Annotated in this window: 56 protein-coding genes and 1 tRNA gene (1 of these 57 only partly in view); 28 read left to right on the forward strand and 29 right to left on the reverse strand. The window is 66.6% G+C overall.

Annotated elements, in window-relative coordinates; all coding sequences use genetic code 11:
- Positions 1-257 (forward strand): fumarate hydratase C-terminal domain-containing protein (locus tag PHR85_RS00005; protein WP_300048959.1); only part of this gene is annotated, 257 nt, incomplete at its 5' end.
- Positions 258-287: 30 nt separating this feature from the next.
- On the opposite strand, the gene PHR85_RS00010 is transcribed toward PHR85_RS00005, so the two are convergent.
- The 3 genes from PHR85_RS00010 to ylqF form a co-directional block, all read right to left on the reverse strand.
- Positions 288-914: a DUF6806 family protein gene (locus PHR85_RS00010; protein ID WP_300048962.1), complete on the reverse strand. Its 627-nt coding sequence runs from the start codon at positions 912-914 to the stop codon at positions 288-290.
- A gap of 180 nt (positions 915-1,094) precedes the next feature.
- Positions 1,095-1,183 (reverse strand) — tRNA-Leu (locus tag PHR85_RS00015).
- Between the two features lie 73 nt (positions 1,184-1,256).
- Entirely contained in the window at positions 1,257-2,204 is a 948-nt protein-coding gene (ylqF, locus tag PHR85_RS00020) for a ribosome biogenesis GTPase YlqF (protein ID WP_300048965.1), read from the reverse strand.
- Between the two features lie 149 nt (positions 2,205-2,353).
- Between ylqF and PHR85_RS00025 the strand changes: the two genes are divergently transcribed.
- From PHR85_RS00025 to PHR85_RS00035, 3 genes are all read left to right on the forward strand, one after another.
- Entirely contained in the window at positions 2,354-2,668 is a 315-nt protein-coding gene (locus tag PHR85_RS00025) for a helix-turn-helix domain-containing protein (RefSeq protein ID WP_300048968.1), read from the forward strand.
- Positions 2,669-2,701: 33 nt separating this feature from the next.
- The gene (locus PHR85_RS00030; RefSeq protein ID WP_300049563.1) at positions 2,702-3,610 is read left to right on the forward strand and encodes an RNA-guided endonuclease TnpB family protein; all 909 of its coding nucleotides are present in this window, start codon (positions 2,702-2,704) and stop codon (positions 3,608-3,610) included.
- A gap of 137 nt (positions 3,611-3,747) precedes the next feature.
- Positions 3,748-4,839 carry a transposase gene (locus tag PHR85_RS00035; RefSeq protein WP_300048971.1) on the forward strand — a complete coding sequence of 364 codons (1,092 nt, stop codon included), beginning with the start codon at positions 3,748-3,750 and terminating at the stop codon, positions 4,837-4,839.
- A 66-nt stretch (positions 4,840-4,905) separates the two neighbouring features.
- Here the strand turns inward: PHR85_RS00035 and PHR85_RS00040 are convergent, their stop codons facing one another.
- The 3 genes from PHR85_RS00040 to PHR85_RS00050 form a co-directional block, all read right to left on the reverse strand.
- Positions 4,906-5,565 (reverse strand): HAD family hydrolase, encoded by a 660-nt coding sequence (locus PHR85_RS00040; protein WP_300048973.1) that lies wholly within the window; start codon positions 5,563-5,565, stop codon positions 4,906-4,908.
- A 69-nt stretch (positions 5,566-5,634) separates the two neighbouring features.
- Positions 5,635-5,940, reverse strand: coding sequence for an H-NS histone family protein (locus PHR85_RS00045; RefSeq protein WP_300048976.1), 306 nt, complete (start codon positions 5,938-5,940; stop codon positions 5,635-5,637).
- A 36-nt stretch (positions 5,941-5,976) separates the two neighbouring features.
- Positions 5,977-6,963, reverse strand: a complete 987-nt coding sequence (locus PHR85_RS00050; protein WP_300048979.1) for an RluA family pseudouridine synthase — start codon at positions 6,961-6,963, stop codon at positions 5,977-5,979.
- Between the two features lie 611 nt (positions 6,964-7,574).
- On the opposite strand from PHR85_RS00050, the gene PHR85_RS00055 reads away from it, so the two are divergent.
- Positions 7,575-10,562, forward strand: coding sequence for an Rne/Rng family ribonuclease (locus PHR85_RS00055; RefSeq protein ID WP_300048982.1), 2,988 nt, complete (start codon positions 7,575-7,577; stop codon positions 10,560-10,562).
- Between the two features lie 97 nt (positions 10,563-10,659).
- Positions 10,660-11,172 carry a hemerythrin domain-containing protein gene (locus PHR85_RS00060; RefSeq protein ID WP_300048985.1) on the forward strand — a complete coding sequence of 171 codons (513 nt, stop codon included), beginning with the start codon at positions 10,660-10,662 and terminating at the stop codon, positions 11,170-11,172.
- A gap of 132 nt (positions 11,173-11,304) precedes the next feature.
- Here PHR85_RS00060 and PHR85_RS00065 read toward each other — a convergent pair whose 3' ends face one another.
- The 3 genes from PHR85_RS00065 to PHR85_RS00075 form a co-directional block, all read right to left on the reverse strand.
- Complete coding sequence (locus tag PHR85_RS00065; protein ID WP_300049566.1) at positions 11,305-11,613, reverse strand: high-potential iron-sulfur protein; 309 nt, start codon at positions 11,611-11,613, stop codon at positions 11,305-11,307.
- Positions 11,614-11,769: 156 nt separating this feature from the next.
- The gene (gene lolD, locus PHR85_RS00070; RefSeq protein ID WP_300048988.1) at positions 11,770-12,459 is read right to left on the reverse strand and encodes a lipoprotein-releasing ABC transporter ATP-binding protein LolD; all 690 of its coding nucleotides are present in this window, start codon (positions 12,457-12,459) and stop codon (positions 11,770-11,772) included.
- Complete coding sequence (locus PHR85_RS00075) at positions 12,452-13,708, reverse strand: lipoprotein-releasing ABC transporter permease subunit (protein ID WP_300048990.1); 1,257 nt, start codon at positions 13,706-13,708, stop codon at positions 12,452-12,454. The genes lolD and PHR85_RS00075 overlap by 8 nt, the downstream gene beginning before the upstream one ends.
- A gap of 75 nt (positions 13,709-13,783) precedes the next feature.
- On the opposite strand from PHR85_RS00075, the gene PHR85_RS00080 reads away from it, so the two are divergent.
- The 3 genes from PHR85_RS00080 to PHR85_RS00090 are packed head-to-tail and all read left to right on the forward strand — an operon-like array spanning position 13,784 to position 17,180.
- Positions 13,784-14,746, forward strand: coding sequence for a phosphoglycerate mutase (locus PHR85_RS00080; RefSeq protein WP_300048992.1), 963 nt, complete (start codon positions 13,784-13,786; stop codon positions 14,744-14,746).
- Positions 14,743-16,479 (forward strand): single-stranded-DNA-specific exonuclease RecJ, encoded by a 1,737-nt coding sequence (gene recJ / locus PHR85_RS00085; RefSeq protein WP_300048995.1) that lies wholly within the window; start codon positions 14,743-14,745, stop codon positions 16,477-16,479. Before PHR85_RS00080 ends, recJ begins: the two co-directional genes overlap by 4 nt.
- A gap of 2 nt (positions 16,480-16,481) precedes the next feature.
- Positions 16,482-17,180, forward strand: coding sequence for an RluA family pseudouridine synthase (locus PHR85_RS00090; protein ID WP_300049568.1), 699 nt, complete (start codon positions 16,482-16,484; stop codon positions 17,178-17,180).
- On the opposite strand, the gene PHR85_RS00095 is transcribed toward PHR85_RS00090, so the two are convergent.
- From PHR85_RS00095 to PHR85_RS00105, 3 genes are all read right to left on the reverse strand, one after another.
- Entirely contained in the window at positions 17,177-18,103 is a 927-nt protein-coding gene (locus PHR85_RS00095; protein WP_300048998.1) for an EamA family transporter, read from the reverse strand. The genes PHR85_RS00090 and PHR85_RS00095 overlap by 4 nt on opposite strands.
- Before the next feature lie 136 nt (positions 18,104-18,239).
- Positions 18,240-18,878, reverse strand: coding sequence for a 3-oxoacid CoA-transferase subunit B (locus PHR85_RS00100; RefSeq protein ID WP_300049001.1), 639 nt, complete (start codon positions 18,876-18,878; stop codon positions 18,240-18,242).
- Between the two features lie 10 nt (positions 18,879-18,888).
- Complete coding sequence (locus tag PHR85_RS00105; protein WP_300049004.1) at positions 18,889-19,593, reverse strand: CoA transferase subunit A; 705 nt, start codon at positions 19,591-19,593, stop codon at positions 18,889-18,891.
- A gap of 104 nt (positions 19,594-19,697) precedes the next feature.
- On the opposite strand from PHR85_RS00105, the gene PHR85_RS00110 reads away from it, so the two are divergent.
- Positions 19,698-20,261 (forward strand): PAS and helix-turn-helix domain-containing protein, encoded by a 564-nt coding sequence (locus tag PHR85_RS00110; protein ID WP_300049007.1) that lies wholly within the window; start codon positions 19,698-19,700, stop codon positions 20,259-20,261.
- A gap of 7 nt (positions 20,262-20,268) precedes the next feature.
- Here the strand turns inward: PHR85_RS00110 and PHR85_RS00115 are convergent, their stop codons facing one another.
- From PHR85_RS00115 to PHR85_RS00135, 5 genes are all read right to left on the reverse strand, one after another.
- Positions 20,269-20,712, reverse strand: a complete 444-nt coding sequence (locus PHR85_RS00115; RefSeq protein ID WP_300049010.1) for a hypothetical protein — start codon at positions 20,710-20,712, stop codon at positions 20,269-20,271.
- Between the two features lie 235 nt (positions 20,713-20,947).
- Positions 20,948-23,539, reverse strand: coding sequence for a bifunctional aconitate hydratase 2/2-methylisocitrate dehydratase (gene acnB / locus PHR85_RS00120; RefSeq protein ID WP_300049013.1), 2,592 nt, complete (start codon positions 23,537-23,539; stop codon positions 20,948-20,950).
- A gap of 48 nt (positions 23,540-23,587) precedes the next feature.
- A complete protein-coding gene (locus tag PHR85_RS00125) occupies positions 23,588-24,088 on the reverse strand; it encodes a hypothetical protein (protein ID WP_300049016.1) in 501 nt (166 codons plus the stop codon).
- 27 nt (positions 24,089-24,115) lie between these two features.
- The gene (locus tag PHR85_RS00130) at positions 24,116-25,105 is read right to left on the reverse strand and encodes an aldolase/citrate lyase family protein (RefSeq protein WP_300049019.1); all 990 of its coding nucleotides are present in this window, start codon (positions 25,103-25,105) and stop codon (positions 24,116-24,118) included.
- 15 nt (positions 25,106-25,120) lie between these two features.
- Entirely contained in the window at positions 25,121-26,107 is a 987-nt protein-coding gene (locus PHR85_RS00135) for a malate dehydrogenase (RefSeq protein WP_161124258.1), read from the reverse strand.
- Positions 26,108-26,255: 148 nt separating this feature from the next.
- On the opposite strand from PHR85_RS00135, the gene PHR85_RS00140 reads away from it, so the two are divergent.
- From PHR85_RS00140 to accD, 18 genes are all read left to right on the forward strand, one after another.
- On the forward strand, positions 26,256-27,047 hold the full coding sequence (locus PHR85_RS00140; RefSeq protein WP_367278686.1) for a GntR family transcriptional regulator: 792 nt from the start codon (positions 26,256-26,258) through the stop codon (positions 27,045-27,047).
- A 146-nt stretch (positions 27,048-27,193) separates the two neighbouring features.
- The gene (gene sdhC, locus PHR85_RS00145) at positions 27,194-27,625 is read left to right on the forward strand and encodes a succinate dehydrogenase, cytochrome b556 subunit (protein WP_300049032.1); all 432 of its coding nucleotides are present in this window, start codon (positions 27,194-27,196) and stop codon (positions 27,623-27,625) included.
- A 63-nt stretch (positions 27,626-27,688) separates the two neighbouring features.
- Positions 27,689-28,054, forward strand: a complete 366-nt coding sequence (sdhD, locus tag PHR85_RS00150) for a succinate dehydrogenase, hydrophobic membrane anchor protein (RefSeq protein WP_300049034.1) — start codon at positions 27,689-27,691, stop codon at positions 28,052-28,054.
- Between the two features lie 6 nt (positions 28,055-28,060).
- Positions 28,061-29,866, forward strand: coding sequence for a succinate dehydrogenase flavoprotein subunit (sdhA, locus tag PHR85_RS00155; RefSeq protein ID WP_300049037.1), 1,806 nt, complete (start codon positions 28,061-28,063; stop codon positions 29,864-29,866).
- A gap of 19 nt (positions 29,867-29,885) precedes the next feature.
- Positions 29,886-30,590 (forward strand): succinate dehydrogenase iron-sulfur subunit, encoded by a 705-nt coding sequence (locus PHR85_RS00160; RefSeq protein WP_300049040.1) that lies wholly within the window; start codon positions 29,886-29,888, stop codon positions 30,588-30,590.
- Between the two features lie 21 nt (positions 30,591-30,611).
- Positions 30,612-30,884, forward strand: coding sequence for a succinate dehydrogenase assembly factor 2 (locus PHR85_RS00165; protein ID WP_300049043.1), 273 nt, complete (start codon positions 30,612-30,614; stop codon positions 30,882-30,884).
- 40 nt (positions 30,885-30,924) lie between these two features.
- Complete coding sequence (gene gltA, locus PHR85_RS00170; protein WP_300049046.1) at positions 30,925-32,235, forward strand: citrate synthase; 1,311 nt, start codon at positions 30,925-30,927, stop codon at positions 32,233-32,235.
- 124 nt (positions 32,236-32,359) lie between these two features.
- Complete coding sequence (gene leuC, locus PHR85_RS00175) at positions 32,360-33,781, forward strand: 3-isopropylmalate dehydratase large subunit (protein ID WP_300049049.1); 1,422 nt, start codon at positions 32,360-32,362, stop codon at positions 33,779-33,781.
- Between the two features lie 20 nt (positions 33,782-33,801).
- Positions 33,802-34,452, forward strand: coding sequence for a 3-isopropylmalate dehydratase small subunit (leuD, locus tag PHR85_RS00180; RefSeq protein ID WP_300049052.1), 651 nt, complete (start codon positions 33,802-33,804; stop codon positions 34,450-34,452).
- 57 nt (positions 34,453-34,509) lie between these two features.
- Positions 34,510-35,598, forward strand: a complete 1,089-nt coding sequence (leuB, locus tag PHR85_RS00185; RefSeq protein WP_300049054.1) for a 3-isopropylmalate dehydrogenase — start codon at positions 34,510-34,512, stop codon at positions 35,596-35,598.
- 97 nt (positions 35,599-35,695) lie between these two features.
- The gene (asd, locus tag PHR85_RS00190) at positions 35,696-36,814 is read left to right on the forward strand and encodes an aspartate-semialdehyde dehydrogenase (protein WP_300049057.1); all 1,119 of its coding nucleotides are present in this window, start codon (positions 35,696-35,698) and stop codon (positions 36,812-36,814) included.
- Positions 36,815-36,973: 159 nt separating this feature from the next.
- Positions 36,974-38,815, forward strand: coding sequence for a FimV/HubP family polar landmark protein (locus tag PHR85_RS00195; RefSeq protein ID WP_300049060.1), 1,842 nt, complete (start codon positions 36,974-36,976; stop codon positions 38,813-38,815).
- 13 nt (positions 38,816-38,828) lie between these two features.
- The gene (gene truA, locus PHR85_RS00200) at positions 38,829-39,632 is read left to right on the forward strand and encodes a tRNA pseudouridine(38-40) synthase TruA (RefSeq protein WP_300049063.1); all 804 of its coding nucleotides are present in this window, start codon (positions 38,829-38,831) and stop codon (positions 39,630-39,632) included.
- A gap of 274 nt (positions 39,633-39,906) precedes the next feature.
- On the forward strand, positions 39,907-41,319 hold the full coding sequence (gene iscB, locus PHR85_RS00205) for an RNA-guided endonuclease IscB (RefSeq protein ID WP_300049065.1): 1,413 nt from the start codon (positions 39,907-39,909) through the stop codon (positions 41,317-41,319).
- Complete coding sequence (locus tag PHR85_RS00210) at positions 41,319-41,975, forward strand: phosphoribosylanthranilate isomerase (RefSeq protein WP_300049068.1); 657 nt, start codon at positions 41,319-41,321, stop codon at positions 41,973-41,975. The genes iscB and PHR85_RS00210 overlap by 1 nt, the downstream gene beginning before the upstream one ends.
- A gap of 96 nt (positions 41,976-42,071) precedes the next feature.
- A complete protein-coding gene (trpB, locus tag PHR85_RS00215; protein WP_300049071.1) occupies positions 42,072-43,373 on the forward strand; it encodes a tryptophan synthase subunit beta in 1,302 nt (433 codons plus the stop codon).
- Positions 43,374-43,383: 10 nt separating this feature from the next.
- A complete protein-coding gene (trpA, locus tag PHR85_RS00220; protein WP_300049073.1) occupies positions 43,384-44,202 on the forward strand; it encodes a tryptophan synthase subunit alpha in 819 nt (272 codons plus the stop codon).
- Between the two features lie 70 nt (positions 44,203-44,272).
- Complete coding sequence (accD, locus tag PHR85_RS00225; RefSeq protein WP_300049076.1) at positions 44,273-45,145, forward strand: acetyl-CoA carboxylase, carboxyltransferase subunit beta; 873 nt, start codon at positions 44,273-44,275, stop codon at positions 45,143-45,145.
- Positions 45,146-45,184: 39 nt separating this feature from the next.
- On the opposite strand, the gene PHR85_RS00230 is transcribed toward accD, so the two are convergent.
- The 12 genes from PHR85_RS00230 to PHR85_RS00285 all read right to left on the reverse strand — a co-directional run.
- Entirely contained in the window at positions 45,185-45,415 is a 231-nt protein-coding gene (locus tag PHR85_RS00230) for a glycine zipper 2TM domain-containing protein (protein ID WP_300049079.1), read from the reverse strand.
- 132 nt (positions 45,416-45,547) lie between these two features.
- Entirely contained in the window at positions 45,548-46,633 is a 1,086-nt protein-coding gene (nagZ, locus tag PHR85_RS00235) for a beta-N-acetylhexosaminidase (protein ID WP_300049081.1), read from the reverse strand.
- A gap of 74 nt (positions 46,634-46,707) precedes the next feature.
- Entirely contained in the window at positions 46,708-48,423 is a 1,716-nt protein-coding gene (locus PHR85_RS00240; protein ID WP_300049084.1) for a DUF262 domain-containing protein, read from the reverse strand.
- A gap of 40 nt (positions 48,424-48,463) precedes the next feature.
- A complete protein-coding gene (acpS, locus tag PHR85_RS00245) occupies positions 48,464-48,856 on the reverse strand; it encodes a holo-ACP synthase (protein ID WP_300049087.1) in 393 nt (130 codons plus the stop codon).
- A gap of 17 nt (positions 48,857-48,873) precedes the next feature.
- Entirely contained in the window at positions 48,874-49,662 is a 789-nt protein-coding gene (locus PHR85_RS00250; RefSeq protein ID WP_300049090.1) for a pyridoxine 5'-phosphate synthase, read from the reverse strand.
- A gap of 14 nt (positions 49,663-49,676) precedes the next feature.
- Positions 49,677-50,474 carry a DNA repair protein RecO gene (gene recO, locus PHR85_RS00255; protein WP_300049093.1) on the reverse strand — a complete coding sequence of 266 codons (798 nt, stop codon included), beginning with the start codon at positions 50,472-50,474 and terminating at the stop codon, positions 49,677-49,679.
- A gap of 14 nt (positions 50,475-50,488) precedes the next feature.
- Positions 50,489-51,514 carry a GTPase Era gene (era, locus tag PHR85_RS00260; protein ID WP_300049096.1) on the reverse strand — a complete coding sequence of 342 codons (1,026 nt, stop codon included), beginning with the start codon at positions 51,512-51,514 and terminating at the stop codon, positions 50,489-50,491.
- Positions 51,511-52,191, reverse strand: a complete 681-nt coding sequence (rnc, locus tag PHR85_RS00265) for a ribonuclease III (protein WP_300049101.1) — start codon at positions 52,189-52,191, stop codon at positions 51,511-51,513. The genes era and rnc overlap by 4 nt, the downstream gene beginning before the upstream one ends.
- A gap of 27 nt (positions 52,192-52,218) precedes the next feature.
- Positions 52,219-52,560 carry a DUF4845 domain-containing protein gene (locus tag PHR85_RS00270; RefSeq protein WP_300049104.1) on the reverse strand — a complete coding sequence of 114 codons (342 nt, stop codon included), beginning with the start codon at positions 52,558-52,560 and terminating at the stop codon, positions 52,219-52,221.
- Between the two features lie 59 nt (positions 52,561-52,619).
- A complete protein-coding gene (gene lepB, locus PHR85_RS00275) occupies positions 52,620-53,585 on the reverse strand; it encodes a signal peptidase I (protein ID WP_300049570.1) in 966 nt (321 codons plus the stop codon).
- A 14-nt stretch (positions 53,586-53,599) separates the two neighbouring features.
- The gene (gene lepA / locus PHR85_RS00280; RefSeq protein WP_300049107.1) at positions 53,600-55,411 is read right to left on the reverse strand and encodes a translation elongation factor 4; all 1,812 of its coding nucleotides are present in this window, start codon (positions 55,409-55,411) and stop codon (positions 53,600-53,602) included.
- Between the two features lie 131 nt (positions 55,412-55,542).
- Positions 55,543-55,776, reverse strand: partial view of a Do family serine endopeptidase gene (locus PHR85_RS00285; RefSeq protein WP_300049110.1) — the end only. Its footprint extends 1,242 nt past the window's final position; the window shows 234 of its 1,476 coding nt (coding positions 1,243-1,476); the start codon falls outside the window, past its right edge — the gene reads right to left on this strand; the stop codon is at positions 55,543-55,545.

The following is a 55,776-nucleotide window of genomic DNA, read 5'->3' on the forward strand; positions in this document are numbered from 1 at the left end:
TCAAGGACAACCAGAGCGCCTACCTGATGGCCGTCGGCGGCGCCGCCTACCTGGTGGCCAAGGCGATCAAGTCGGCCAAGGTGGTGGGCTTTGCCGACCTCGGCATGGAAGCGATCTACGAGTTCGAGGTGCAGGACATGCCGGTCACCGTCGCGGTGGATTCGAGCGGCGCCAACGTGCACGCCAGCGGCCCGGCCGAATGGCAAAAGCGCATCGCCAGCGGCGAGTTCAAGGGCATCGCGATCTCGGCCAGCTGAGGCTGTGGCGCCCTTGCGGGCGCCTGGTTTTCAGTGCAGGTGGCGCGGCTTGCGCGGACCGCCATGACCGCCGGCGGGGCCATTGCCGCCACGCGGCGGACGGCCCAGCTGCATCGAGCTGATCAAGGCGTCGAAGCGGCCGGTGAACAGCTGGTCGATCGCGGCCACCACGCCGCCGAGCTCGGAGCCATCGAAATGGCGCTCCATCAGGTGCACCACATCCTGCACCAGCAAGTCGCGCTGGACCTGCATGATCGCGGCCGGGTTCGGGCCGACGAAGAGCAGCAGGAAGTCGTCGCGCGCCTCGGCCTCGGGCGGCGCCTCCTCCTCGTCGAACTCGAGGTCATAGAACGAGACCTCGAGCGCCGCGCCGGCAGCGGCGATTTCGTTCAGGCCCATGCAGACCTCGTCGAGCACATGGCGGAAGTCGTCGTCGCCTTCCACGCTCCAGCAGATCTGCAGCAGATGCTCCTTGGCGTCGAAGCGGATACCGGGCTCGTCCTCGTAGAAGCTCGGCGCCGCTTCGAGCAGGGTCTTGGCGCCGGCGTATTTCCACAAGGGCTTGAGCGCCTCCTGGATGGACTTGTAGTCCACGTCGTCGCGCAGGAGGATGTCACCATGGACGTGGATTTCGAAAGGCGGGTTGAAAGAGGTCATGGTGTTGCTCGCGGTTGGGCGCTGGTCGGCACGGGTCCTGCCTTCCGCTATCGACCGGATTGTAGGGCCTGGAGCCGGCACAAGAATGGGCTGATGGGAAGGCGAGATGGGCCGACAGGCCAGAGGGAGCGGCGCTGGGGCCGGCTCGGCGGGGCAATGGACAGGCGCTGCTGCGCTGCGTGGTGCCCCGGACCGGAATCGAACCGGTACGCCCGATTAGAGGCGGCGGATTTTAAGTCCGATGTGTCTACCAATTTCACCACCGGGGCCAATCGCCTAGTGTATCCGAGACGAAGCGGCGGTCCGATCTTGCCCAAACAGGATCTTGCCGGAAAAACCCGTTCAGGACTCGCCGCGATACTGGCCGCGACGCTGGGCCAGCTTCTTCTCGCGCGCGGCCGCCAGCCGAGCCTCGGCCGCAAGACCGGCGGCGAGCCAGCGCGCGAAGTCCTGCGGTGTTTCGAGCGTGATGCGCCCGAGCACGCCGCTGCGGAAGTCGGTCAGCAAGGTCTCGGCGGCTTTCTGCGCGTTGAGCCGGCCGCCCGGCAGGAGCGCGCCACGCTTCTTGCCGATCGCGTACAGCAGCTCCTCGTCCTTCATGGCGGCGACCGCCTCGGGGGTCCAGCCCCATTTGTAGCGCGCTTCGAGCTGCGCCGCATAAGGGACTTGCAGCACCTTGAGCAGCTCCAGCGCGACCACCTCCTCGTCATAGGCGTTGCGGCCGACCGCCCCGCTGGCCGCCAGGTGATAGCCGGTCTCGGGCACGACGATCTTGGGCCAGAGCATGCCCGGCGTGTCATAGAGGTAGAAATCGTCGGCCAGCACGATGCGCTGCTCGACCTTGGTCACGCCGGCCTCGTCGCCGGTCTTGGTCGCTCGCTTGCCCTTGAGCGTGTTGACCAGGGTCGACTTGCCCACGTTGGGGATGCCACCGATCAGTACCCGCAGCGGCTTGGCCATGCCGCCGCGCAGCGGCGCGAGCTCGCGGCAGGCCGCGATGATGGCCTTGGCCGGCGAGGTCTCGCTGGCATCCAGTGCAATGGCTCGGGTCTCGGGCTGGCCGTTGTAATGCGCCAGCCATTGCGCGGTGCGCAGCGGATCGGCCAGATCCTGCTTGTTGAGCACCTTGAGCGTGGGCTTGCCCGCCGTCAGCTGGGCCAGCAAGGGATTGGCGCTGGAGCCGGGCAGGCGCGCGTCGAGCAGCTCGACCACGACATCGAGCTCCTTGACGCGCTCGAGGATCGCCTTCCTGGTGGCGTGCATGTGACCGGGAAACCATTGGACCGACATCTTGTTCTCTCAGGGTTTCATTCAGTTGCCGTAAAACCTGCTCAATTCTTCTCTTTCATGCTCAAACCTGATCACGCAGTGTGACGGCATGACGAGAAGAACCACAGCCCTGTTCAAGCCGTGCGGGTTCGTGCCAGAATTATGCCGCCATGCTGATCGCGCACCAGATTGCTCTCGATCCGAACAACGCACAGGCCGCCTATCTGGCCCGCGCGGCGGGCGTGGCGCGCTTTGCCTACAACTGGGCGCTGGCCAAGTGGAAGCGCCAGTACGAGGCCTGCAAACTGGATCCGACGCTGCCCCCCAAGCCTTCCCAGGCCGCGCTGCGCCGCCAGTTGAACGCCCTCAAGCACGAGCAATTCCCCTGGATGCTCGAAGTCACGAAGAACGCGCCGCAAATGGCGATCATTCAGCTGGGCCAGGCATTCCAGAACTTCTTCGCCGGGCGTGCCAAGTATCCGTAATTCCGCAAGAAAGGCCGGCACGACCGCTTCAGTCTGAGCAACGACCAGTTCAGTCTCGACGGCTCACGCACCCGCATCCCCAATCTCGGCTGGGTACGGATGCGCGAGTCGTTGCGCTTCGCGGGCAAGATCCTGTCGGCCACGGTCTCCCGCGTGGCCGACCGCTGGTTGGTCAGCATCACCGTGGACACCCAGGACGATTCACACCTACCCCAGGCCGAAAACGAGCCCCAAGACGAAAACCAAGTCAAAGGCGAGTCTCGACGTAGCCAAAATCAAGGCGCGGTCGGTGTGGATCTGGGCATCTCGGCACTCGCCACGCTTTCGACGGGAGAGGTGATTCCCGGTCCAAAGCCTCACAAGGCCTTGCTGGGTCACCTGCAACGGCTCTCGCGCGGCCTGTCGCGCAAGCAAAAGGGATCAGCCAATAGAAAGAAGGCCAAGGCCAGGCTGGCGAAATTGCATGCCCGTATCACCAACATCCGCTCAGACGCGCTGCACCAGCTCACGACGGACCTCACGCGCCGTTTCCACACCATCGGCATAGAAGACCTGAACGTGCGCGGCATGATCAAGAACCGTCGCCTTGCCCGGTCGGTGGCCGACATGGGCTTCTTCGAGTTCCGGCGACAGTTGACCTACAAGTCAGCGATGCGTGGCGGGCAAGTCATCGTGGCGGATCGCTGGTACCCCAGCAGCAAGACCTGTTCAGGCTGCGGGCATAAGCTCGATGAACTGCCGCTGTCGGTGCGCGACTGGACCTGTCCGGCCTGCGGCGCTGTCCATGACCGCGACGTGAACGCGGCGATCAATTTGAGGAATTTGGCCGTGAGTTCCACGGTTACAGCCTGTAGAGAGGAAGGCGCTGGCCTTGGTCGCAAGACGAAGGCGAAACCGGCCTCGGCGAAGCAGGAAGTCAGCTTTGTTCATGTTTGTGCATGAATGAGCAAGTCTGGCAGAACGGAAATGCTGTTGACCAGAACTGAGCGGCAAGCCTCGGGGTTCAGCCCGAGGTTCGAGCGATCAGGCCGGCACGGCCCGTGGTCCGCTGCGCGGTTCCATGCCCCATGATATTCGCCGTGAACACGACCAAGACCCTCCGGCTGCGCCTGAAGGACAAGCACGCCCGCGTGCTGCGTCAGATGGCGCGCGAGGTCAATCAGGTCTGGAACCACATCAACGAAATCTCCGCCCGGGCCGCACGCCCTTTCTCGGGCCAGCCGCGCTACCTCTCGGGCTACGACCTGCAAAAGCTCACGGCCGGCTTCAGCCAGTGTGAGGGCATCTCGGTCGGCAGTGGCACCGTGCAGGTGGTCTGTGCGGAATACGCCACCCGGCGCAGGCAGTTCAAGAAGATCCGCCTGAACTGGCGCGTCTCGAATCCGAAATCATCCAAGTATTCGCTGGGCTGGATTCCGTTCAAGATCGGCCACGCCCGCTACAAGGCCGGCCAGATCCAGTTCGCCGGCCACAAGTTCGGCTTGTGGGACAGCTACGGCCTGGCGGACCACGAACTCCGCAGCGGCTCGTTCAGCGAGGACAGCCGGGGCCGCTGGTACTTGAATGTCGCCGTCGAGATCCCGGAACTCGTCGGTCCGCGCCTGCCCGGCCCGACCGCCAGCGTCGGCATCGACCTGGGCCTGAAGGACTGCGCCACCACCTCGGACGGACAGAGACTCGAAGGTCGCTGGTTCAGGGCGCAGGAGTACAAGCTCGCCACCGCCCAGCGGGCGAGAAAGAAACGCCGCGTCAAGGCGATCCACGCCAGGATCGCCAACCAGCGCAAGGACGCGCTGCACCAGTTCAGCACCGCCCTGGTGAAAGAGCACGCCGCCATCTTCGTGGGCGACGTGGCCAGCGCCAAGCTGGTCAAGACAAGAATGGCCAAATCCACGCTCGACGCGGGCTGGACCATGTTGAAGACGATGTTGGAGTACAAGAGCCATCAGGCCGGTGTCGTCTTCGAGGAAGTGAACGAAGCGTATTCCACCCAGACTTGCTCGTGCTGCGGGGCCATTCCCGCCAGCAGTCCGAAAGGTAGAGCCGGCCTTGGAATAAGGGAATGGGCTTGCAACGCCTGCGCCACGGTCCACGACCGGGACGTCAACGCGGCCAGGAACATTCTCGCGGCCGGACATGGCCGTCTCGCAGGAGGAATCCCCGTCCTTTAGGGCGGGGAGGATGTCAATGGGTCCGATTGTGCCCGCGTCCGGCCACACCGGAACCCCGTAGCGGGCTCAGGCCTCGGCCAGCAGCCAGTCGTGCAGTTCGCGCACGGTGTGCGCGACATGCAAGGGCTGCAGCACCTCGAAGCCGGCGGGATCATGAGCACCGTAGCTGACCGCCAGGCTGGCGCAGCCGGCGTTGAGCGCCATCTGCAGGTCGTGGGTGGTGTCACCGATCATCAGCATGCGCTCGGGCTCGACGCCGAACTCGCGCATCAGCTCGAACAGCATCAGCGGGCTGGGCTTGCCAGCCGTCTCGTCGGCCGTGCGCGAGCCATCGAAGACGCCTTGCAGCTCGACATGGCGCAGCGTCTCGTCGAGGCCGCGCCGGCTTTTCCCCGTGGCGACCGCCAGCCAGTGGTGGCGCGAGCGCAGGTCGGCCAGCAGCGGCAGCACGCCGGCAAACAGGCTGATCTCGTGCTGGCTTTGCAGGTAGTGGTGGCGATAGCGCTCGCCCAGGCGCTCGTATTGCTCGGGCGGCACATCGGGCGCCGCGTGGGCCAGGGCCTGCATCAGCCCCATGCCGATCACGTAGGAAGCCTGGATATCGCTGGGTTCGCGTCCGCCGACGTCGCGCACCGCCGCCTGGATGCTGCGCGTGATCAGCCGGGTGGAGTCAAACAGTGTGCCATCCCAGTCGAAGGCAATCAGGTCGAAGCGGCGTGGACGCATGGTGAATGGACTCGGAAAAGAAAAAGGGCGCATTGTGCGCCCTTTTGCCTCGCGAGGAATGCCCTCGGATCAGATCAGGAATTGATCCAGGCTCTGACCGGCTGCCAGCACGGCCTTGACCCACTCGGGCTTGCGGCCCGGGCCACCCGACCACAGTTCGCCATTCGGACCCTTGTATTTGGCCGGTGCCTTGACTTTGCCGGTGCCACCCTTGCGGGCGGTGGCGGCAGAACCCAGGTCCTCGACCGTGATGCCGAACTCCCTCATCTTGGCCCTGATTTCAGTGACCACGCTGGCGAATTCCTGCCTGCGAACCTGTTCGGCTTGCGCCATCAATGCTTGTGCCTGGGAGACCAGCTCGGAGTAAGTTGACATATCGACGTCCTTGATTTTAGAGATTCAACGACTCCATTATACGAAGAAATCGGCAACATTGCCCCAACCCTTCAATTCAGGCGGCAAATCGGCCTTCAATTGCAGTGGCGACTGCGACACCGGATGGATCAGACCCAATTGCCAGGCGTGCAGGAACATGCGTTTGAGGCCGCTCCTTTGCAGGGCGCGATTCAATTCAAAGTCGCCATACTTGTCATCACCGGCAATCGGATGGCCGGCGCTGGCCAGGTGAACCCGGATCTGGTGCGTGCGGCCGGTCTTGATCGTGACCGCCAGCAGGCTCAGGACGGGCGGCGCTCCCGCCGACCAGTCGGCCGGTGGACGCACCTGCCCCAGCACCTTGACCAGCGTGATCGAGCGCATGCCGTCCGGATCATCGGCATGGGTCACGCGCACGCGCCGCTCGCCATCGGGCAGCAGGTATTTGTGCAACGGCTGGTCGATCACTTTCTTATTCGCCGGCCAGGCCCCCTTGACCAGGGCCAGATAGGTCTTGGCGGTTTCGCGTTCGCGGAACTGGTCCTGCAGCGCCTTGAGCGCGCTTCTTTTCTTGGCCACCAGCAAGATACCGCTGGTTTCCCGATCGAGCCGGTGCACCAGCTCCAGCAAAGTAGCCTGCGGCCGGGCCTGGCGCAATTGCTCTATCACGCCGAAGGAAACCCCGCTGCCGCCATGGACGGCAATGCCAGCCGGCTTGTTGATGGCCATGAAGGCGGGGTCCTCGAACAGGATGGGAAATTCGCGCGCCGGAGCAGGATTGGCCTGTTTCTCCTCGATCTTTTCCGACAGGCGGATCGGCGGGACGCGCACCAGATCGCTTTCCTGCAATCGGGTGTCGGCCTGCGCCCGCCCCTTGTTGACCCGCACCTCGCCGGAACGGATGATGCGATAGACATGGGTCTTGGGCACGCCCTTGAGTTCGCGCAGCAGGAAATTGTCCAGCCTCTGGCCGGCTGACTCGGCGTCTACGGTGTAGTGTCTGACCTGGGGCGTTGATGCCATGAAGGGGAGTGCTGTGAGGGGTGGCAAGTGAAGCAGGAAAACCTGCGAGCAGTTCACGCATTTAGCGAGCGTCGGGCACTATAATGATCCGATCCGGACCCGCGAGGTAGGTGCTCAATCTGCCTCGAAGTTTAAGGCAGAGCGCCAAGGTGGCCCGACGCAGGGCCTGACTCTCAGCCCGCCTCGCTTGCCGGATATAGGTTGCCAGCCACTGCTGAGCCGCACCCTCCCCGTCCCGGCCCGATTTGGCCGCGCCGGCTCGGTGCAGCGCCCGAGTGGCGAACCGCCGTCGATGACAGCGAACCCGATACGGAATACCCCAACCGTCCAGCCCGCAGGCCTCAGAGCCGGAGCTGGACGAGGACTGAAGTGAACCCAAAGACCCCTAGGCCAGCCGCCGTGCATCACGCCGCCCTGCCGCCTTTGCTCACGCCACTCCACGCGCCCATGCCCGGACAGGGTTGAGCGCGCGCGGACCGCCTCGACTTCGCGGCGCCGCCCCTCTTCCCTTGCCCTGGCTCTCCGGCAATTCCTCCTCGTTCGTGCCATCTGCTGCGGTTCACGGCTTGAGCCCGACCGGGCTGTTAGTCAGTGACAAGAGGAACGCACACATGAAGCGCATGTTGATCAATGCCACCCAGGCCGAAGAACGCCGCCTGGCCATCGTCGACGGGCAGAAGCTGCTCGACTACGAGATCGAAATCGAAGGGCGCGAGCAGCGCAAGGGCAACATCTACAAGGCCGTCGTCACGCGCGTCGAGCCCTCGCTGGAAGCCTGTTTCGTCGACTACGGCGAGGACCGCCACGGCTTCCTGCCGTTCAAGGAAATCTCGCGCCAGTATTTCCAGGGCGGCGCCTCGCCCTCGCAGGCGCGCATCCAGGACGTGATCCGGGAAGGCCAGGAACTGCTGGTCCAGGTCGAGAAGGAAGAACGCGGCAACAAGGGCGCGGCGCTGACCACCTTCGTCAGCCTGGCCGGCCGCTACGTCGTGCTGATGCCCAACAACCCGCGCGGCGGCGGCGTCAGCCGGCGCATCGAGGGCGAGGACCGGGCCGAACTGAAGGCCGCGCTGGAGCAGCTCGACTACCCCAACGGCATGAGCATCATCGCGCGCACCGCCGGCATCGGCCGCGAGGCCGGCGAGCTGCAGTGGGACCTGAACTACCTGCTGAAATTGTGGAACGCGATCGACGGCGCCGCCAAGGCCGGCAAGGGCGCCTTCCTGATCTACCAGGAATCGAGCCTGGTGATCCGCGCGATCCGCGACTACTTCAACAACGACATCGGCGAGATCCTGATCGACACCGACGACATCTTCGAGCAGGCGCACCAGTTCATGGCGCATGTGATGCCGGAGCAGGAGCACCGCGTCAAGCGCTACCGCGATGACGCCCCGCTGTTCTCCCGCTTCCAGATCGAGCACCAGATCGAGACCGCCTACAGCCGCACCGTGACGCTGCCCAGCGGCGGCGCGATCGTGATCGACCAGACCGAAGCCCTGGTGGCGGTCGACGTCAACTCGGCGCGCTCGATCAAGGGCGGCGACATCGAGGAAACCGCGACCCGCACCAACCTGGAAGCCGCCGACGAGGTGGCGCGCCAGGCCCGCCTGCGCGACCTCGGCGGCCTGATCGTGATCGACTTCATCGACATGGAGGAATCGCGCAACCGGCGCGAGGTCGAGAACCGCCTGCGCGACGCGCTGCGCCAGGACCGCGCCCGCGTGCAGTTCGGCTCGATCAGCAAGTTCGGCCTGCTCGAGATGAGCCGCCAGCGCCTGCGCCCGGCCCTGAACGAAGGCGCCTCCATCCCCTGCCCGCGCTGCGGCGGCTCGGGCCATATCCGCGACACCGAAAGCTCGGCGCTGCAGATCCTGCGCATCATCCAGGAGGAGTCGCTCAAGGAGAGCACGGCCGCCGTGCTGGTGCAGGTGCCGGTCGAGGTCGCCAGCTTCCTGCTCAACGAGAAGCGCACCGAGATCACCAAGATCGAGCTCAAGCAGCGCATCAGCGTGCTGCTGGTGCCGAACAAGTCGCTCGACACGCCGCACTACAAGCTCGAGCGCCTCAAGCACGACGACCCGCGCCTGGAGCAGCTGGACGCGAGCTACAAGATGGCCGAGGAAGTCGAGGATGTGGCCACCTTCACGCGCCGCAGCCAGGAGCGCTCCAACAAGCAGGAGCCGCTGATCAAGGGCGTGCTGCCCGACGCGCCGGCACCGGTCTCGACGCCCAAGCCCGAGGCTGTCGCACCTGCGGCGGCGCCGGTGGCTACAGCCGCAACCGCACCGGCACGCGCGGTGCCGGCACCCGAGACCGGCTTCATGGCCTGGCTCAAGCGCCTGTTCGGCATGGCGCCGAACCAGGCTCCGTTGGCTCCGGCAGCCCCGGTGGCCGTGGCCCCGAGCCCGGCACCGGCTGCCGCGCCCGCAGCGCGCGAAGCAAGGCCCGAGAACCGTGGCAATCGCGGCGAACGTGGCGGCGAACGCGGCGGCGAGCGCAGTGAACGCGGTGAGCGCGGCAACCGCAACGGCCGTGGTGAACGCCCGCTCGAAAGCCGCAACGGCGAACGCCAGGGCCAAGGCCAGGGCGAACGCAGCGTCGAGGGTCGCCGCAGCGAGCGCAACCGTGGCGAAGGCCGGACCTCCGAGGCCCGCGAGGGTCGCGAAGGCCGTGGCGAACCCCGCCGCGAAGGTCGCCGTGACACCCGTCCCGAGATCGCCGCCACGGAAACCGTGGCGCTGAACCTCGACAACGGCCAATCGGCCATCGAAGCGGCTGAAGGCAATGTCCCGGCTGAAGGCCGCCGCGAACGCAGCGAAGGTCGTCGTCGCGGTCCGCGCAATGAAGGCTACCGCAACGCGCCCGCGGCTCAAGCCGAGGCAGCTCAAGCCGCCGAGGCGCCGGTGCTGGAAAACACCGAAGCCAGCGACGAGCCGGGCAAGACCGAAGCGGCGCAGGCCGAGCCGCGCGCTGCGCGCGAACGCCGCAGCCGCGACCGCTACGGCCGCGACCGTCGCTCGCGTGGCGAAGCCGCCGCGACCGCGGGCGAGGAGTCCGACGCCCAGGCGCCGGCCTTCGAGCCAGTGGCAGCCGAAACCCGTGAGGTCGCCGCCGCACCGCGCTCCTACTTCACGGCTGGTGGTGCAGCCAGCGCGGTCGCCGAGGCAGCAGCCCCGGTCGAACTGGCAGCAGCGCAGCAAGTCGCCGTTGCGGCAGCTGAAGTCCAACCGGTCGAGCCCAGCCGCCCTGTGCAGGCACAAGCAGCAGCCGAAGCAGCGCCCGCAATGGCTCCGACCCCGGCTGTGGCGGTGACTCCGGCTGTCGCTGCGGCAGCACCGGCTGCGGCAATGCCCCCGGTCCAGGCCTACCGCCTGGCCATCGATGAGCTGTCCGCGCTGGCACAGAACGTCGGCCTGGAATGGATCCAGTCCGACGCCGACAAGGTGGCCCAGGTGCAAGCTGCGATCGCGGCCGAACCCAAGCCGGTCCGCGTGCCGCGCGAACCCAAGCCGGTCGTGCTGCTCGACGAGGGCCCGCTGATCCTGGTGGAAACCCGCCGCGATCTGAGCGAGCTCAAGCTGCCCTTCGAGGCCTGATCCGCCAGTCTGAAAACAGGCACCCCGGCTTGCTGCCGGGGTTTCTTGATCCCGCTCAAGGCAGACCGGCTGCCTGGGCGACAGAATCCAGTCCATCATGGAAAACGCCAACGCCACCAGCCCGTCCGACTTCCCCGAGGTACCCGACCTGCACTGGTCAGCCGAAATGGAGCTGGACGACGCACGCATGGACCAGACGCACCACGAGATGGTCGATCTGGTCGCCCGCCTGCGCACCCTGCCCCACGACCAGCAGCTCGAACCCTACCGCGAACTGGTGCGGCACACGGTCGAGCATTTCGCGCAGGAAGAACGCTGGATGGTCGCGACCGGCTTCAATGCCGACAACTGCCACGCCAGCCACCACGAGACCATCCTGGACACGATGCGCCAGGTCGAGAGCCATTTCCTGCAAGGCGACGAGGAAATCATCGACCGCATGGCGGCCGCGCTGGCCGAATGGCTGCCGATGCACGCCTCCACCATGGATGCCGGTCTGGCCCTGCACATGAAGAGCGTCAAGTTCGACTCGCGCACCGAGACGCTGGCAGACCCCACGCTGGTCAAGCCCGCCACCATGAGCGGTTGCGGCAGCGTGAGCTGCAGCTAAGCGTTTCAAGCGCCCGTTTCATCACTGCCTCGGTTTCGGCGACGGACCGGGGTATTTTTTCGGCCTGGCGCGGCTGTCATGGACGAAAAAAAGCCTGCCGGCCGGCAGGCTTTTTTTGCGTCAGGCGGAGGCTCAGGCCTTCTTGACGTAGGAGTTGCACCAGCCCTTGGCAGCGACCTGCTTGCCGGCGAAGATCGGGCAGCCACCCGCGGCGGCACCAGCCTTGCCCTGGTACAGGGTGCAGCTGGAACAGGCCTGGCCGGCAGCGTACTTGGGGAACTTGGTCTTGTCGACCTTGGTGGCGTCGGCCTTGTAACCCAGAGCCGCAGCCTGGGCATCGGTCTCGGCGACCATGGCTTGCGCCTGGGCCGTGCCGGCGAGCGCCAGTGCGCCCGAAGCCGTGGCGACTTGCATCAGGAAAACGCGGCGATTCGATTGGATCATGGTGAAAGATGAGTTGAGGTAAGGGCAAGAAAAAGCGCTGGAACGCTTATCCGGCGATTGTGCGCCTTCGGCCTGGCGTTTTCAAGCTGGAAGCCGAGTAACCCAGGGCGGGCATCGGACATAGGCGGCAGCCCTCCTCCTGCAAAAGTCCCTTCAAGCGCCACTCGACAGCAGGCCCGCGCTCAGGTGCAGCACGCGATCGCAACGCCGGGCCAGCTCGACATCGTGGGTGACCAGCACGAAGGCCGTGCCCTGCTCGCGCGCGAGCTGCAGCATCAACTGGAACACGCCATCGGCCGTGGCGCGGTCGAGGTTGCCGGTCGGCTCGTCGGCCAGCACGCAGGCCGGGCGCGTGACGAGCGCGCGCGCGATCGCGACGCGCTGGCGTTCGCCGCCCGAGAGCTCGGCCGGGCGATGCTGCAGGCGGCTGCCCAGGCCCACCCGCTGCAGCCACTGCGCGGCCTCGGCCGCGGCCGCCTCGCGCGGCAGGCGACGGATCCAGAGCGGCATGGCGACGTTGTCGAGCGCGGTGAACTCCGGCAACAGGTGGTGAAACTGGTAGATGAATCCCAGGTAGCGGTTGCGCGACTCGCCTTGAGCGGCAGGACTCAGGCTGGCCAGATCCTGGCCCTTCAGCAGCACATGGCCCGCGTTGGGCGCGTCGAGCCCGCCGAGCAGGTGCAGCAGCGTGCTCTTGCCCGAGCCCGAGGCGCCGACGATGGCCAGGGTCTCGCCAGCGCGGATGTCGAGATCGACGCCCTGCAGCACGGTCACGTCGAGCCGACCTTCCTGGAAGCGCTTGCTCAGGCCGCGCGCGCTCAGGACAATCTCGGGATCACTCATAGCGCAGCGCCTCCGCCGGGTTGACACGGCTGGCACGCCAGCTCGGATAGAGCGTGGCCGCGAAGGCCAGCACCAGGGAAATCAGCGCGATCGGCAGGATGTCGCCCTGCTGCGGGTCGCTCGGCATGCGGCTGATCAGGTAGATCTCCTGCGGCAGGAAATGGGTGCCCAGCATTGATTCGAGCGCCGGCACCAGGGTGTCGATGTTGAACGCGATGCCCAGGCCCAGCAGCAGGCCGGCCAGGGTGCCGATCACGCCGACCAGCGCGCCCTGCACCACGAACACCGCCATGATGCTGCGCGGGCTCGCGCCCAGCGTGCGCAGGATCGCGATGTCGGCGCGCTTGTCGGTCACGGTCATCACCAGCGTGGAGACCAGGTTGAAGGCCGCCACCGCGACGATCAACGTCAGTATGATGAACATCATGCGCTTTTCGAGCTGGACGGCGGCGAACCAGGTCCGGTTCTGGCGCGTCCAGTCACGCAGCAGCAGGTCGCCGCTGACCATGCCGGCCAGCGCATGGGTGACCTCGCGCGCGCGGTGCAGGTCCTGCAACTTGAGCCGCACACCGGTCGGCCCCTCGAGCCGGAAGATGCGCGCCGCGTCATCGATATGGATGAAGGCCAGCGTCGAGTCGTACTCGTAGTGACCCGAGTCGAAGACGCCGACCACGCTCATCTGCTTGAGGCGAGGCACCACACCGGCAGGCGTGACCTGGCCGCTGGGCGCGATCAGCGTGACCGCATCGCCCACGCGCAGGCCCAGGCTCTGCGCCAGCGCGCCACCCAGCACGATGCCAAACGCCCCCGGCTGCAGTTGCGGCAGCACGGTCTTGGCCAGCTCGCCGGCCAGGCTGGTGACGGCGGGCTCCTGGGCTGGATCGATGCCGCGCAGCAGCACGCCCTTCATGTTCTCGCCGCGCGCGAGCAGGCCCTGGGCCGCGATGAAAGGCGCGGCGCCGACCACCTCGGGGTGCGCGCGCAGCTCGCGCAGCGTGGTCGGCAAATCAGGCAGCGCGCCGCCGTCGGGCGTGAAGACCTCGACATGCGACAGCACGCCCAGCATGCGGTCGCGCACATCCCGCTGGAAGCCGTTCATCACGCTGAGCACCACGATCAGCGCGGCGACGCCCAGCGCGATGCCCAGCATCGAGACGCCGCTGATGAAGGAAATGAAGCCGTTGCGCCGCGTGGCGCGACCGGCGCGGGTGTAGCGCCAGCCAAGCAGGAATTCGTAGGGGATTTGCATGGATCTCCAGATTGCCGACCCGAGATTGTGGCATCTCCGACAATAGCGGACCAAACACCCGCCTGCACCCCGACCTTGCACCACCTGATCGTTCCCTACGCCGCCACCAGCGCCCACCTGCCCAGCCAAGATGGCGCCGCGCCCCTGCTGCCTGATCTACCCGACCTGCCCCGACTGGCCAGCCTGCTGGCCAGGCTGGAACAGCAGGAAATCGACCGCGGCGACGAGTATTCGCTCAGCCCACCGCACGAGCGGGTGCTAGCGCGCGCGCTCGGCCTGCCCGCCACGGATGGCGCCATCCCCTGGGCCGCCTGGCAGGCTGGCGAACGGCAACAGGCCTGCGCCTGGTTCACGCCCTGCCACTGGCAGGCCCGCATGGACCAGGTCACGCTGCAGCCGCCGGAGGGCCTGGAGCTGTCAGAGGCCGAGTCGCGCGAGCTGTTCGATGCCCTGCGGCCCTGGGCCGAGGAGGACGGCATCGCGCTGCATTTCGAGTCGGCCACGCGCTGGCGCGCGGTCGGCCCGGCGTTCGCCGATCTGCCCTGGGCCAGCCTGGACCGGGTCGCGCACCGGCAGCTCGACGCCTGGCTGCCCGACGGCGAGCGCCACCCGCAGGCACGCGCCCTGCTGCGGCTGCAGAACGAGGCCCAGATGCTGTTCTACAGCCACCGCGTCAACGACTTGCGCGCGGCGCGCGGGCTGCCACTGCTCAACGGTTTCTGGATCAGCGGCACGGGCGCCTGGAACGGCCAGGCCCTGCCCACGCCACAGGTCAGCGACCGCCTGCGCCTGCCCGCGCTGCGCGGCGACCTGGCCAGTTGGAGCGCGGCCTGGGAACAGCTGGAGCAGGACGAGATCGCCAGCCTGCTCGAACGCGCCGAGCGCGGCGAAACGGTCCGCCTGACCCTGTGCGGCGAGCGCAACGCGCTCAGCTGGATCAGCGGCCCGCCAAGCCAGCCGGGCGCGCTGTCGCGCCTGTTCGGTCTGTTCCAGCGCCAGCGTCCGCTCGACCTCGCACGCCTCCTGAATCAATTATGAAAATCATCAACCGCGAAGTCCCGCCGCGCGCCGCCTGGGCGCTGGAGCAGGAAGGCCTGCATCCCCTGCTCGCGCGCCTGTTCGCCGCCCGTGGCGTGCGGGACATCAGCGAACTCGACGATGGCTTGAACCTGCTGCAGCCGCCCGAACAGATGCTGGGTGCGCGCGAGGCCGCGCTGATGCTGGCCGATGCCATGGCCGCCGGCCAGCGGATCTGCATCGTGGCCGACTACGACTGCGACGGCGCCACCGCCTGCGCCACCGCGCTGCGCGGCCTGAGCCTGCTCGGCGCGCCGCTGGGCTGGAACGCGGTCGACTACCTGGTGCCCGACCGCATCGCCGACGGCTACGGCCTGACGCCCTCGATCGCCGACCGGGTCAAGGCACGCGGCGCGGACATCCTGGTCACGGTCGACAACGGCATCGCCAGCGTCGACGGCGTGGCGCATGCGCGCGCACTCGGGCTGCAAGTGCTGATCACCGACCACCACCTGCCGGCCGTGCTCGACGGCCAGGTCCAGCTGCCGCGAGACAGCGTGATCGTCAACCCCAGCCAGCCCGGCTGCGGCTTCGAGAGCAAATCGATAGCCGGCGTCGGCGTGATGTTCTATGTGCTGCTGGCGCTGCGTGCCGAGTTGCGCGCGCGCGGCGCCTTCGACCTGAAAACCCAGCCGCGCATCGACAGCCTGCTGCCGCTGGTCGCGCTCGGCACGGTGGCCGATGTCGTCAGGCTGGACGCGCACAACCGGCGCCTGGTGGCCCAGGGCCTCAAGCGCATCCGGGGCGGCGCCCTGCCGGCGGGCCTGGCGGCGCTGTTCCAGGTCGCCAACCGGCACCAGGCCACGGCCAACAGCCTGGACCTGGGCTACGCGATCGGGCCGCGCCTGAACGCGGCCGGCCGGCTGGCCGACATGACGCTGGGCATTGCCTGCCTGACCACCGACGATCCGGCGCGGGCCAGCGCGCTGGCACAGCAGCTCGACGCGATCAACCGCGAGCGCAAGACGCTCGAAGGCGAGATGCGCGACCAGGCGCTGCAACTGGCTGAACAGCTCTGGGACGAGTCCGAGGCCCCGCCGCCGGCGCTGTGCCTGTTCGACCCCGACTTCCACGAGGGCGTGGTCGGCATCGTCGCGGCCCGGCTCAAGGACAAGCTGCACCGCCCGACCTTCGTCTTCGCAGCCAGCCAGGCGCCGGGCAAAGAGCATGAGCTCAAGGGCTCGGGCCGCTCCATTGCTGGCTTCCATTTGCGCGACGCGCTCGACCTGATCGCCAAGCGCCATCCGGGCTTGCTGCTGCGCTTTGGCGGTCACTCGGCCGCCGCCGGCTGCACCATCGCCGAGGAGGACTTCGACCGCTTCGACCAGGAGCTGCAGCGCATCGCCGCCGAATGGCTGGACCTGGCCACGCTGCAGCGCCAGCTCGAAGCCGATGGCCCGCTCGACCCCCAATACCGCCGCATCGAGATGATCGACATCCTGCGGCAGGAGGTCTGGGGCCAGGGCTTCGCGCCGCCCGTCTTCTGCGAGGAAGTCGAGGTCATCTCGCAGCGCCTGGTCGGCGGCAAGCACCTGCAGCTCAAGCTGCGCCACGGCGGCGAGCAGGTCGACGGCATCTGGTTCGGCCATGCCGACCCGCTGCCGGCGCGAGTGCGCCTGGCCTACCGGCTCGATGCCGACGAGTGGCAGGGCCAGCGCCGGCTGCGCTTCATGGTCGAGGGTGCCGAGCCGTGACTCTGGCACCCCGGCCACCTCGGCCACCACGCCGCCTCGCGGTGCCCGACGGCGTGACGGTGCTGCATGCCGACGACGCGCTGCTGGTGCTGGACAAGCCGGCCGGCCTGCTGTCGGTGCCCGGGCGCGGCCCGGAGAACGCCGACTGCCTGAGCGCGCGCGCGCAGGCGATCCATCCCGACGCGCTGATCGTGCACCGGCTCGACATGGGCACCTCGGGCCTGATCGTGATGGCGCGCGGCGCGCCGGCCCAGTCCGCGCTCAGCAGCGCCTTCGCCAAGCGCCTGGTCCACAAGCGCTACCAGGCCCTGGTCGCGGGACGGCCCGACCCCGCACAAGCCGACGCGCAGGGCTGGAACGAGATCCGGCTGCCGCTGATCGTCGACTGGCCGAACCGCCCGAAAAGCAAGGTCTGCTTCGAGACCGGCAAGCCCAGCCACACCCGCTGGCGGCTGCTGGCCCACGAGCAGCGGTGTGGAATCGAGGCAGCCAGGCTGGAGCTGGAACCCGTGACCGGGCGCTCGCACCAATTGCGCCTGCACCTGCAGGCGATCGGCCACCCGATCCTGGGCGACGAGCTCTACGCCGACGACGTGACGCTGGACGCCGCGCCGCGCCTGCTGCTGCACGCCTGCCTGATCGAGCTGCCGCACCCCGTCACGGGCGAGCGGCTGCGCTTCGAGAGTCCGGCGCCGTTCTAGCGCAGGCAGATCAGCACCAGCCCGGCCACCATCATCGCCATGCCGGTTTTTTCCTGCCAGCGGATCTGCTCGCTGAAGACGCGGCGCGAGATCACGTAGCTGAACACCACCTCGACCATGCCCAGCGTGCGCACATTGCCCACGCTCTGCAAGGCATAGCCAGTAAACCACGCGATCGAGGCGGCCGCGCCCATGGCACCCGTGAGCAGCGAGACCCGCCAGGCGCGCCACAGCGGCGCGAGTCCCTGCGGCGTGCAGCGCGACACCCAGGCCCCCATGGCCACCGACTGCAGCCCCTGCGCCAGCAGCACGCCCCAGGCGCTCGACACCCAGGGCGAATCGGCATTGAGCGCCAGCGCCCCGCCCCGGAAACACACGGTCGCGAGCGCGAAGCCGGCCCCAGCCGCCAGGCCATAGAGCGCCGGGCGGCTCAGCCAGGCCGACAGCGAGCGCCACTGACCTCGGGGCGGCAGCGAGAGCACGACCACGCCCAGCGTGGCCAGGAGCATCGCGAGCAGGCCCAGCGCCGTCGGCAACTCATGCAGGAACACCAGGGCGAACAGCGCGACCTGCAGCACCTCGGTCTTGGCCAGCGTCACCGCGACCGCGAAATTGCGCTCCTTCATCGCGAGCAGCAGCGCCGCCGTGGCACCGATCTGGAACGCCGCGCCGAAGCCGATCCAGGCGACATAGGCCCAGCTGAACGGCGGCAGCAGCCGCGCCGGCGCGAAGAACAGGTAGAGCGCGGCCAGATAGACCAGCGCGAACGGCAGGCCATAGAGAAAGCGCACCAGCGTCGCCGGCCAGACGCCAAGCTCGGTGGTCAGCGAGCGCTGGGCCGTGTTGCGAAAGGTCTGCGCGAGGGCCGCGAACAGCACCGCGGGAACCCAGAGCCAGTCGGGTTGATTCAGGGGTAAGGACATCGGGGGGAGCTCGGCAATCGTAGCCCTTCAATGTAACCGACGCCACCAACCATATCCGGCAACGAAAAGCCCGGCCCGCTGGCTCGCAGCGGCCGGGCTTGCAGCCCGCACGGGGCTCGAATCGAATTCGATCGGATCAGAGCAGCGGCACGCCGGTCTTGCTCTGGATGAACTCGCGCGTCACGCCATCGGCGAGCTCGACCAGCTTGAGCCCCTCGGGCGTGACATCCATCACGCCCAGGTCGGTGATGATGCGGTCGACCACGCCCTTGCCAGTCAGCGGCAGCGTGCACTCGGCCAGGATCTTGAGGTCTTCCGTGCCGTCCTTCTTGCGCGCCACATGCTCCATCAGCACGATGACGCGCTTGACGCCGGCGACCAGGTCCATCGCGCCGCCCATGCCCTTGACCATCTTGCCCGGGATCATCCAGTTGGCCAGATCGCCCGATCCGGTCACCTGCATGGCGCCCAGGATGGACAGGTTGATCTTGCCGCCGCGGATCATCGCGAAGCTCTGGTCACTGCCGAAGATGGCCGAGCCCTTGAGCGTCGTGACGGTCTGCTTGCCGGCGTTGATCAGGTCGGCGTCGACCTCGTCATCGTAGGGAAAAGGGCCGATGCCGAGCATGCCGTTCTCGCTCTGCAGCCAGACCTCGACATGGTCGGGCACGTGGTTGGCCACCAGCGTCGGGATGCCGATGCCGAGGTTGACGTAGAAGCCGTCCTGCAGCTCCTGGGCCGCGCGCGCGGCCATCTGGTCTTGAGTCCAGGCCATTTCAAATTCCTCAAACTTTGCGGGGACGGGTGGTGCGCTTCTCGATGCGCTTTTCCGGCGTCGGGTTGCAGACGATGCGGTGCACGTAGATGCCGGGCAGGTGCACGTCATCGGGGGCGATCTCGCCGGTGGCGACGATGCGCTCGACCTCGACGATGCAGAGCTTGCCCGCGGTCGCGGCGGCCGGGTTGAAGTTGCGCGCGGTCAGGTTGAAGCGCAGATTGCCCGACATGTCGGCCACATCGGCCTTGATCAGCGCGACATCGGGGAACAGCGCGTGCTCCATGACATAGGTTTCGCCGTCGAACTCGCGCAGCTCCTTGCCCTCGGCCACCAGGGTGCCGACACCGGTCTTGGTGAAGAAGGCCGGAATGCCGGCGCCACCGGCGCGCAGCTTCTCGGCCAGCGTGCCCTGGGGCGTGAACTCCAGTTCCAGCTCGCCGGCCAGGTACTGGCGCTCGAATTCCTTGTTCTCGCCGACGTAGGACGAGATCATCTTCCTGATCTGGCGGGTTTCGAGCAGCTTGCCGAGGCCAAAACCGTCGACACCCGCGTTGTTGGAAATGGCCGTGAGGTCCTTCACGCCGCTGTCGCGCAGCGCGTCGATCAGCGCCTCGGGAATGCCGCACAGGCCGAAGCCGCCGACCGCGATCAGCTGTCCGTCGGCCACCACGCCCTCGAGGGCGGCGGCCGCGCTCGGATAGACCTTGTTCATGCTTGCCTGCTCCTGTCCAATTGCTGTGGAAAGTCTTACGATACTACGTATTGGCATACGTAGTATTGCCTAGAGACCAACCCCAATACGCCAGCCTCGTGCCCATGCCAGCGACCACCACCGACTACCAGCTTGCCTTCGACCTCGCACCGGTCGGACTCGCGATCTCGCGCCACCGCGCCATGGTCGACTGCAACCAGGTGCTGTGCGAGATGTTCGGCGCCAGCCGCGAGCAGCTGGTCGGCCAGTCGTTCCGCCTGCTCTACCCGAGCGCGGACGAATACGAGCGCATCGGCGAGCGACTGGTGCCGATCTTGAACGCCAAGGGGCATTACGCCGACGACCGCCTGATGAAACGGGTCGACGGGCGCTTCAAGGATCAGCTGTTCTGGTGCCATGTGACCGGGCGCGCGCTGGATCGGGATGATCCGCACGCGGCCGGCATCTGGAGTTTCGAGGACCTGAGCGCTCACCGGCCATTCAAGGCCGACCTGACCGCGCGCGAGCGCGAGGTGGCGGCGCTGGTGCTCGAAGGCCTGACGGCCAAGGAAATCGGCAAGGTGCTCGGCATCAGCCCGCGCACGGTCGAGATCTACCGCGCCCGCCTGCTGCGCAAGTACCAGGCCGGCAACTCGGTCGAGCTGGTGCAGAAGCTCGCCGGCATCTGAAGGGGCGTCAGCCCGCGCGCGCGAAGCCGGCCTGCAGCGAGGCGCCGCCGGCACTGCCCCATTGGCGCAGGGCGCTCGACGTCCCGGGCTTGTCGCCCTTGGCCCATTCGCGCGCCTTGCCCATGTCCGAGAACTTCATGGCCGACGGACTGCCCAGGCTCTTGACCGCCAGGCGGTAGGCCCGCTCGCGCAGCGCGGCACTGCTCGAGACGATGGCGTGACGGAAGTCCAGATGGCGGAAGGCCCAGTCGGCCGTCCTGGCCGACTCCGAACTCACGAGCTCGACGTTGGTCAGCGCGGCACAGTCGAGGAAATCATCGATGATGTACTGCACCTCCTCGAAACGGCCATCCTGACGCAACTGGGCGTCGGACAACAGGTACTCCGACGCGCTCACCGCGCCGATATGCCAACGGACTATGCCGTGCTCCAGCCAGACATGCTCGATCATTCTTGACTCCCCGGTTAGATTTCTGCCTGATGTACTTCTAGCTTTCCATTGTCATCCTACCAAAAGATATTAATGGCATTGTTCAAAAATTGAACCGATATTGTCATGGGATATATGTGACATCCGAAAAGGTTGATATACACCCGGGCCGGCCTCGCAGCGCCAGCCACAAAAAAGAGCCCCCGGCACCTCTCGGCACCGGGGGCTCCCGACCTTCAGCTCAGAGAGCGAATATTCAGGCGTTCACGCCCTTGGCGGTCTCGGCGTACTCTTCGATCTGGTCGAAGTTCAGGTACTTGTAGATCTGGGTGGCGTTCTTGGCCACCACGCCGACTTCGGCCAGGTACTCCTCGGTGGTCGGGATGCGGCCCAGCTTGGAGCACACGGCGGCCAGCTCGGCCGAGCCCAGGAACACGTTGGTGTTCTTGCCCAGACGGTTCGGGAAGTTGCGGGTCGAGGTCGACATCGCGGTCGAGCCTTCCTTGATCTGCGCCTGGTTGCCCATGCACAGCGAGCAGCCCGGCATTTCCATGCGGGCACCGGCGCCACCCAGGGTGGCGTAATAGCCTTCCTTGGTCAGCTCGGCGGCATCCATCTTGGTCGGCGGCGCCATCCACAGGCGCACCGGCAGATCCTTCTTGCCTTCCAGGATCTTGCCAGCGGCGCGGAAGTGGCCGATGTTGGTCATGCAGGAACCGACGAACACTTCGTCGATCTGGGTGCCGGCGACTTCGGAGACGAACTTGGCGTCATCCGGGTCGTTCGGGCAGCAGACGATCGGCTCCTTGATGTCGGCCAGGTCGATCTCGATCACGGCGGCGTACTCGGCGTCGGCATCGGCCTTGAGCAGGTTCGGGGCCGCCAGCCAGGCTTCGACGGCCTGGATGCGGCGCTCCAGCGTGCGGGCGTCCTGGTAACCGTTGGCGATCATGTTCTTCATCAGAACGATGTTCGACTTCAGGTACTCGGCGACCGGCTCTGGGTTCAGCTGCACGGTGCAACCGGCGGCGGAACGCTCGGCGGAGGCGTCGGACAGCTCGAACGCCTGCTCGACCTTCAGGTCCGGCAGACCTTCGATTTCCAGCACGCGGCCCGAGAAGATGTTCTTCTTGCCGGCCTTGGCGACGGTCAGCAGACCAGCCTTGATGGCGTACAGCGGGATGGAATGCACCAGGTCACGCAGGGTGATGCCGGGCTGCATCTCGCCCTTGAAGCGCACCAGCACCGACTCGGGCATGTCCAGCGGCATCACGCCGGTGGCGGCGCCGAAGGCGACCAGGCCGGAGCCGGCCGGGAAGGAGATGCCGATCGGGAAGCGGGTGTGCGAGTCGCCGCCGGTGCCGACGGTGTCGGGCAGCAGCAGGCGGTTGAGCCAGCTGTGGATCACGCCGTCGCCCGGACGCAGCGCGACGCCGCCACGGTTGCTGATGAAGGCCGGCAGCTCGCGGTGCATCTTGACGTCGACCGGCTTCGGATAGGCGGCGGTGTGGCAGAAGGACTGCATCACCAGATCGGCCGAGAAGCCCAGGCAGGCCAGGTCCTTGAGCTCGTCGCGGGTCATCGGGCCGGTGGTGTCCTGCGAACCCACGGTGGTCATCTTCGGCTCGCAGTAGGTGCCCGGGCGCACGCCCTGGCCTTCCGGCAGGCCGACCGCGCGGCCGACCATCTTCTGCGCCAGGGTGAAGCCCTTGCCGCTGTCGACCGGGGCCTTGGGCAGGCGGAACAGGGTCGAGGCCGGCAGGCCCAGGAACTCGCGCGCCTTGCCAGTCAGGCTGCGGCCGATGATCAGGTTGATGCGGCCACCGGCGCGCACCTCGTCCAGCAGCACGTCGCTCTTGAGCGCGAATTCGGCCACGGTCTCGCCGTTCTTGACGACCTTGCCCTCGTAGGGCAGCACGTCGATGACGTCACCCATTTCGAGCTTGGAGACATCGACCTCGATCGGCAGCGAGCCGGAGTCTTCCTGGGTGTTGAAGAAGATCGGAGCGATCTTGCCGCCCAGCGTGACGCCACCGAAGCGCTTGTTCGGCACGAACGGGATGTCCGATCCGGTGGCCCAGATCACGCTGTTGGTCGCCGACTTGCGCGAGGAACCGGTGCCGACCACGTCGCCGACATAGGCTACCAGGTTGCCCTTGGCCTTGAGGTCCTCGATGAACTGCATCGGGCCGCGCTTGCCGTCTTCCTCGGGCTTGAAGGCCGCGTCGGGACGGGTGTTCTTGAGCATCGCCAGATAGTGCATCGGGATGTCCGGGCGGCTCCAGGCGTCGGGCGCCGGCGACAGGTCGTCGGTGTTGGTCTCGCCCGGCACCTTGAACACTGTCACGGTGATCTTCTGCGCCACCTCGGGGCGGCTGGTGAACCACTCCGCGTCGGCCCAGCTCTGCATCACTTCCTGGGCCTTGGCGTTGCCGGCCTTGACCTTCTCGGAGACGTCGTGGAAGGCGTCGAACATCAGCAGGGTCTTCTTCAGGCCCTCGGCGGCCACGCCAGCGACCTCGGCGTCGTCCAGCAGGTCGATCAGGGGCTTGACGTTGTAACCACCGACCATGGTGCCGAGCAGCTCGGTGGCCTTGGCCTTGGAGATCAGACCTGTGACCAGATCGCCATGGGCGACGGCCGACAGGAAGCTGGCCTTGACCTTGGCGGCGTCGTCGACGCCTGGCGGCACGCGGTGGGTCAGCAGATCGAGCAGGAAGGCGCCCTCGCCAGCGGGCGGGTTCTTGATCAGTTCGATCAGGTCGGCGACCTGCTTGGCATCCAGCGGCAGCGGCGGGATACCCAGCGCTTCGCGCTCGGCGACATGTTCACGGTAGGCTTGCAGCATCGTTAAAGCTCCAGTTGAAGATTGTTGTTGTTGACTCAATGCAGGGGGTCAGCGCGACTTCTGCGCCACATCGAACAGGCCGGGCGCCGGGTTGTGCCTGAGGTGCTCGGCATAGTCGGCCTGCAACGGACTCATGCATTCGTCGGCCAGGCGGCGGCCCTGCTTCTGGTCCATCAGCATGGACTTGTTGGCCAGCTGGATCCAGACCGCGCCGCGGGCCTGGTCTTCCAGCCGCAGGGCGCCGGTGGCGCTCGCGACCGGACGCAGGTGGAAGCGCTGATTCTTGAGCTGCAGGTGGAAGTAGCCCGGCGCGTCGGGGTCGGCGCGCAGGTTCACGTTCTGGCCCAGCTCGCAGGGTATGCTGCCGATCGAAACCTGCGCCGACAGCGCGAGTTCCTCTTCCTGCAGCGGCGTGACGGGCGCGACTGCCGGCTGCGCCGGCCTGGGCTTGCGCGCGGGCTCGCTGGCCGCCTGGGCGCCAAGCAGGACCAATGCGGTGCCGGCAGTCGCCACCAGGCGGGCCAGCATCAAGTTACGGTGGATCGCCATGGTTGACTCCTGAGGGAAGATCCCGGTTCAGAAAAAGACAGACGCCTCGGAGGGCAGCGCGCGGCCGGTCTGGTGCGCGCGCTCCAGCGTCTGCCAGTAGTAGCGGTAGCTGGCACGGTCGTGCAGCTGGCCGTCGAGCGCGATCGGCGCCCAGTCCGCGGCATGGGCCGCGGCGATGATGCGAGCCGACTTCTCGACTTCCTGCGCGGTGGGCGCGAAAGCCTCCAGTATGGGCTCGATCTGGTCGGGGTGGATGCTCCACATGCGCGTGTAGCCCAGCTCGCGTGCGGCGCGGCGCGCCGCCTGCTTGATCGCGGCCTGGTCCTTGAACTCGGTCACGACGCAATGCGAGGGCACCTTGCCATGGGCATGGCAGGCACTGGCGATCTCGAGCTTGGCGCGCAACACCAGCGGATGGCTGAACTGGCCCGCCACGCCCATGCCGTCGGAGGGAATCGCCCCGGCGTGAGCGGAGACGAAATCCATCAGGCCAAAGCTCAGGGATTGCACGCGCGGCTGCGCGGCGATCTCGAAGGCACGGTGCACCGCGGCCGGCGACTCGATCAGCACCTGCAGCGCCAGCTCATGGCCACCGGCGGCGTCGAGCGCCCGCACGGCGCGCTCGACATCGGCGACCGACTCGACCTTGGGCACCATCAGGTGCGACAGGCGCGAGCCCACCGCTCCGACGATCCGCGCCACGTCGGCCTCGAAGGCCGGGTGATCGACCGCATGGACGCGCACGCCGACACGCGGCGCAATCGCGCGAGCGAAATCCAGCCCTTGCACCAGTTCGGTGACGAGCTGGGCATGCTCGGCCTCGGCGCCGACGGCCGCGCCATCCTCGCAATCCAGCGTCACGTCGAAGACGCAGGCACCGAACCGCTCGGAGAACTCGGCCTGCAGCCGCAGGCTCTTGCGCATGCGCGCCTCGACACCGCTGTAGTGGTCACAGACCGGCAGCGCAAGCGCGCCAGCCTGGGCCCCCAGCAATACCTCGCGCGGATGCTTGCTCACCTGCGGCTCCTTGGCTTAGACCAGGTGGGCGACGCCAGCTTGCTCGTCGGTCAGTTCCTTCAGGGTCTTGGCGATGCAAGCCTGGCTGAACTCGTCGATCTCCAGGCCTTCGACGACCTTGTACTCGCCGTTCTCGCAGGTGACGGGGAAGCCGAACATTACGTCCTTCGGAATGCCGTACCAGCCTTGCGACGGGATACCCATGGTGACCCACTTGCCGTTGGTGCCCAGGGCCCAGTCGCGCATGTGGTCGATGGCGGCGTTGGCGGCCGAAGCGGCCGAGGACAGGCCACGCGCCTCGATGATGGCGGCGCCGCGCTTGCCGACGGTCGGCAGGAACACGTTGGCGTTCCAGTCCTGGTCGTTGATCATGTCCTTGACCGACTCGCCGTTGATGGTGGCGAAGCGGTAGTCGGCGTACATGGTCGGCGAGTGGTTGCCCCAGACGCACAGCTGCTCGATGTCAGCCACGGCCTTGCCGGTCTTGGCGGCGATCTGCGAAGCGGCGCGGTTGTGGTCCAGACGCAGCATGGCGGTGAAGTTGCCCGGCTTGAGGTCCGGGGCCGACTTCATCGCGATGTAGGCGTTGGTGTTGGCGGGGTTGCCGACCACCAGCACCTTGACGTCGCGGCTGGCGACGGCGTTCAAGGCCTGGCCCTGGGCGGTGAAGATGGCGCCGTTGATCGCCAGCAGTTCGGCACGCTCCATGCCGGGGCCGCGCGGACGCGAACCGACCAGCAGCGCGTAGTCGGTGTCCTTGAAGGCGGTCATCGGATCGCTGTGGGCTTCCATGCCGGCCAGCAGCGGGAAGGCGCAGTCTTCCAGCTCCATCATCACGCCCTTGAGCGCTTGCTGGGCTTTCTCAACCGGCACTTCCAGCAGTTGCAGGATGACCGGTTGGTCCTTGCCCAGCATTTCGCCCGAGGCGATGCGGAACAGCAGGGCGTAACCGATTTGACCAGCAGCGCCAGTGACGGCAACGCGAACGGGCTTCTTGCTCATGAGAACACTCCAGAAAAGCAACAGTTGAGAGGAAAGTGAATCCTGTCAAGTTTACCCTGCAAAAAAGGGCTTCGTCAATTTGTCTTATGTCTTATATAAGATATGATTGCATCCGATCATGGATCAGACCACGCCCGCCTCCAGCCCCATGGCCAACGCAGCCGACAAAGCCGCCTCCATCAGCGACGCTGGCCCAGCCGCGCCGACCACTGGAACGCCGGCCTTCAGCCCGCTGTATCAGCAGATCAAGGGGCTGATCCTGCAGAGCCTGCAAGCCGGTGAATGGAAACCAGGCGACCTGATCCCGAGCGAGCTGGAGCTGGCCGGACGCTTTCGCGTCAGCCAGGGCACGGTGCGCAAGGCCATCGACGAGCTCTCGGCCGACAACCTGCTGGTGCGGCGCCAGGGCAAGGGCACTTTCGTGGCGACCCACTCCGAACAGCAGGTGCAGTACCGCTTCCTGCGCCTCGAACCCGACAGCGGCAACCGCGCCAGCCAGGGACCGGCCGAGCGCCAGATACTCGACTGCCGCCGCCTGCGCGCGCCGGCCGAGGTCGCCCGCATGCTGGGCCTGCGCTCGGGCGAACCCGTGTTCGAAGTCCGGCGCGTGCTGTCCTTTCAGGGCGTGCCGACCATCCTGGAGGATCTCTGGCTGCCAGGCGACCCGTTCAAGGGCCTGAGCAGCGAGACCCTGGCCAACCACCAGGGCGCCATGTATGCCCTGTTCGAGAGCCAGTTCGGCGTGCGCATGGTGCGCGCCAATGAAAAACTCAAGGCCGTGGCGGCCGACGCCGAATCGGCCCAGACCCTGGGCGTGGCGCCGGGCTTTCCGCTGCTGAGCGTCGAGCGCGTGGCCTACACCTACAACGACACGCCGATGGAATACCGACGCGGCCTCTACCGCACCGACCACCACCACTACCACAACGAATTGAGCTGACTCGATTCCAGATTCCCATTGCCCCACCCTTGTAAGACTAGCGTTTACTGCGTTGCAATAGAATCCCGAGGTTTTCATCAACTGCGTATCCCGCCGGGTTACCTGCGGCTTACCTATCCGTCCTCAAGCCAAAAGAAAGTCCATCCATGACAGAGCTGAGCAAAAAGCGGCCCGAGTTCCGCAATATCAACGCCCTTCAGGATCTGCCGACCTACCGCCTGCCGCCGGCGGGCTGGGTCTCGATCCTGCACCGTATCAGCGGTCTGCTGATGTTCCTGCTGCTGCCATTCGTGGTGTGGCTGCTGGACGTCTCGCTGACGTCGGAGCTGTCCTACGAGCGCTTCACCTCGGCCTTTGGCGAGGGCATCGGATTCGTGCCGGGGATCCTGGTCAAGCTGGTGGTGCTGGCACTGATCTGGGGCTACCTGCACCACTTCATCGCGGGCGTGCGTCACATCTACATGGACATGACGCACTCGGTCACCAAGGAATTCGGCAAGTCGTCGGCGCTGGCAACCCTGGTGCTGAGCCTGGGCCTGACCGTGGTGCTGGGCGCCAAGCTGTTCGGTCTGTACTGATTACCCATTGACCTGATGGGACAGCCCTTGAGCGCTGCCCCTCACTGGAAGGAGAACTGATTCATGTCCGTCAATTACGGTTCCAAGCGCGTCGTCACCGGCGCCCACTACGGTCTGCGCGACTGGCTGGTCCAGCGCGTGACCGCCACGCTGATGGCCCTGTTCACCGTGGTGCTGCTGGCACAGGTGATCTTCAGCAGCGGCCCGATCGGCTACGAAACCTGGGCCGGCATCTTCGCGGCGCAGTGGATGAAATTCCTGACCTTCGGCGTGGTCCTGGCGCTGCACTGGCACGCCTGGATCGGCGTGCGCGACATCTGGATGGACTACGTCAAGCCGGTAGGCCTGCGCCTGGCGCTGCACGTCTTCACCCTCGTCTGGCTGGTCGGCTGCGCCGGCTGGGCCTACTCTGTTCTCTGGAAGCTCTGATAAGCCATGACCGCAACCGCAAACCTCCCCAAGCGCAAATTCGACGTCGTCATCGTCGGAGCCGGCGGCTCCGGCATGCGCGCCTCGCTGCAGCTCGCCCTGGCCGGCCTGAAGGTCGGCGTCCTGTCCAAGGTGTTCCCGACCCGCTCGCACACGGTGGCGGCACAGGGCGGCGTGTCCGCCTCGCTGGGCAACATGTCCGAAGACAACTGGCACTATCACTTCTACGACACCATCAAGGGCTCGGACTGGCTGGGTGACCAGGACGCGATCGAGTTCATGTGCCGCGAAGCGCCCAAGGTCGTCTACGAGCTTGAGCATTTCGGCATGCCGTTCGACCGCAACCCGGACGGCACCATCTACCAGCGTCCGTTCGGCGGCCACACCGCCAACTACGGCGAGAAGCCGGTGCAGCGCGCCTGCGCCGCGGCCGACCGCACCGGCCACGCCATGCTGCACACCCTGTACCAGCAGAACGTCTCGGCGCGCACCACCTTCTTCGTCGAGTGGATGGCGCTGGACCTGATCCGCGACGCCTCGGGCGACGTGCTGGGCGTGACCGCGCTCGAGATGGAAACGGGCGAGACCTACATCCTCGAAGCCAAGACCACGCTGCTGGCCACCGGCGGCGCCGGTCGCATCTTCGCGGCCTCGACCAACGCCTTCATCAACACCGGCGACGGCCTGGGCATGGCCGCGCGCGCCGGTATCCCGCTGCAGGACATGGAGTTCTGGCAGTTCCACCCGACCGGCGTGGCCGGCGCGGGCGTGCTGCTGACCGAAGGCTGCCGTGGCGAAGGCGCGATCCTGCTCAACAGCAACGGCGAGCGTTTCATGGAGCGCTACGCGCCGACCCTGAAGGACCTGGCACCGCGCGACTTCGTCTCGCGCTGCATGGACCAGGAGATCAAGGAAGGTCGTGGCTGCGGTCCGAACAAGGACTACGTGATGCTCAAGCTCAGCCACCTGGGCGCCGAGACCATCCACAAGCGCCTGCCCTCGGTCTACGAGATCGGCGTCAACTTCGCCAACGTCGACATCACCAAGGAAGACATTCCGGTGGTGCCGACCATCCACTACCAGATGGGTGGCATCCCGACCAACATCAACGGCCAGGTCGTCACCCCTGACGGCAACGGCGGTCAACGCATCATCAACGGTCTGTACGCGGTGGGCGAATGCGCCTGCGTGTCGGTGCACGGCGCCAACCGCCTGGGCACCAACTCGCTGCTCGACCTGCTGGTGTTCGGCCGCGCGGCCGGCAACCACATCGTGGCGAACTTCGACGCCAAGGCCGAGTACAAGCCGCTGCCGGCCGATGCCGCCGACAAGACGCTGGCCCGCCTGGCTCGCCTGGACGCCAGCCGCGAGGGCGAATACGCCCAGGACGTGGCCAACGACCTGCGCGCGACCATGCAGCAGCACGCCGGCGTCTTCCGCACCCAGGCCAGCATGGACGAGGGCGTCAGGAAGATCAACGCGATGCGCGCCCGCGTGGCCAACATCACGCTCAAGGACAAGTCCAAGGTCTTCAACACCGCGCGCATCGAGGCGCTGGAAGTCGACAACCTGATCGAAGCCGCGCAGGCGACGATGACCTCGGCCGCCGCCCGCCACGAATGCCGCGGCGCGCACACCGTCAACGACTACGAGCGTGGTGCCGACGACGCCGAATTCCCGCTGGGCCGCAACGACAAGGAGTGGATGAAGCACACCTTGTGGTGGAGCGAGACCAACAGCCTGACCTACAAACCGGTCAACCTCAAGCCGCTGACGGTGGAATCCGTTCCCCCGAAGGTCCGTACCTTCTAAGCGAGCACCGGAGCAAAAAATGGCAAAACGCACTTTCAAGATCTACCGCTACGACCCCGAGAAGGACGCCAAGCCCTACATGCAGACCATCGAGGTCGAGCTCGACGGGCATGAGCGCATGCTGCTCGACGCGCTGATGAAGCTGAAGGCGGTCGACCCGTCGATCTCCTTCCGCCGCAGCTGCCGCGAAGGCGTGTGCGGCTCGGACGCGATGAACATCAACGGCAAGAACGGCCTGGCCTGCCTGACCAACATGAACACGCTGCCAGGCGTGATCACCCTCAAGCCCCTGCCGGGCCTGCCAGTGATCCGCGACCTGATCGTGGACATGACGCTGTTCTTCAAGCAGTACCACTCGATCAAGCCCTACCTGATCAGCCACGTGCCGGCACCGCAAAAGGAGCGCCTGCAGAGCCCCGAGGAGCGCGAAGAGCTCAACGGCCTCTACGAGTGCATCCTGTGCGCGAGCTGCTCGACCAGCTGCCCGAGCTTCTGGTGGAACCCCGACAAGTTCGTCGGTCCCGCCGGCCTGCTGCAGGCCTACCGCTTCATCGCCGACAGCCGCGATGACGCCACCGCCGAGCGCCTCGACAACCTCGAGGATCCCTACCGTCTGTTCCGCTGCCACACCATCATGAACTGTGTGGATGTCTGCCCCAAGAGCCTGAACCCCACCAAGGCCATCGGCAAGATCAAGGAACTGATGGTCCGGCGCGCCATCTGACGCCCAAACCACGCACGAACCATGAACGACACCGACCTGCTGGACGAACGTGCCCTGAGCAAACTGCGCTGGCGCTGCCGGCGCGGACTGCTCGAGAACGACCTGTTCATCGAACGTTTCTTCGCTGAGCACGAATCTTGCATCACGGTGCGTCAGGCTCGTGCGATGACCGCACTGATGGACCTGTCGGATAACGACCTGCTCGATCTGCTGCTGCAGCGCAAAGAGCCGGAAGGCGATCTCGCCTCTGAAGAAGTCGTCGAACTGCTGGGTGTCTTGCGCACCCGGCATTGAACGCTGAGCCCCAACCTCACCAGTGCCCCTAGGAGAAGTTATGAAACTCGTTGACAATAAAGCCACCCTGTCGTTCAGCAACGGCGCGCCCAGCGTCGACCTGCCGGTCTACGCAGGCAACATCGGTCCGGACGTGATCGACATCCGCAAGCTGTACGCACAGACCGGCATGTTCACCTATGACCCGGGTTTCCTGTCGACGGCGTCCTGCCAGTCGGCCATCACCTACATCGACGGCGACAAGGGTGAACTGCTGTACCGCGGCTACCCGATCGAACAGATCGCGACCAACTGCGACTACCTCGACACCTGCTACCTGCTGCTCAACGGCGAACTGCCCAACGAGGGCGAGCGCAAGGACTTCCACAAGCTCGTGATCAACCACACCATGGTTCACGAGCAGATGCAGAGCTTCCTGAAGGGCTTCCGCCGCGACGCGCACCCGATGGCCGTCCTGACCGGCCTGGTGGGCGCCATGTCGGCCTTCTACCACGACAGCACCGACATCAACAATCCGGAGCATCGCCAGATCGCCGCGATCCGCCTGATCGCCAAGATGCCGACCCTGGTCGCCATGGCCTACAAGTACGGCACGGGCCAGCCCTTCGTCTACCCGCGCAACGACCTGTCCTACGCCGGCAACTTCCTGCGCATGATGTTCGCCACGCCTTGCGAGGATTACGTGGTCAACCCCGTGATCGAGCGCGCGGTGGACCGCATCTTCACGCTGCACGCCGACCACGAGCAGAACGCCTCGACCTCGACCGTGCGTCTGTGCGGTTCGTCGGGCACCAACCCGTTCGCCGCCATCGCGGCTGGCGTGGCCTGCCTGTGGGGCCCGGCACACGGCGGCGCCAACGAAGCCTGCCTGAACATGCTCGAGGAAATCCAGGCCAGCGGTGGCGTGGCCAAGGTCGGCGAGTTCATGGAGAAGGTCAAGGACAAGAACTCCGGCGTCAAGCTGATGGGCTTCGGTCACCGCGTCTACAAGAACTACGACCCGCGCGCCAAGCTGATGCAGGAAACCTGCAACGAAGTGCTGGCCGAACTGGGCCTCGAGAACGATCCGCTGTTCAAGCTGGCCAAGGAACTCGAGAAGATCGCGCTGGAAGACGACTACTTCGTGCAGCGCAAGCTCTACCCGAACGTCGACTTCTACTCCGGCATCGTGCAGCGCGCGATCGGCATCCCGGTCAACCTGTTCACCGGCATCTTCGCGCTGGCCCGCACCGTCGGCTGGATCGCCCAGCTCAACGAGATGATCAGCGACCCCGAGTACAAGATCGGCCGTCCGCGCCAGCTGTTCACCGGCTCCGTCAAGCGCGACGTGCCGCCGCTGGCACAGCGCTGATGCGCCGTCCTGCCTGAACGCATCCGCGATCAAAAGCCCGCCCCGTGCGGGCTTTTTTGTTCCGGTCCGGCCACTGGGCCTAAAATCTGAAGTTTGGCCACAACGAGTCACGAGAGATTCACGCATGGGACGCACCCTTTACGACAAGATCTGGGACGAGCATGTCGTCCACGTCGAGGAAGACGGCACCGCGGTGCTGTACATCGACCGCCACCTGGTTCATGAAGTGACGAGCCCGCAGGCCTTCGAGGGCCTGCGCGAGACCGGGCGCAAGCTCTGGCGCGTCAGCTCGGTCGTGGCCACCGCCGACCACAACACGCCGACCACCGGCTGGGAGCTCGGCTATGACGGCATCGCCGACCCGATCAGCAAGGAACAGATCACCACGCTGAACAGCAACATCGCGGAATTCGGCTCGGCGGCCTTCTTCCCCTTCATGTCGCAGCGTCAGGGCATCGTGCATGTGGTCGGCCCCGAGAACGGCGCCACCCTGCCCGGCATGACCGTGGTCTGCGGCGACAGCCACACCTCCACCCACGGCGCCTTCGGCGCGCTGGCGCATGGCATCGGCACCTCCGAGGTCGAGCATGTGATGGCGACCCAGACCCTGCTGGCCAAGAAGGCCAGGAACATGCTGGTCAAGGTCGAGGGCGACTGCGCCCCCGGCGTCGGCGCCAAGGACATCGTGCTGGCCATCATCGGCCGCATCGGCACCGCTGGCGGCACCGGCTACACGATCGAGTTCGGCGGCAGCGCGATCCGCGCCCTGTCGATGGAAGGCCGCATGACGGTCTGCAACATGGCGATCGAGGCCGGCGCGCGCGCGGGTCTGGTCGCCGTCGACGACAAGACCATCGAATACGTCAAGGGCCGCCCGCTGGCACCGACCGGGCCTGAGTGGGAGGCCGCCGTCGCCTACTGGCAGACCCTGCACTCCGATGCCGACGCGGTGTTCGACACCGTGGTCGAGCTCGACGCGACGCGGATCCAGCCGCAGCTCACCTGGGGCACCTCGCCCGAAATGGTGCTGCCGATCACCGCTTTGGTGCCGAATCCGGCCGATGAGCAGGATCCGAACAAGCGTGGTGCGATCGAGCGCGCGCTGGCCTACATGGATCTCAAGCCTGGCCAGCCGCTGGCCCAGATCCCGGTCGACAAGGTCTTCATCGGCTCCTGCACCAACAGCCGGATCGAGGACATGCGCGAAGCCGCCGCCCTGGTGCAGAAGCTGGGCCGCAAGGTCGCCGCCAACGTCAAGCAGGCGCTGGTGGTGCCCGGCTCGGGCCTGGTCAAGGCGCAGGCCGAGGCCGAGGGCCTGGACCAGATCTTCAAGGCCGCCGGTTTCGAGTGGCGCGAACCGGGCTGCTCGATGTGCCTGGCCATGAACGCCGACCGGCTGGAGCCAGGCGAGCGCTGCGCCTCGACCAGCAACCGCAACTTCGAAGGTCGACAGGGCGCGGGTGGCCGCACCCACCTGGTCAGCCCCGCGATGGCAGCCGCCGCCGCGATCGAAGGCCATTTCGTCGACATCCGCCAATTCGCCTGACCTCGCGCAGGAGTCCGACCATGAAGCAATTCACCCTCCTCAAGGGGCTCGTCGCCCCGATGGACCGCGAGAACGTCGACACCGACGCGATCATCCCGAAGCAGTTCCTGAAGTCGATCCGCAAGACCGGCTTCGGCCCCAACCTGTTCGACGAATGGCGCTACCTGGACGCGGGCTACCCCGGCCAGGACCCGGCCAGCCGCCAGCCGAACCCGGACTTCGTGCTGAACCAGCCGCGCTACGCGGGCGCCTCGGTGCTGCTGGCACGCAAGAACTTCGGCTGCGGCTCCTCGCGCGAGCATGCGCCCTGGGCGATCGACCAGTACGGCTTCCGTGCCGTCATCGCGCCGAGCTTCGCCGACATCTTCTTCAACAACTGCTTCAAGAACGGCCTGCTGCCTATTCAGCTGCCCGAGGCCACCGTGGCGCAGCTGTTCGACGAGGTCGCCGCCAACCCGGGCTACCAGCTGACGATCGACCTGGAGCGCCAGCTCATCGTCAAGCCCGACGGCAGCGAGATCGCCTTCGAGGTGCAGGCCTTCCGCAAGTACTGCCTGCTCAACGGCCTGGACGACATCGGACTGACCCTGCGCCACGCGGACAAGATCAAGGCCTTCGAGGCCTCCCGCCTGCAGGCCAAGCCCTGGCTGGCCCACACCATGCAGGGCTGAGCCCGGCCTACCTAGACATGCAGCCGCGCCAAGCGGCTGCCCCGACACGGAAATCCCATGAAAATCGCAGTTCTTCCCGGTGACGGCATCGGCACCGAAATCGTCGCCGAAGCGGTCAAGGTCCTGAATGTCCTCGGCCTCGACCTCCAGCTGGAGCAGGCCCTGGTCGGCGGCGCCGCCTACGAGGCGCACGGCCACCCGCTGCCCGAGTCCACGCTGAAGCTGGCACAGGAGTCGGACGCCATCCTGTTCGGCGCCGTCGGCGACTGGAAATATGACAAGCTGGATCGCCCGCTGCGCCCCGAGCAGGCCATCCTGGGCCTGCGCAAGCAGCTGGGCCTGTTCGCCAACTTCCGCCCGGCGATCTGCTACGAGCAGCTGGTCGACGCATCGAGCCTCAAGCCCGAGCTGATCGCGGGTCTGGACATCCTGATCATCCGCGAGCTGACCGGCGACATCTACTTCGGCCAGCCGCGCGGGCGCCGCATCGCGACCGACGGCCATTTCCCCGGTGCCGAGGAAGCCTTCGACACCATGCGCTACTCCAAGCCGGAGATCGAGCGCATCGCGCACGTCGCCTTCCAGGCCGCGCGCAAGCGCAGCAAGAAGGTCACCTCGGTCGACAAGGCCAACGTGCTCGAAACCTTCCAGTTCTGGAAGGATGTCATGATCGAGGTCTCCAAGGAGTACCCGGACGTCGCGCTCGAACACATGTATGTCGACAACGCCGCGATGCAGCTGGTCAAGAAGCCCAAGGCCTTCGACGTGCTGGTCACCGGCAACATGTTCGGCGACATCCTGAGCGACGAGGCCTCCATGCTGACCGGCTCGATCGGCATGCTGCCGTCGGCTTCGCTGAACGCCAAGGGCCAGGGCCTGTACGAGCCCAGCCACGGCAGCGCGCCCGACATCGCGGGCCAGGGCATCGCCAACCCGCTGGCTACAATCCTGTCTGCCGCCATGATGTTGCGTTTCTCCCTCAACCAGCCCGAAGCGGCCGATCGCATAGAAGCGGCGGTCAAGGATGTGCTGGCCGCGGGTTACCGCACGGCCGACATCTGGTCGGAAGGCACCAAGAAGGTGAGCACGAGCGAAATGGGCGACGCGGTGGTGGCTGCCATCACCAAGACCACCATTAAGGGCTGATTCAGCTCCGGTTCGTCGCGCCCCCACCCGGCCAGACGAGCCGGGCAAAACCAAACGGGGCTCAGGCCCCATCTTTTGTAACTTGAAAGGGTTTGCGATGAGCAAAGTGGGCAATCTGGTCGGCCTGGTGGGCTGGCGCGGCATGGTGGGTTCGGTCCTGATGGACCGCATGGTGGCCGAGGGCGACTTCGACCACATCGAACCGATCTTCTTCTCGACCTCGAACGCCGGCGGCAAGGCCCCGGCGCAGGCCAAGCAGCACACCCAGCTGCAGGACGCCAACGACATCGCGGCGCTGAGCCAGTGCGACATCGTCATCACCTGCCAGGGCGGCGACTACACCAAGGAAGTGTTCCCCAAGCTGCGCGCGGCCGGCTGGCAGGGCCACTGGATCGACGCGGCTTCGTCGCTGCGGATGGAATCCGACGCGGTGATCGTGCTCGACCCGGTCAACGACGAGCTGATCAAGCAATCGCTGGCCAATGGCGGCAAGAACTGGATCGGCGGCAACTGCACCAACTCCATCCTGCTGATGGGCCTGGGTGGTCTGTTCAAGGCCGGTCTGGTCGAATGGGTCAGCTCGATGACCTACCAGGCGGCTTCGGGCGGCGGAGCCAACCACATGCGCGAGCTGCTCAAGGGCATGGGCGTGGTCCACGCGGCCGTGGCCGACGAGCTGGCGACTCCGGCATCGGCCATCCTCGAGATCGACCGCAAGGTCGCCAAGACCATCCGCGAGGACGTGCCGACCGAGTTCTTCGGCGCCCCGCTGGCCGGCGGCCTGATCCCCTGGATCGACGTGCAGCTGCCCAACGGCCAGTCCAAGGAAGAGTGGAAGGGCCAGGCCGAGGTCAACAAGATCCTCGGCACCGAAGCCACCATTCCCGTGGACGGCCTGTGCGTGCGCATCGGCGCGATGCGCTGCCACAGCCTGGCGCTGACCTTGAAGCTCAAGAAGGACTTGCCGCTGGCAGAGATCGAGGCCATCATCCAGGGCGGCAACCCCTGGGTCAAGTTCGTCGAGAACGAGCGCGCCATCACCGTCAAGGAACTGACCCCGGCCGCCATCACCGGCGGGCTGGAAGTGGGCGTCGGCCGCGTGCGCAAGCTCAACATGGGTCCCGAGTACCTGTCGGCCTTCGTGATCGGCGACCAGCTGCTCTGGGGCGCTGCCGAGCCGCTGCGCCGCATGCTGCGCATCCTGCTGGCCGCCTGAGGCGGACCACAACACTGGCGGCCCGCACGGCCGCCCGCGGCCTCCCGGCTTTCCCCAGCCAGGGAGGTCGTATCATTTCAGCATGGGACCTGACCATGCCTTGTCACGGACGGATCTTGCTGCTATGGTAATTTCAGCCCTACCTGCATCGAGGTCAACGTGCACCCCATCCCAACCCATGCCGCCAGCCATACCCCTGTCCGCGCGACGGCCGCAACGAGCAGAGGCGATGGGGGCTGCTGGCAGAGCTGGGCTGGAGCCAGCCTGCTGCTGACCTGTTTGGCAGCGACCGATGCCTGGGGCTTCGCGCTCGGGCGCGCCCAGGTCCTGTCGGCAATCGGCGAGCCCTTGCGGGTCGTGGTGGACCTGCCCGCCCTGAGCCAGGAGGAAGCCGAGACGCTGCAAGTGGTCATCGCCCCCCCGGACGCCTTCCAGGCCTCCCAGCTCGAATACAAGCCCCTGCTGTCCGGCCTCAAGCTCGAAATCGAGCGCGGTCGCGACGGCGTAGCCAGACTGAAGCTGCAGGGCAGCCGGGCCGTCAACGAGGCCTATGTCGAACTGCTGCTGCAGGCCAGCTGGAAGGGCGGTCAGTTTACGAGGGACTACACCCTGCTGCTTGAACCGACGGGCACTGCGATGCCGCCCGAGCCGCCCTCGTCCATGACGGCGGCCACGCCGGCAGCCAGGCGCGTGGCGCCGGCCCCGCCGCGTCCCGGGACCAGCGCCAAGCCAGCGGAGAGACCCGAAGCCCAGCCCCGCACGGCGCGCAAGCCCGCACCAGAGTTGGCTGCCGCCCCCGCAGCGGCCCTTGCAGTGGCGCCAGCCCGGGTGCCCACCCCTGAACCGGCCACGACACCGCCCCCCGACGCCAAGGCACCTGTCGCGGCAGCGCCAGCCAGCCCCACCGGATCAACCGCTGCGCCGACTCCCGCCAAGGCGCCGGCGCCTGCCGTGACCACACCGCCAGCCGTCCCCGAGGGCGCATGGCCGACCCAGCCCACCCTGCTGGCAGCTGCCGCGCTGCTGCTGGCGGCACTGGCAGGCTGGCTGGTCTGGCAGCGCCAGCGCCAGCAGGCACAGGACCATGCCGACGCAGCGCGACTGGGGCCGGCGGGCTTGACCGTCGCGGCCGGCGCCGGGCCGTCGGCCGACACGAGCCGGTCCCTCTCGTCCATGATGGACTCGCCCGAGCAGATCGAGGCATCCGGCGAGATCGACCCGATCGCGGAAGCCGATGTCTACCTCGCCTACGGGCGGGTGCAACAGGCGGAGGACATCCTGCGCGATGCCCTGCTGGTGCACCCCGATCAAGCCTCGCTGCGCCTCAAGCTGCTGGAGATCGCCGTGCAGCGCCAGGACCGTGCAGCCTGCATGGCACTGCTGGGCCAGCTGTCGGTCCTGACCCGGGAGCAGGGGCCGGACTGGCAAGAGGCCAGCGAACTGGCCAGCCGGCTGCCACCCGAGCTGCCGGAGCCGGGGACTGCGAACCTCATGGACACGCCAACGGCCCCAGTCATCGAGCCCGCCACCCAGACATCCGCCTCGCCGGCACCAGCCGCGATGCCGCAGGATCTGCCCATCATCGACCTGAGCCTGTCCGCCCCCGAGCCCGTAGAAGCCCCGGAAGCCGCGACCGTGCCGCTGGACAATGGACTGGAATTCAGCCTGGACCTCGACCAGATCGGCAGCGCCAGCCCCCAGGAACCGCCTGCGGCCAGGGTGCCCGAATCCGCCAGGTCGGGATTGCCGGAACTGGCATTCGATTTCGAGCTCAAGCCGGAAAACAAGGCCGACGAGCTCACGGACCTGCTGGTATCCGAGGACAATAGCGTCTCCGACCCGCTGGCGACGCAACTGGAGCTGGCGCGGGAATTCCTGGCCCTGGGAGACGCCGATGGCGCCCGCTCCCTGGCCGAACGCGTTCTGGCCCGAGCCACCGGCGACCTGCAAGCCCGCGCCCGCGCGCTGCTGGAGCAACTGGAGGCGGCAAGGCCCCAATGAGAAAAGACCCATCTTGAGGATTGCACTCGGCATCAGCTATCTCGGCAGCGCCTACCAGGGCTGGCAAAGCCAGCCTAGCGGCAAGACCGTGCAGGACCAGCTGGAAAAGGCGCTCGCGCAGTTCGCCGACCAGCCGGTATCGACCTTGTGCGCGGGCCGCACCGATGCCGGCGTGCATGGCCTGATGCAGGTGGCGCACTTCGACACCGAGGTCTTGCGCGTCATGAACTCCTGGGTGCGCGGCACCAACCGCTACCTGCCCGACGACATCGCGGTGCAGTGGGCGCACGAGGTGCCCGCAACCTTCCACTGCCGCGCCAGTGCCGTCGCGCGCCGCTACGCCTATGTGCTGCTCGAGTCGCCGATCCGGCCCAGCCTGGACAGCGGACGAGTCGGTTGGGTGTTCCGCCCGCTCGACCAGGGCGCGATGGAAGAAGCCGCACAGCATCTGCTCGGCGAGCATGACTTCAGCAGCTTTCGCGCCGCGCAATGCCAGGCGCTGTCGCCGGTCAAGGACCTGCGCCGCATCGACATCAGCCGCCACGGCGCCTACTGGCGCTTCGAGTTCGAGGCCAGCGCCTTCCTGCATCACATGATTCGCAACATCATGGGCTGCCTGCTGGCGGTCGGCCAGGGACTGCGCAAGCCCGAATGGATGGCGGAAGTGCGCGACGCGCGCCGGCGCGAAATCGCCGCGCCCACCTTCTCGCCCGACGGGCTCTACTTCCTCGGCCCCCGCTACGAGCCGCACTGGGGCCTGCCCGACACCGTGGCCGGCTTCGACTGGCTACCCGGACAGTCAACTACCCCGCCCTGAAGGGCGGAGCTTGAGGGGAGAAATCTCTTCAAGCCAGGTTGACCAGGGAAAGCGGTAGCCAACCCGCTACGTTCATTGCAGGTCGTTGCGACGCACCAGTCCATGCTTCCTCAGTGGGCTGCTCTGCAAGGCCAAGATCATGCTGGCGAAAGGTAAAGCGCCGAAGGTCCTGGCCGCCGTGCCTTGCAGCACGGGAGCCGGTGATGGACATTCCCGAGGGGAGCCCTGTCGCCAGACAGGCGTCACCAGGCCCGTAAGGGCGGAAAGGTTTTGTGTGTCAGTGTTCGTATTGGATCGTCGGGGGCAACCCCTGATGCCGTGCAGCGAAAAGCGGGCCAGGCTGCTGCTGGAGCGCGGCAGGGCTCGCCTTCACCGCGTCGTCCCGTTCGTCATTCGTCTCATCGACCGCGAAGCGGACCGCTGCACCTTGCAGCCGCTGCGCGTCAAACTCGATCCGGGCAGCCGCACCACGGGGCTGGCCCTGGTGCGCGAGACCGAATCGGTCGAGCCCGACACCGGCGAAGTCCTCCCCGGCGCTGCCGTGCTGCAGCTGCTCGAACTCGCGCACCGGGGTCACGCCATCTCGGACGCCCTCACGGCTCGTCGCGCCATGCGCCGCCGCCGCCGTGGTCACCTGCGCTACCGTGCCCCGCGATTCCTCAACCGCCGCAGGGCCAAGGGCTGGCTACCGCCGTCGCTGCAACACCGCGTCAACACCAGCCTGGCCTGGGTCCAGCGGCTCCAGCGCTGGGCACCCGTCACCGCCCTGTCGAGCGAACTCGTGCGCTTCGATCTACAGGCTATCCAGAACCCCGAAATCTCCGGCGTCGAGTATCAGCAAGGTACGCTCGCCGGCTACGAAACCCGGGAATACCTCCTCGAAAAGTGGGACCGCACCTGCGCCTACTGCGGTGCCCAGAACGTACCGCTGCAAATCGAGCACATCCAGCCTCGCGCCCGGGGCGGCTCCGACCGCGTGAGCAACCTCACGCTGGCCTGCGCCTGCTGCAACCAGAAGAAGGGCGCCCAGCCGATCGAATCGTTCCTGGCGAAAGACCCGCAGCGCCTGCGCCGACTCCTGGCGCAAGCCCGACAACCGCTGAAGGATGCCGCCGCCGTCAACGCCACCCGCTGGGCACTGGCCCAAGCCCTCAAGGCCACCGGCCTGCCCGTCGAACTGGCCTCGGGCGGACGCACCAAGTTCAACCGCGCCCGGCTCGGTATCCCCAAGACCCATGCCCTCGATGCCGTTTGCGTCGGATCACTGGCCGCCATCGCCCATTGGCAGCGCCCCACGCTCATGATCAAGGCGACCGGACGCGGCAGCTACCAACGCACCCGTCTCAACAAGTTCGGTTTCCCCCGTGGCTACCTGATGCGAACCAAGCGCGTCAAAGGCTTCGGCACTGGCGATCTCGTCAAGGCCACCGTACCCACGGGCAAGAAAGTCGGTTGCTATACCGGCCGGGTCGCCGTCCGCGCCACCGGCAGCTTCAACATCCAAACCGGCTCCGAAGTCGTCCAAGGCGTCTCGCACCGCCATTGCCGCCTCATCCAGCGCAATGACGGCTACGGCTACTCTCAACAACAGATTTTCACGAAAAAGGAAGCGGGAGAGGGTCGTGCCAAGCGCACGACGCCGCTCTGCCTCCCCGGCCTGAAGGCCGAGGTTTCCCGCGCAATTTGATGAAACGTACCCGAATCAAGATCTGCGGCCTGACCCGCGAAACCGATGTGCTGCACGCGGTGCAGGCTGGCGCCGACGCGATCGGCTTCGTGCTCTACCCACCCAGCCCGCGCGCCGTCACGCCGCAGCGCGCCGGGGAACTGGCCCGGCTGCTGCCGCCCTTCGTCACCCCGGTGCTGCTGTTCGTCAACGCCAGCGCCGACGAGATCGCGGCAGGCCTGCGGGCGGTGCCCAACGCGCTGCTGCAGTTCCACGGTGACGAGACGCCGCAACAATGCCGTGCCGCCGCCCGGCCCTTCCTGCGCGCCGCGCGGGTGCCGGTCGGCGATGGCGCGCGCCAGTTCGATCTTCTAGAATACGCCCAGGATTACGCGGATGCCCAGGCCATCTTGCTCGACGCCCATGTGCAGGGCTACGGCGGCGGCGGCATCTCATTCGACTGGACAGCCTTCAATTGGTCACACCCGCAACTAAACGCCAGCGCTCGCCTCGTTTTGTCTGGTGGACTCACACCTGCAAACGTGATCGATGGCATCCGGCTCGTGCGCCCCTGGGCGGTTGACGTGAGCTCGGGCGTGGAGTCCGCCAAGGGCATCAAGAACCCCGAGCTGATCGACCGCTTCGTCGCCGCCGTGCGCCAGGCCGACGCGACCTGAGACATCCTGGCTGCCACCCATGCGGGAGCGGCAGCCCCCCTTCCCGGACCCCAGGGCGCGCGTCAGGCGTCGCCCTCACCAGATCGGAAACCAGCCATGTTTGACTACCACCAACCCGACGCCAAGGGCCATTTCGGCCCCTACGGCGGCAGCTTCATCAGCGAGACGCTGACGCACGCAATCCAGGAGCTCAAGGACGCCTACGCCCAGTACCAGCATGATCCGGCCTTCCTGGCCGAGTTCCATTACGAGCTCAAGCATTTCGTCGGTCGCCCCTCGCCGATCTACCACGCCGCCCGCACCAGTCGCGAGATGGGCGGCGCGCAGATCTTCCTCAAGCGCGAGGACCTGAATCACACCGGCGCGCACAAGATCAACAACGTGATCGGCCAGGCCATGCTCGCCAAGCGCATGGGCAAGCCGCGCGTGATCGCCGAGACCGGCGCCGGCCAGCATGGCGTGGCGACCGCGACCATCTGCGCGCGCTACGGCCTCGAATGCGTGGTCTACATGGGAGCCGAGGACGTCAAGCGCCAGAGCCCCAACGTCTACCGCATGAAGCTGCTCGGCGCCACCGTGGTGCCGGTCGAGTCCGGCAGCCGTACCTTGAAGGACGCGCTCAACGAAGCCATGCGCGACTGGGTCACCCATGTCGAGAACACCTTCTACATCATCGGCACCGTGGCCGGCCCGCACCCCTACCCGATGATGGTGCGCGACTTCCAGAGCGTGATCGGCGAGGAATGCCTGACCCAGATGCCCGAGATGCTGGGCGAGCTGCGCCTGCCGGGCAACGGCGCCGAACTGCAGCCCGATGTCGTCGTGGCCTGCGTCGGCGGTGGCAGCAACGCGATGGGCATCTTCCACCCCTATATCTCGCACGACAAGACCCGCCTGATCGGGGTCGAGGCCGCCGGCGAGGGCCTGGAGAGCGGCAAGCATTCGGCCTCGCTGCAGCTGGGCCAGCCCGGCGTGCTGCACGGCAACCGCACCTACATCCTGCAGAACGAGGACGGCCAGATCACCGAGACGCACAGCGTCAGCGCCGGCCTGGACTACCCCGGCGTCGGCCCCGAGCATGCCTACCTGAAGGACATCGGCCGCGCCGAGTATGTCGGCATCACCGACCAGGAAGCGCTCGATGCCTTCCACTACCTCTGTCGCACCGAGGGCATCATCCCCGCGCTGGAGTCCAGCCACGCGCTGGCCTACGCGATGAAGCTGGCCAAGACCATGCGCGGCGACCAGACCATCCTGGTCAACCTGTCGGGTCGCGGCGACAAGGACATCGGCACCGTCGCCGACCTGTCCCAGGCCGATTTCTACTGCCGCCCGAGCTGCCGCGGCCAGACCGTCAAGGGCGAATACGAGCCCGTCACCCTGAGCCCGCGCGCCTGAGGAACCCGAAATGAGCCGCATCGAAACCACCTTCCAGCAGCTGCAGGCCCAGGGCCGCAAGGCACTGATCCCCTACGTCACCGCCGGCTTCCCCTACCCCGACATCACGCCCGAACTGCTGCATGCCTTTGTCGCGGCCGGCTGCGACGTGATCGAGCTCGGCGTGCCGTTCTCGGACCCGATGGCCGACGGCCCGGTGATCCAGAAGGCCGGCGAGAAGGCGCTGTCCTTTGGCGTCGGTCTGAGCCAGGTGCTGGCCATGGTGAGCAAATTCCGCCAGCAGGATGCCACGACCCCGGTCGTGCTGATGGGCTATGCCAACCCGGTCGAGCGCTACGAGCTCAAGCACGGCCAGCACAGCTTCGCGCGCGACGCGGCGGCGGCCGGCGTCGACGGCGTGCTGATCGTCGACTACCCGCCCGAGGAATGCGAGGAATTCGCCGCCACGCTGAAATCGCACGGACTGGACCTGATCTTCCTGCTGGCGCCGACCTCGACCGACGAGCGCATGGCGCAGGTCGGCCGCATCGCCAGCGGCTACGTCTACTACGTGTCGCTCAAGGGCGTGACCGGCGCCGGCCACCTCGACACCGACGCGGTCGAGGCCATGCTGCCGCGCATCCGCCAGCGCGTGAACACGCCGGTCGGCGTGGGCTTCGGCATCCGCGACGCGGCCACCGCCTGCGCGGTCGGCCGCAGCGCCGACGCGGTGGTGATCGGCACCAGGATCATCCAGCTGATCGAGCACGAGCCGCGCGAGCGTGTCGCCACCGTGGCGGCCGAGTTCCTGGGCGGCATCCGTCAGGCGCTCGACGGCTTACGCGCATAATCACGGCCATTCGCGCGCCCGGTCGCCCTCCAGCGGCCGGGCCACCACCGCCATCAAGCAAGGAGAATCCATGTCCTGGCTGGAAAAACTGCTTCCCCCCAAGATTTCCCGCACCGACCCCAGCGCACGCCGCAGCATGCCCGAGGGCCTGTGGATCAAGTGCCCGAGCTGCGACGCCGTGCTCTACAAGACCGACCTGGAAAAGAACCAGAACGTCTGCCCGCACTGCTCGCACCATCACCGGATCGGCGCGCGCCAGCGCCTGAACGCCTTCCTCGATGCCGAGGGACGCTACGAGATCGGCCAGGAAGTGATCACGGTCGACTCGCTCAAGTTCAAGGACAGCCGCAAGTACCCCGAACGCCTGAAAGAGGCGCTGGAAGCGACCGGCGAGACCGATGCCCTGGTCGTCCAGGGTGGCGCCATCCACACCCTCCCGGTCGTGGTGGCCTGCTTCGAATTCGACTTCATGGGCGGCTCGATGGGCTCGGTGGTCGGCGAGCGCTTCGTGCGCGGCGTCGAGACCGCGATCGAGCAGAAGGTGCCCTTCATCTGCTTCACCGCCACCGGCGGCGCCCGCATGCAGGAAGGCCTGCTGTCGCTGATGCAGATGGCCAAGACCAACGCCGCGCTGACCCGGCTGGCCAAGAAGGGCCTGCCCTACATCAGCGTGCTGACCGATCCGACCATGGGCGGCGTCTCGGCCGGCTTCGCCTTCGTCGGCGACGTGGTGATCGCCGAGCCCAAGGCGCTGATCGGCTTCGCCGGCCCGCGCGTGATCGAGAACACCGTGCGCGTCAAGCTGCCCGAAGGTTTCCAGCGCGCCGAATTCCTGCAGACCAAGGGCGCGGTCGACTTCATCTGCGACCGCCGCGAACTGCGCGCGACCATTGCCAGCACCCTGGCCATGCTGCAGCGCCAGAGCGCCGACGCGGTGGCCTGAACTTCAAGGCTTCGCCACGCCAGGGTGCTGGACATGCGTCTAGCGACGCCTGGAGTGGCCGTCGGTACCGTTGCCGATGACGCCACCGATGGCGGCCCCGCCGAGGGTGCCCAGGGTGCTGCCACCCGTCAGGATCGAGCCCGCCACGGCCCCCACCCCGGCACCGACCGCCGCGTTCTGCTGCCGGTGGGACATGGGGGCGCAGGCCATCATGGCGGGCAACAACAAGAGGGCGGTCAGGGGCTTGGCCAGCCGGGCGATGTTCTTCATGATCAAATACCTATGCCGAAATGTACAGACTGTCTGGATAGGGATACTGTATGTTCGTTATGCGGCTGATCGCGGCTTGCGGGTGTTTCAGTCTGTATCCATTGGTGCCGACATGTGTCAGTACAGGCGATCTCAGGGCAGTAACCCCAGCGCGTGCATGTAGCGCGGCTCCACCATCAGCTCGTCCCATTTCAGCGCCTTGGCCTTGGGCAGCAGGTCGAGCCGGCGCAGTTCGCTGGCCTCGCGCGGCGTCCAGCGGCCCTTGAGCAGCGCCTCGCCCATGCCGGCGAGGAATTCGTCGATCGCCCGGCCCTCGTCGAGCAGCGACTGGTTGCACAGCAACACCAGGTCGCAGCCGGCTTCGAGCGCGGTGATCGCGGCCTCGGTGTAGCTGAGCTCGCGGCCCGCGAGCTGGCGCGCGCCCTTCATCGACAGGTCGTCGCTGAACACCGCCCCCTTGAAGCCCAGGCGGCGGCGCAGCACCTCGCCCAGCCAGAGGCTGGAGAAGCCCGCCGGGCGCGCGTCGACCTGCGGGTAGATCACATGGGCCGGCATCACGCTGCTCAGTGACGCATTGAGCCAGCCGTAGGGCGCGGCGTCATCGGCCAGGATGGCGTCCAGCACCCGTTCGTCGACCGGCATGTCCACATGCGAGTCGGCCGTCGCCCAGCCGTGACCGGGGAAATGCTTGCCGCAGTTGGCCATGCCGGCCTGGCGCAGGCCGTGCATCAGCGCCTGCGCCAGCAGCGTCACCAGGCGCGGGTCGCGCGCGAAGGCGCGGTCGCCGATCACGCCGCTGCCGCCATGGTCGAGGTCGAGCACCGGCGCGAAGCTGAGATCGACCCCGCAGGCGCGCAGCTCGGACGCCAGCACATAGCCGGCCGCCGTCGCGGCATTGCAGGCGGCCAGCGCGGCGGCACCAGTGGCGGCGCCCTCGCCTTCGAGCCAGATCTGGCCGAAGGCGCGCATCGGCGGCAGGTGGGTGAAGCCGTCACGTCGGAAGCGCTGCACGCGCCCGCCCTCGTGGTCGACGCAGATCAGCAGATCGGAGCGGAGCTTCTTGATCTTGCGGCAGAGCTTGGCCAGCTGCGCGCGGTTCTCCCAGTTGCGGGCGAACAGGATGATGCCGCCGACCAAGGGATGTTCGAGCCGCTTCTTGTCGGTCTTGGTCAGCTTGGTGCCGGCGATGTCGATGATCAGCGGGGAGTGGTAGGTCATCTTTTTTTCTTTACACCATGACTGGATCGGTTGAATGGATCGGATCCGGGACAGATATCGCCTGACCTCGGACCTCAAGAAATCTGATCGATTCGCCAGACCACGGCGGCCAGTTTGGCCAGGGTTTTCTGGCGTGCGGCGATGCGCTCGGGAGTCCAGTCGGCATTGCCGTCTGCAAGCTTGTGCGTCAGGCCAAAGCCGCTGGCCAGCAAGACCGGGCGCTTGACCGCATAGCTGGCATTGCCGAGGTCCTTGTTGGCGCCCCTGGCCAGCAGGACCATGTTGCCCAGGCGGTACACCAGCGCCTCCACTTCCTCGTCGGTAAACTGCCCCCAGCCCTGCTCCGGGTTCTGCGGCAATACATGCTCGATGTTGAAGGCATCGCTCTCGAACTCGTAATCCAGCCCGCTGTGCTGACGCTCCAGCTCACACAGGATATAGCGGACCACTCGGTTGTTGCGTGCATCGGTGGTGCGGATCACCTTGTCGGCGAACATGGCCTTGAAGGATTCGTCGCGCGGGTAGATTTCCTGCAAGCAGGCCAGCACATCGCCTGCATGAGTCATGGACTCGGCCTGGATCTTCTGCGCGGCGGCGTAATAAACGCGCTCCTGCTCGTTGGTCGGCTGGTTGCCGATGACGTTGTAGCGCAAGGCAATCACGACACAGCCGCGCAGCACCTTGGCAAACTGCTCTGGCGGCAAGGCGCGATGCGCCGCCAGGATCAGCGGAAAAGGCTGCCTGACCCTGAACATGCGCAATTGTTGGGCATGGCTCTTGAGCGTGGCGTTCCAGTGCGAGGATTCCGGATTGGTCAGCGCGAGGTAGGTATCCATGTCCTCTTCCATACCGCGCAGCAGCTCGAACACGCTGGCCCGGTCCGTCACCCGCTGCCTGATGGTCTTGAAGAGATCCGACTGGCGCACGAAAGTCTTGCGGCTGTTCCAATGACTGCGCAGGAAATCGGGAAAACTCTCCGCCCCCAGGCGCGAGACCATGGACTCCCATCGGTCTTCAAGCACTTGCATTTCATGAGCATGCTCATTGCTCTTGCTCAGCACCGAGAACAGGTAGTTCTTCAGCAGATCGGTGGATGACAGCCGCACACCACGGGCATTGAGCGTCTCGAACACCTTGTAGGCATTGAGCTCATCCGTGACGCTGATGACCGTGAAGAACAGGCGGTCGCTCATGGTTTCGAGCAGACTGGCCAGTGCCACGCCCTCGTCACCCACCTGCTTCTTGACATAGTCGCGCACCCGCTTGTCATACCATTCGAAGGCCTTGCGCAGACTGTGCTCCGAGGCACGAAAGCCGCGTTGCGGCAAATGCCCCAGCGGCACCAGGTAGGTCTTGAAGTAGCTGTCGTTGTTGCGGTTGAGCGTCAGCTTGTTGCGCGTCACCAAGGTAACCGGATCGAGATAACCCACATAGGTGTTGCGTATCTGGTCGAGACGCTGCCGGTTATGGTCTGGATTCTTGCCTTCGTCGATCAGGCGCTGCAGGTTCTTGAGCACGGCCAGCACGATCAAGCTCAAGGTCGTGAGGCGCTGCTGTCCGTCGATGACATCGAAGCTCTTTTCATCCTGCGACTGCAGCACGAGGTAACCCATGTAATGAGCGGGTTCGCCCCCCTCCTGAACAGTCCCCTGTATGTCAGCCCAGAGATCCTCCCATTCGGCATCGGTCCAGCTGTAGTCACGCTGGAAACGCGGAATGCGGTAAGTCAGGCCGTTGCCGATCAACTTGCGGTAGGTATTGTTCTCGGTCTTGAAATTGGTGGCGGACATGATGACTCGGTACGCAGACGGGTGAATCTGACCATTCAGGTCAAGGGCGTTCCACCACCACGAAGCTGGCGGCGTAATCGGTTTCGTCGGTGACACTGACATGGGCGCTCAGGCCCTGTCCTTCGAACCAGTCCTTCAGGCCGCGATGCAGCCGGATCACGGGCTGGCCGCTGGGCAGCTTGGCGATCTCGCAGTCGCGCCAGGTCATCGGCATGCGCATGCCCAGTCCGATCGCCTTGCTGAAGGCCTCCTTGGCCGAGAAGCGGGTCGCCAGGTAGCGCACGCCGCGCTCGGGCCAGCGCTCGCTGCGCTGTCGCCAGGTCACGAGCTCGGCATCAGACAGGATTTTCTCGGCGAAGCGCTCGCCGTGGCGCGAGAGGCTCTCGCGGATGCGGCGCACGTCACAGATGTCGTTGCCGATGCCGTAGATCATGGTCCGGGCCGGTGGCTTCAGGCGCGCGCGGCGGCGATGCAGTCCAGATAGGCCTGCACGGTGGCGCGGTAGCCGAGCTCGAGCGCGTCGGCGATCAGCGCGTGGCCGATCGAGACCTCGGCCACGCCCGGCACTCCGCGCAGGAAATCGACCAGGTTGTCGCGGTTGAGGTCATGGCCGGCGTTGACCCCCAGGCCGGCGTCCAGCGCGGCCTGGGCTGCCGCGCGGTAGCGTGCAAGCTGCTCGGCTTGCGCCGCATGGCCCCAGGCGGCGGCATAGGGTTCGGTGTAGAGCTCGATGCGGTCCGCGCCCAGCGCCTTGACCTGCGCCATGGCCCCGGGCAGCGGGTCCATGAACAGGCTCACGCGCACGCCGAGCGCGCGGCACTCGTTGATGAGCGGGCGCAGGCGCTCGCCATCCTGCGCCAGGTTCCAGCCATGGTCGCTGGTGAACTGGCCCTCGCTGTCGGGCACGAAGGTGGCCTGCCGAGGCCGCACCTGGCGCACGATGTCCATCAGGTTGTGGAAGGGGTTGCCCTCGATGTTGAACTCGCGCTGCGGCCAGTCCTGCAGCAGGTCCTGCAGGTCGAACACGTCCTGCTCGCGGATGTGCCGGCCATCCGGGCGCGGGTGGATCGTGATGCCTTGCGCGCCGGCTTCCAGGCATTGCTGCGCGGCGCGCGTGACGCTCGGAATGCCGAGGTGGCGGGTGTTGCGCACCAGCGCCACCTTGTTGACGTTGACGGACAGCGCGGTGGGCAATACGGAATGCGGCTGGACGCTGAGCAGGGAAGCGGTGGAATTCATGGGGTCGGGAGGGTTCAGGCGGGTGAGGGGCGCAGGCGCCGCAGGTCCAGCATCAGCTGGCGGGTCTGGAACACGCGCACACCGCTATGGTAGTGCAGCAGCTCGCGCAGCGGCTGGCGCAAGGCGTTGCCGCGCGCGCCATGGCAAGCCTGCAGCAGCGCTGAAAAAGGCTGGGGATCGTCCAGCGCGGCCTGCAGCGCCAGCCAGGACTCGCCCGGCAGGGCATGGTGGGCTGGTGGCGGCAGGCCGCCCGCTGCCGGGATCAGACGCAGCCCGGACTCGGGCTCAAGCCGGTAATGCGCGCCGGGCCGCAGCGGCGCCAGGCTGGCGCATTCGAGATCAAGCCCAGGCAGCAGGCCCGCCTCGCGCAGGATCAGCAGCTCGAAGGCGCGCACCACGGCGGCCTGCGCCTGCCGGCCCTCGGCCAGCGCCCGCACGGCAGCGGCGTAATGGTCGAACAGTTGGGGATGCGCGTCCTCGCGCGCGAGCAGCTTGAGCAGCAGCTCGTTGAGGTAATAACCCGCCAGCAACTGGTCGCCCGAGGGCATCACATGCCCGCCCTGCCACTGCGCGCTGCGCAGCGTGCGGACCTCGGCGTCGCCACCCCAGCCCAGCCGCAGCGGCTGCAGTGGCAGCAGCACCGGCCGATACTGGGAAGTCGGGCGCTTGACGCCCTTGGCCACCAGCGCGACGCGGCCGTGACTGCGGCTGAACAGCTCCAGGATCAGGCTGGATTCGCTCCAGTCATGGCGGTGCAGCACATAGGCCGGTTCGTCATGGACGCGCGGCAGCTTGGGCCTGGGGCTGGCCATGAGCGCGCCAGCGCTTACTCGTAGCCGAAGCTGCGCACGCGGGCGTCGTCGTCGGCCCAGCCGGAGCGCACCTTGACCCAGAGCTCCAGGAAGACCTTGCCACCCCAGAGCCGCTCCAGCTCCTGGCGCGCCTCGGTACCGATGCGCTTGAGCTTCTCGCCCTTCTCGCCGATCACCATGCCCTTGTGGCCGTCGCGCTCGACCACGATGGTCGCGGCGATGCGGCGCAGCTTGCCCTCGTCCTCGAACTTGTCGATGATGACGGTCGAGGTGTAGGGCAGCTCGTCGCCGGTCAGGCGAAACAGCTTCTCGCGCACCATCTCGGCGGCCATGAAGCGCTCGCTGCGGTCGGTCAGGTCATCGGCATCGTGCATCCAGTCCTGCTCGGGCAGGTACTTCTCGCAGATGGCGTAGAAACGCTGCACGTCCTTGGGGCTCTTGGCCGACATCGGCACGAACTCGGCGAAGGAGTGGCGCTGCTGCATCTCGGCCAGCCAGGGCGCGAGTTCGGCGCGGCGGTGCACCATGTCGAGCTTGTTGGCCAGCAGGATCACCGGGATGTTCTTGGGCAGCAGCTCCAGCACCTTGGCATCGGCCGCTTGGAAGCTGCCGGCCTCGACCACGAACACGATCAGGTCGACATCGGTCACCGCGCCGAGCACGGTCTTGTTGAGCGAGCGGTTCAGCGCATTGCCGTGCCGGGTCTGGAAGCCCGGCGTGTCGACGAAGACGAACTGGGTCGCGCCCAGCGTGCGCAGGCCGGTGATGCGGTGGCGCGTGGTCTGCGCCTTGCTGGAGGTGATGCTGACCTTCTGGCCCACCAGGGCGTTGAGCAGCGTGGACTTGCCGACGTTGGGCTTGCCGACGATCGCGATATAGCCGCAGCGCTTGGGTCCGATCGGCTCGGCCGGCTCGGCTTCGGGAGCCGCCGCTGGCGCCTTGCTGGACTTGCGCAGCGCGCCGGCCAGCATGGCGTCGAGGTCCTGGTTGACGGGGGACGAATTGGCGGGCTTGGATTCTTGCTTGGGAGTTCGGCTCATGACTGGCCCTGGTTCAGTTGTTGTAGCAGGGCCGCGGCGGCAGCCTGCTCGGCGGCGCGGCGCGAAACGCCGCTGCCATGTTGGCGCTGGCCGGATTCGATCGCGCAAACGACCTCGAAGGTCTGGCGGTGCGCTTCGCCCTTGATCGCGGTCACCTGGTAGGCTGGCAGCTTCATCTTGCGGCCCTGCAGCCATTCCTGCAGGGCGGTCTTGGCGTCCTTGCTGCTCGCGCTCATGGCCGGGTTGATGTCGACGCCCTGGTAGAGCCGGCGCACCAGCGCCTCGGCCTCGGCGAAGCCGGCATCGAGGTAGACCGCGCCGATCAGGGCCTCGACCACGTCAGCCAGGATGGAGGGCTTGTGCTGGCCACCCGAGCGCAGTTCGCCCTCGCCCAGGCGCAGCACGCTTGCGAGGCCCAGCGTGACGGCGATGCCGGCCAGCGTGCCTTCCTTGACCAGGTTGGAGCGGATGCGGGAAAGCTCGCCCTCGTGCTGGCGGCTCAGGCGTTCGTAGAGCAGGCCCGAGACGGCCAGGCTCAGCACCGAGTCGCCCAGGAACTCGAGCCGCTCGTAGTGGTCGGCGGAATGGCTGCGGTGGGTCAGCGCCCGCTCCAGCAGCGGGACTTGGGTGAAACGGTATCCCAGGCGCGCTTGCAGCGCCAGCAAATCGGCATTCAAAAGTTCAGGTTTCCTTGATGTTGGCGCTCACCTGGAGCTGCCGGAATAGCGCATGACCAGCCAGGCGGGCCCGACCAGATGGATCTCGCGTTCGTAGGCGAACTCGACCACCACCTGGTCGTTTTCCTTGCGGATCTCGAGGTCGCGGCCCTTGACCGAGCTGATGTCGTCGATGGTGGCGGCCTTGTCGAACAGGCTGCGGATCTCGGCCACCGTGTTGCCCTGGGCCGCACGCTTGGCCGCCCTGTTGATCGCCTGGTACTCGACCAGGGTCGGCGCCAGCTGCACCGCCACCAGGGCGAACAAGACCACGACCGCGGCGCTCAGGAGCAGACCGATCAAGGTCAAGCCGCGCTGTCGTTTTTTCATGTCCGCCCTCCTCGATGCTGTGTGAACCGCATCTTAAATGCTGGCCGGCGGATTGCCCATCACTCGAACGAGCCGATGCGACCCAGATCGCCGAAATTCATCCAGACGAAGAAGGCCTTGCCAACGATGTTGGCCTCGGGCACGAAACCCCAGTAGCGCGAGTCGAGCGAGTTGTCCCGATTGTCGCCCATCATGAAGTAGTGGCCGGCCGGCACCTTGCAGACCACGCCTTCCACGCTGTAGCGGCACTGGTCCTTGTGCGGGAAGTCGGTCGCGCCCGGAACGAAGGCCGGGCGTTCGTCGTCGTTGAGCGTGTGGTAGGTCTTGCCGCCGAGCTGCTCCTCGAACTGCTTGGCGTAGCGCATGCTGTCGGCGTCGAAGAATTCGGGCGCTGTCGCCCTGGCAACGGGCTGGCCGTTGACCGTCAGGCGCTTGTTGAGGTAGGCCACCTCGTCGCCCGGCACGCCGATCACGCGCTTGATGTAGTCCAGGCTGGGCTGCGGCGGGTAGCGGAACACCATCACGTCGCCGCGCTGCGGCTCGTGGTTGGCGACTATCTTGGTGTTGAGCACCGGCAGGCGCACGCCGTAGTGGAACTTGCTGACCAGGATCAGGTCGCCCACGCGCAGGGTCGGGATCATCGAGCCCGAGGGAATCTTGAACGGCTCGAACAGGAAGCTGCGCAGCAGGAACACCACCACGATGACCGGAAACAGGCCGGCGGTCCAGTCCAGCCACCAGGGCTGGGCCAGCAGCTTCTGCTGCGCCGCCGCGAGGTCGATGTTGTCGGCCTTGATGCCCATGTGGTCGAGCTCGGCGCTGCGGCGGGCCTGCTCGGCCGCCAGCTGGTCGGCGGCGGCACGCCGGCGCGGCAGGAAGAAACGCTTCTCGGCCACCCAGTAGATCCCCGTCACCACCGTGACCAGGAACAGCAGCAGCGCGAAGTTGCCCTCGACCAGCCCCAGATACCAGGCCAGGCCGTAGCCGCCAAAGGCCGCCAGCACGACGCCGGTCAGCGCCGCCATTTTCTCGTCGCCCATCATTCCTCCACCTGCAGGATGGCGAGGAAGGCTTCCTGCGGCACCTCGACCGAGCCGATCTGCTTCATGCGCTTCTTGCCGGCCTTCTGCTTCTCGAGCAGCTTCTTCTTGCGGCTGATGTCGCCGCCATAGCATTTGGCCAGCACGTTCTTGCGCAGCGCCTTGACGGTCTCGCGCGCGATGATGTTGGCACCGATCGCGGCCTGGATCGCGACGTCGAACTGCTGGCGGCTGATGATCTCGCGCATCTTGGCGACCACGGCGCGGGCGCGGTAGGCCGACTGGCTGCGGTGCACGATGATCGACAGCGCGTCGACCTTGTCGCCGTTGAGCAGGATATCGACCTTGACCACGTCGGAGGCGCGGTATTCCTTGAACTCGTAGTCCATCGAGGCGTAGCCACGGCTGACGGATTTCAGCTTGTCGAAGAAGTCGAGCACGATCTCGCCCAGCGGCAGCTCATAGGTCAGCATGACCTGCTTGCCGTGGTAGGCCATGTTCATCTGCACGCCGCGCTTCTGGTTGGCCAGCGTCATGACGGCGCCGACATATTCCTGCGGCATGTAGAGGTGCACCGTCACGATCGGCTCGCGGATCTCCTGGATCCGGCCCTGGTCGGGCATCTTGGACGGGTTCTCGACCATGATGACCTCGCCGTCGCCCTTGACGACCTGGTAGACCACGCTGGGCGCGGTCGTGATCAGGTCCTGGTCGAACTCGCGCTCCAGGCGCTCCTGCACGATCTCCATGTGCAGCAGGCCCAGGAAGCCGCAGCGGAAACCAAAGCCCAGCGCCTGCGACACCTCGGGCTCGTAGCGCAGCGCGGCATCGTTGAGCTGCAGCTTCTCGAGCGCGTCGCGCAGCGAGTCGTACTCGCTGGCCTCGGTCGGGTACAGGCCGGCGAACACCTGGGGCTGGACTTCCTTGAAGCCGGGCAGCGCCTCGGTCGCGAAGGCCAGGTTGGCGCCGCTGCCGGTCTTGATCGCGGTGATGGTGTCGCCGACCTTGGCCGCCGTCAGCTCCTTGATGCCGGCGATGATGTAGCCGACCTCGCCGGCCCTGAGCGCCGGGCGCGGCTCGTTGTGCGGCGTGAAGACGCCGAGCTTTTCGGCGTTGTAGAGCGACTCGGTCGCCATCAGCTTGATCTTGTCGCCCCGGTTCAGGGTACCGTCCACCACCCGCACCAGCATCACGACGCCAACATAGGCGTCGAACCAGCTGTCGATGATCATCGCGCGCAGCGGGCCGTCCGGGTTGCCCTTCGGGGGCGGCACCTGGGCCACGACCAGTTCGAGGATCTCGTCGATGCCCATGCCGGTCTTGGCCGAACAGGGGATCGCGTCGGTCGCGTCGATGCCGATCACGTCCTCGATCTCGGCGCGGGCGTTGTCCGGATCGGCGTTGGGCAGATCCATCTTGTTGAGCACCGGCAGCACATGCACGCCGAGGTCGAGCGCGGTGTAGCAGTTGGCCACCGTTTGCGCCTCCACGCCCTGGGACGCATCGACCACCAGCAGCGCGCCCTCGCAGGCCGACAGCGAGCGGCTGACCTCGTAGGAGAAGTCGACGTGGCCGGGGGTGTCGATCAGGTTCAGGTTGTAGATCTGACCGTCCTGGGCCTTGTATTGCAGCGCGGCGGTCTGCGCCTTGATCGTGATGCCACGCTCCTTCTCGAGGTCCATCGAGTCGAGCACCTGCTCGCTCATTTCGCGGTCGCTCAGGCCCCCGCAGCGCGAGATCAGTCGATCGGCCAGGGTGGACTTGCCGTGGTCGATATGGGCAATGATGGAGAAGTTTCGAATATGGTTCATCGCGGGCGGTCGGGCGGATCCAGCGGGGCGGTCTTGCCGCCCAACAAAAAAACAGGCGCGCCAGGAATTGACGCGCCCAGAGCCAAGGTCTGGCTGTGCTTGCTAGGCCTCGATTGTAGGCAAAACCTCGTTCAGCGCGAATTCGGCCTGATCACGACATACTGGACCCAGTCGCCACGGCGCATCAGCAGGTTGACGGCGCGGCCCTTGTCGAGGCTGGCCAGCGCCGCCTCGAAGTCCTTCAGGCCCATGATCTCCCGGTTGGCCACGGCCAGGATCACATCGCCTTCGGCCAGGCCGGCGCGCGCGGCGGCGCCACCCGCCTCGACCACGACCACGCCGCCGCGCAGCTTGAGCTCGGCGCG

This window comes from Malikia sp., from assembly GCF_028687635.1.
In the GTDB taxonomy this organism is placed as follows: Bacteria; Pseudomonadota; Gammaproteobacteria; order Burkholderiales; family Burkholderiaceae_C; genus Malikia.

Excerpts from the sequence above, each read along its gene's own strand:
- PHR85_RS00010 (WP_300048962.1), bottom strand. The coding sequence starts at position 914 with ATGACCTCTTTCAACCCGCCTTTCGAAATCCACGTCCATGGTGACATC.
- ylqF (WP_300048965.1), bottom strand. The coding sequence starts at position 2,204 with ATGTCGGTCCAATGGTTTCCCGGTCACATGCACGCCACCAGGAAGGCG.
- PHR85_RS00025 (WP_300048968.1), top strand. The coding sequence starts at position 2,354 with ATGCTGATCGCGCACCAGATTGCTCTCGATCCGAACAACGCACAGGCC.
- PHR85_RS00040 (WP_300048973.1), bottom strand. The coding sequence starts at position 5,565 with ATGCGTCCACGCCGCTTCGACCTGATTGCCTTCGACTGGGATGGCACA.
- PHR85_RS00045 (WP_300048976.1), bottom strand. The coding sequence starts at position 5,940 with ATGTCAACTTACTCCGAGCTGGTCTCCCAGGCACAAGCATTGATGGCG.
- PHR85_RS00050 (WP_300048979.1), bottom strand. The coding sequence starts at position 6,963 with ATGGCATCAACGCCCCAGGTCAGACACTACACCGTAGACGCCGAGTCA.
- PHR85_RS00055 (WP_300048982.1), top strand. The coding sequence starts at position 7,575 with ATGAAGCGCATGTTGATCAATGCCACCCAGGCCGAAGAACGCCGCCTG.
- PHR85_RS00060 (WP_300048985.1), top strand. The coding sequence starts at position 10,660 with ATGGAAAACGCCAACGCCACCAGCCCGTCCGACTTCCCCGAGGTACCC.
- lolD (WP_300048988.1), bottom strand. The coding sequence starts at position 12,459 with ATGAGTGATCCCGAGATTGTCCTGAGCGCGCGCGGCCTGAGCAAGCGC.
- PHR85_RS00075 (WP_300048990.1), bottom strand. The coding sequence starts at position 13,708 with ATGCAAATCCCCTACGAATTCCTGCTTGGCTGGCGCTACACCCGCGCC.
- recJ (WP_300048995.1), top strand. The coding sequence starts at position 14,743 with ATGAAAATCATCAACCGCGAAGTCCCGCCGCGCGCCGCCTGGGCGCTG.
- PHR85_RS00095 (WP_300048998.1), bottom strand. The coding sequence starts at position 18,103 with ATGTCCTTACCCCTGAATCAACCCGACTGGCTCTGGGTTCCCGCGGTG.
- PHR85_RS00100 (WP_300049001.1), bottom strand. The coding sequence starts at position 18,878 with ATGGCCTGGACTCAAGACCAGATGGCCGCGCGCGCGGCCCAGGAGCTG.
- PHR85_RS00105 (WP_300049004.1), bottom strand. The coding sequence starts at position 19,593 with ATGAACAAGGTCTATCCGAGCGCGGCCGCCGCCCTCGAGGGCGTGGTG.
- PHR85_RS00110 (WP_300049007.1), top strand. The coding sequence starts at position 19,698 with ATGCCAGCGACCACCACCGACTACCAGCTTGCCTTCGACCTCGCACCG.
- PHR85_RS00115 (WP_300049010.1), bottom strand. The coding sequence starts at position 20,712 with ATGATCGAGCATGTCTGGCTGGAGCACGGCATAGTCCGTTGGCATATC.
- acnB (WP_300049013.1), bottom strand. The coding sequence starts at position 23,539 with ATGCTGCAAGCCTACCGTGAACATGTCGCCGAGCGCGAAGCGCTGGGT.
- PHR85_RS00125 (WP_300049016.1), bottom strand. The coding sequence starts at position 24,088 with ATGGCGATCCACCGTAACTTGATGCTGGCCCGCCTGGTGGCGACTGCC.
- PHR85_RS00135 (WP_161124258.1), bottom strand. The coding sequence starts at position 26,107 with ATGAGCAAGAAGCCCGTTCGCGTTGCCGTCACTGGCGCTGCTGGTCAA.
- PHR85_RS00140 (WP_367278686.1), top strand. The coding sequence starts at position 26,256 with ATGGCCAACGCAGCCGACAAAGCCGCCTCCATCAGCGACGCTGGCCCA.
- sdhC (WP_300049032.1), top strand. The coding sequence starts at position 27,194 with ATGACAGAGCTGAGCAAAAAGCGGCCCGAGTTCCGCAATATCAACGCC.
- sdhD (WP_300049034.1), top strand. The coding sequence starts at position 27,689 with ATGTCCGTCAATTACGGTTCCAAGCGCGTCGTCACCGGCGCCCACTAC.
- sdhA (WP_300049037.1), top strand. The coding sequence starts at position 28,061 with ATGACCGCAACCGCAAACCTCCCCAAGCGCAAATTCGACGTCGTCATC.
- PHR85_RS00160 (WP_300049040.1), top strand. The coding sequence starts at position 29,886 with ATGGCAAAACGCACTTTCAAGATCTACCGCTACGACCCCGAGAAGGAC.
- PHR85_RS00165 (WP_300049043.1), top strand. The coding sequence starts at position 30,612 with ATGAACGACACCGACCTGCTGGACGAACGTGCCCTGAGCAAACTGCGC.
- gltA (WP_300049046.1), top strand. The coding sequence starts at position 30,925 with ATGAAACTCGTTGACAATAAAGCCACCCTGTCGTTCAGCAACGGCGCG.
- leuC (WP_300049049.1), top strand. The coding sequence starts at position 32,360 with ATGGGACGCACCCTTTACGACAAGATCTGGGACGAGCATGTCGTCCAC.
- leuD (WP_300049052.1), top strand. The coding sequence starts at position 33,802 with ATGAAGCAATTCACCCTCCTCAAGGGGCTCGTCGCCCCGATGGACCGC.
- leuB (WP_300049054.1), top strand. The coding sequence starts at position 34,510 with ATGAAAATCGCAGTTCTTCCCGGTGACGGCATCGGCACCGAAATCGTC.
- asd (WP_300049057.1), top strand. The coding sequence starts at position 35,696 with ATGAGCAAAGTGGGCAATCTGGTCGGCCTGGTGGGCTGGCGCGGCATG.
- PHR85_RS00210 (WP_300049068.1), top strand. The coding sequence starts at position 41,319 with ATGAAACGTACCCGAATCAAGATCTGCGGCCTGACCCGCGAAACCGAT.
- trpB (WP_300049071.1), top strand. The coding sequence starts at position 42,072 with ATGTTTGACTACCACCAACCCGACGCCAAGGGCCATTTCGGCCCCTAC.
- trpA (WP_300049073.1), top strand. The coding sequence starts at position 43,384 with ATGAGCCGCATCGAAACCACCTTCCAGCAGCTGCAGGCCCAGGGCCGC.
- accD (WP_300049076.1), top strand. The coding sequence starts at position 44,273 with ATGTCCTGGCTGGAAAAACTGCTTCCCCCCAAGATTTCCCGCACCGAC.
- PHR85_RS00230 (WP_300049079.1), bottom strand. The coding sequence starts at position 45,415 with ATGAAGAACATCGCCCGGCTGGCCAAGCCCCTGACCGCCCTCTTGTTG.
- nagZ (WP_300049081.1), bottom strand. The coding sequence starts at position 46,633 with ATGACCTACCACTCCCCGCTGATCATCGACATCGCCGGCACCAAGCTG.
- PHR85_RS00240 (WP_300049084.1), bottom strand. The coding sequence starts at position 48,423 with ATGTCCGCCACCAATTTCAAGACCGAGAACAATACCTACCGCAAGTTG.
- acpS (WP_300049087.1), bottom strand. The coding sequence starts at position 48,856 with ATGATCTACGGCATCGGCAACGACATCTGTGACGTGCGCCGCATCCGC.
- PHR85_RS00250 (WP_300049090.1), bottom strand. The coding sequence starts at position 49,662 with ATGAATTCCACCGCTTCCCTGCTCAGCGTCCAGCCGCATTCCGTATTG.
- recO (WP_300049093.1), bottom strand. The coding sequence starts at position 50,474 with ATGGCCAGCCCCAGGCCCAAGCTGCCGCGCGTCCATGACGAACCGGCC.
- era (WP_300049096.1), bottom strand. The coding sequence starts at position 51,514 with ATGAGCCGAACTCCCAAGCAAGAATCCAAGCCCGCCAATTCGTCCCCC.
- PHR85_RS00270 (WP_300049104.1), bottom strand. The coding sequence starts at position 52,560 with ATGAAAAAACGACAGCGCGGCTTGACCTTGATCGGTCTGCTCCTGAGC.
- lepB (WP_300049570.1), bottom strand. The coding sequence starts at position 53,585 with ATGGCGGCGCTGACCGGCGTCGTGCTGGCGGCCTTTGGCGGCTACGGC.
- lepA (WP_300049107.1), bottom strand. The coding sequence starts at position 55,411 with ATGAACCATATTCGAAACTTCTCCATCATTGCCCATATCGACCACGGC.